Origin of the sequence: Amycolatopsis sp. lyj-84, assembly GCF_046549075.1 — a bacterium.
Lineage (GTDB): Bacteria > Actinomycetota > Actinomycetes > Mycobacteriales > Pseudonocardiaceae > Amycolatopsis.
On the sequence record NZ_JAJPWO010000009.1, the window covers coordinates 170,611 to 227,468 of the forward strand.

Below are 56,858 nucleotides of genomic sequence, written 5' to 3' on the forward strand. Positions count from 1 at the left end.
GAAGGCGACCAGGGAGCGCGCATGACACGGGGGAACATCGGCAGGGCCCGGGCGACCCGTTCAGCCGGGCTGCTCCCGGTCGTGCTGGCCCTCACCTCGGCCGCTCTACTGACCGGTGCCGCCGTCTACACGGTCGATCGCGCCGGTTGCGTGGACCCTGGCCAGTACATCCGGCACGACAACCACATCGAGCTCGTCGGTGGCTGCGTCGACGGCTCCGAACTGCCTGCCGCCCCTCAGGGCACTACGCACGAAGCGGACGCGAAGAGCGGCATCGAGCCCAGTAACTTCCGCCCGTAACCGGGCGATTCTCCCACCACACCGCGCTGACCAGCGCAAAGAGAGCAAGGGACCTTTGCTGTCATTTAGTTAGCATGGGCACGCTAACGATAGCAAAGGTCCCTTGCTCCCACCCTGGGCTCGGCGGCGGTCAGCCCAGGGCCTTGGCCAGATCGGCGACCAGGTCACTGCCGTCCTCGATGCCGACGGACAGGCGCAGCAGGTTGTCCGGCACCTCGAGGGTGGACCCGGCGGTGCTCGCGTGGGTCATCCGGCCGGGGTGCTCGATGAGCGATTCGATCCCGCCCAGCGACTCGGCGAGGATGAACAGCTTCGTCTTCGACGCGACGTCGAGCGCGGCCTGCTCGCCGTCGACGTGGGTGAACGAGATCATCCCGCCGAAGCGCCGCATCTGCTTCGAAGCGATCTCGTGGCCGGGGTGTTCCGGCAGGCCCGGGTAGTAGACGCGATCGACCTTCGGGTGCTTCAACAGCATCCGGGCGATCAGCTCGGCGTTGTCGCTGTGCCGCTCCATCCGCAGCGCGAGCGTCTTGATCCCGCGCAGGGTCAGCCACGCGTCGAACGGGCCGGGCACCGCGCCCGCCGCGTTGCGCAGGTAGAACAGCTGCTCGCGCAGCTCGTCCTCGTTGGTCAGGATCGCGCCGCCGACGACGTCCGAGTGCCCGCCGAGGTACTTGGTCGTCGAGTGCAGGACGACATCGGCACCCAGCGAAAGCGGGTTCTGCAGGTACGGGGTGGCGAAGGTGTTGTCGACGACCAGGCGGGCGCCGGCGCCGTGCGCGACCTCGGCCAGCGCGGCGATGTCCGCGATCCCCAGCATCGGGTTCGTCGGCGACTCGCACCAGATCAGCTTCGTCTCCGGCCGGATCGCGGCGCGGACCTCGGCGATGTTGCCCAGGTCGGCGACCGTGTGCTCGACGCCCCACAGGCTGAGCACCTTGTCGATCAGCCGGAACGTGCCGCCGTACGCGTCGTTGCCGAGCACGAGGTGGTCGCCGGGCCGCAGGGTCGCCCGCAGCAGGACGTCACTGGCCGCCATCCCCGACGAGTAGGCCAGACCGTGCCGGGCGCCTTCGAGTGCCGCGAGCGCGACCTCCAGCGCGGTGCGCGTGGGGTTCGCGGTACGGGAGTATTCGTAGTCGCCTTCGCGCGTGCCGCCGACGCCGTCCTGCGCGTAGGTCGAGGTCTGATAGATCGGCACGATGACCGCGCCGGTCCGGGGATCAGGGGTCTGCCCGGCGTGGATCGCGCGTGTCTCGAAGCCCAGCAGAGAGTAGTCGTCGGCCATACCTCCCAGGGTACGACCACCTCCTCGAGATCCCATCGACTGGGATTGAACTCACCACTGTCCGGGTGTAGGGCCCTGCTGCGGTGGCGGGTAGCCGTAGTGAGGCGGCGGCATGAACCCCGCGGGCTGCTTCTTGGCCGCCACCCAGCGCGCGGTCGGCGGGATCAGCGCCAGCACGAGGGTCGCGATCGCCGGGGCCAGGACCACGATGAGGAGCACGCCGACGCCGAACTGCAGGGTCACCCCGCTGTACGTGAAGTAGAAACCCGCGCCGATCGCCCGGAGCACGAAGGCCAGGGCCACGAAACCGAGCGTGGCCCCGGCGCCGACGACGGTGAGCACCCGCCCGGCGCCTTTGCGCAGGAGCAGCAGGATGCCGCCGCTCAAAAGCAGGGCCGCGGTGAGGAAGTCGAGTACCGCGCCGACCACGAGGAACGAAATGGTGAAATGGGAGAGTTCGATGATGTGGAACGCGACGCCGGCGAGGAACCAGAGCCCGCCGAGAATCGCGAGGATCCCGGCGATGATCCCGGTGGCGCCATTCGGTCGCCGCGGCATTCCCGGAGGCGGGTAGGCGCCGGGCGGCGGATATCCGCCGTGCGGCGGGTACTGCTGGTACGTCATCGCTCCCCCTGCCGAAATCCTCGCCTCATCCTGTCAGCCCGGCTACCAGCCCGGAAGGCGATCCTGTTTCCGCGGCTCCCGCTCAGGACTCACCAACCGCTTTGCCGGGGAGCCTCATTCTGCGGCCGGTAGGGCTGGGCCGGGGAAGGGCGCCAGCGCAGATACTTCAGGGTCGGCGGGATGATCGCGAAGATCAGCGTGAACGGGACGACCGCGAACATGACCACGCGCACGAGGGCGACGAACGTCTCGAACTCGAACTGCATGCGGAAGTACAGGCCGTAGGCCCCGTTGAACGCCAACGGTTCCATCAGCACGGCGGTGATCACCATCAGCGAACCGAGCACCAGCAGGATGGCACCCGCGACGGAGCGGAAGAACGCCGACAGCGAGCCGACCAGGAGGAGCAACGCGGCCAGCAGGTACAGCCCCAGCGCGGTGAGTACGAGACCGGGCAGATCACCGATGCTGAACCCGGACGGCAGTTCGAGGAAGAAGTAGACCGGGAGGTATCCGGCGGTGCCCGCGGCGACGAGCCCCAGCAATGCCGCGATGATCGCCGTCACCGCGCTCGGCCGGATCTGCGGTGCGTGATAGCCGAAGTTCGCCGGTCCGGGCTGCGCGGGATATCCGTACGGACCGGTCACGTCGCCCCCATCAGCCGGGTGTGGGTTAACGGCGCTAACCCTAGCCCGGTGGACCCGCACGTGGTCGGCGAATCCGGCGACCTCGCGAAAACAGAACACCCCCGGCCGAAAGCCGGGGGTGTTCTGAGCAAAACCGTTCAGTAGCGGCGAATCACCACTGCTGCGGCGGCTGACCGGGCTGCTGACCCGGCTGGCCGAAACCGCCACCGGGCTGACCCGGCTGACCGGGCTGCTGCCCGAAACCACCGTGCTGCTGCGGAGGCTGGCCGTAGCCGCCCTGCGGCGGCTGACCAGGCTGGCCGAATCCGCCGCTGGGCGGACCGGACTGTCCGGGCTGCTGCCCGAAACCACCGTGCTGTCCCTGCTGCGGGAAACCACCCGAAGCCGGGCCGGGCTGACCGGGCTGGCCATAGGGGCCGGGCTGCGGCTGTCCGTACGGGTTGGGCTGCCCCGGCTGGCCGAAGCCGCCCTGCGGCGGGCCGCCGAAACCACCGGGCTGGCCGCCCTGCGGCGCGCCGAGCACCGAGCCGCCGCCACCGAGACCGACGAACTGCGCGGTCGGCGGGATCAGGCCCAGCACTCCGACGATCAGGATCAGGATGCCGAAGATCAGGTGCGGCAGGCCGATCCCGATGCTGACCTCGTTCGGGACACCGTCACCGGACGCGGTCGTGGCGCCCAGGAGCAGGATGCCGAAGAGAAGCAGCAGAGCACCGCCCGCGGTGACCGCGATCGGGACGATCTTCTTGATCGAAGCCGGGAGCTTGCTCGCCAGCGCGAGACCGGCACCGGCCGCCGTCGCGATGATCGAAGCGACCAGCAGCAGGATCACGTAAAGCCAAACGGTGCCGGGCGACGCCAAGCCGAACTGGTCGAGAAGCTTGTTCACCGCCTCCTCACCGAGCTTGGAGGACTGGCTGTCGACGCCTTCGGAGAACTCGCTCGCGTCGCCGAAGTAGACGAAGCTGAAGATCAGCGCGAGAAGACCGAGGAGGCCGACGAGGCCACCGGCGATGAACCCGAACAGCGGGTTACCGCCTCCGCCACCGGCGGGAGCGGGGCTGTAGCCCTGCGGCGGTCCGCCGAAACCGGGCTGCTGGCCGAACCCGCCCTGAGGCGGTCCGCCGAAGCCCTGCTGCGGCTGGCCGTAACCGGGCTGCTGCTGCCCCTGCGACGGGTCGAACCCGCCCTGCGGGGGTCCGCCGAAGCCTTGCTGCTGACCGAAACCGCCACCCTGGGCGCCATAGGCACCCGCGGCGGGGTTGTCGGCCGCGCTCGGCGGCGGGGCGTACGGGATGGCAGGCGGCTGCGAACCCGGCGGCACGAGCTGGGTGGACTCACTGGCGGGGGTCTCCCCGCCAGGGCTCACCGGCTGCACGACCTGGGTCGCGTTCGCGTCGCCCGAACCCGGCTGGACCGGCTGCACGACCTGTGTGGGCTCCGGCGTGTCGCCGAACCCGCCACCCTGGGGCTGCTCGTACGAGGGCTGCTGCCCGTACTGCGGTTGCCCGTAGTCGGGCTGGGCCGGCTGTCCGGGCTGCACCACCTGGGTCGGTTCCGGGGAACCGAACGGGTTGTCTTGCTGCGGCTGGGGGCCACTCGGGGGTCCTTGCGGTGGCTGGGCGCCACCCCAAGGCTGATTCGGTGGCTGCGGAGCACTCATTTGGGTCTTGAACCCCCTTGACGAGGACATAAAAGTTCAACTCACCCAACACGCTATCGGATAGCCGGGTGGGCCGCTCGTAACGCCCCGGCCCGACCATCCGATGAAATGCCTCTTTACCGTCCCGCGAGAAACGCGAGCAGGTCGTGCCGGGTGACGACGCCCGCCGGCTTGCCGTCCACCAGCACCAGCGCGCCGTCGGCACCCGAGAGCGCGTTCATCGCCGAACTCACCTGTTCGCCGGCGCCGATGGTCGGCAACGGCGCCGACATGTGCTGCTCGAGCCTGTCGGCCAGCTGCGCCTTGCCGGTGAAGAGGGCTTCGAGCAGATCGCGTTCGTTGACCGCGCCGACGACCTCGGCCGCCATGACCGGCGGTTCCGCGCTGACCACGGGCATCTGGCTGACGCCGAACTCGGCGAGGATCGCCACCGCTTCGGCGACCGTTTCGTTCGGGTGACTGTGCACCAGGCTGGGCAGCGAGCCGCTCTTCTTCATCAGGACGTCGCCGACGGTCGCGCCGCTGGAGTCCGGCGGCAGGAAGCCGTAGGAGGACATCCAGCTGTCGTTGAACACCTTGGTGAGGTAGCCGCGGCCGCCGTCGGGGAGGAGCACGACCACGACGTCGTCCGGGCCGAGGCCCTCGGCGAGCTTGAGCGCGGCGGCGACGGCCATCCCGCACGAGCCGCCGACGAGCAGTCCCTCTTCGAGCGCGAGACGACGGGTGATGTCGAAGGAGTGCGCGTCCGAGACCGGGATGATCTGGTCGGCGACGTTCCGGTCGTAGGTCTCCGGCCAGAAGTCCTCGCCGACGCCCTCGACCAGGTACGGCCGTCCGGAACCACCGGAGTACACCGAGCCTTCGGGGTCCGCGCCGATGACCTGGACACGGCCGTCGCTGACCTCCTTGAGGTACTTGCCGGTGCCCGAGATGGTGCCGCCCGTGCCGACGCCCGCGACGAAGTGCGTGATCTTGCCCTCGGTCTGGCGCCAGAGCTCCGGACCGGTCGAGTGGTAGTGGCTGGCGGGGTTCTCCGGGTTGGCGTACTGGTTCGGCTTCCAGGCGCCCTCGATCTCACGCACGAGACGGTCGGAGACGTTGTAATAGGAGTCCGGATGTTCCGGCGCGACCGCGGTCGGGCAGACCACGACGCGGGCGCCGTAGGCCTTGAGCACGTTGCGCTTGTCCTCGCTGACCTTGTCCGGGCAGACGAACACGCACTTGTACCCCTTGCGCTGCGCCACCATGGCCAGCCCGACGCCGGTGTTGCCGGACGTCGGCTCGACGATGGTCCCGCCGGGCTTCAGCTCGCCGGAGCGCTCCGCGGCTTCGATCATCCGCAGCGCGATGCGGTCCTTGACGCTGCCGCCGGGGTTGACGTACTCGACCTTGGCCAGGATGAGCGGTTGCAGCCCCTCGGCCAGTGCGTTCAGCTTGACCAGAGGGGTGTTGCCCACGAGGTCCACGATGTGCTCGACGTAATCCACGCTGACAGCCTAAACGCCGCAGGTCGGGATGTGTCCACTCAACCGGGGGCGGGAGAACCGCACTTTCGGAGAGTGGCGTGGGTCGCGTTCGCCTTTGACCCGCACCTCCCTCCGGTGGAGGATGCGGGTGAGCAACCGCTTAGCGCGTCTGGATCGAGAACAAGGGAGTGTCGTTCCATGCCCGAAGCCGTCATCGTCTCCACCGCCCGATCCCCGATCGGCCGCGCCGGCAAGGGATCGCTGGTGAGCATCCGCCCGGACGACCTCACCGCGCAAATGGTCCGCGCCGCGCTCGACAAGGTCCCCGAACTCGACCCGGCCCAGATCGAAGACCTCATGTTGGGCTGTGGTCTCCCCGGTGGCGAGCAGGGCTTCAACATGGGCCGCACGGTCGCCGTCGAACTCGGCTACGACCACCTGCCCGGCTGCACGGTCACGCGGTACTGCTCCTCCAGCCTCCAGACCACCCGCATGGCGCTGCACGCGATCAAGGCGGGCGAAGGCGACGTGTTCATCTCCGCCGGTGTCGAGACCGTTTCGCGCTTCGCCAACGGCAGCTCGGATTCCTGGCCGAACACGCACAACCCGCTGTTCGCCGACGCCGAGGCCCGCACCGCGCAGGTGGCCTCCGAAGGTGCCGGCAGCTGGAGCGACCCGCGCGAGAACGGTGTCCTCCCGGACGTCTACATCGCGATGGGCCAGACCGCCGAAAACCTCGCGCGCCTGAAGAACGTTTCGCGCGAGGAGATGGACGAGTTCGGCGTCCGTTCGCAGAACCTCGCCGAGAAGGCCATCGCGGACGGCTTCTGGGCCAAGGACATCACCCCGGTGACCCTGCCGGACGGCACCGTGATCTCGAAGGACGACGGCCCGCGCGCCGGCGTCACCCTCGAAGGTGTTTCCGGCCTCAAGCCGGTCTTCCGCCCCGACGGCCGGATCACCGCGGGCAACTGCTGCGCGCTCAACGACGGCGCCGCCGCGGTGATCATCATGTCCGACACCAAAGCGAAGGAACTCGGCCTCACGCCGCTCGCGCGCGTCGTCTCGACCGGCGTTTCGGGGCTGTCGCCGGAGATCATGGGCTACGGCCCGGTCGAGGCGTCGAAGCGTGCTCTCGCCCGTGCCGGGATGTCGGCCGGCGACATCGACCTCGTCGAGATCAACGAAGCGTTCGCCGCGCAGGTCATCCCGTCGTACAAGGACCTCGGGATCGACCTGGACAAGCTGAACGTCAACGGCGGCGCGATCGCCGTCGGCCACCCGTTCGGCATGACCGGCGCGCGGATCACCTCGACGCTGATCAACTCGCTGCAGCACCACGACAAGCAGTTCGGCCTCGAGACGATGTGCGTCGGCGGCGGCCAGGGCATGGCGATGGTGCTGGAGCGCTTGTCCTAGTCTCGTCGCACGCTGAGCGCCCTTTGGGAGACCTCTCGGTCATCTCAAAGAGAGCAAGGGACCTTTGCTCACGTTCGTTAGCACGCTAACTGACGTGAGCAAAGGTCCCTTGCTTCCTTCCAGGCCCTAGTGGGTCATGATCGGCGGGGCCGCGGGGACCTCGCCGTCGACTTCCTCGGGCAGCGCGGGCTTGGTCTTCGGCAGGAACGCCGCCGGGATCAGGCACAGCGCGAGCAGGATCATCGACCACAGGAACGTCGTCGAGAACGCGTCCGCGGTCAGTCCCGAAGCCACCTCGTGGGTCGCCGGGTTGAACACCGCCGCCGTCGCCGCCAGCTGCCCCTGCGCGGTCGGCACGCCGAACTTCCCGGCCAGCAGCGCCGCCAGGATGATCGACAGCACCGCCGCGCCGATCGCGCCCGCGGTCTGCTGCACGATGTTCGTCGCCGTCGACGCCTTCGCCATGTCCTCCGACTTGAGCGTCTGCAACGCGGCCGAGGTGATCGGCATCATCGTCGCGCCCATTCCGAGCCCCATCACGAACAGCGCCGAGAGCAGCAGCCAGTACGGCGTCGTCGCGGTGAGCTGGGTGAAGGCGATCAGCCCGGCGAGCATCAGTACGAGACCGGGCAGCACGATCTTCCGCGAGCCGATCTTGTCCGCGAACCGGCCCGCGATCGGCATGGTCAGCATCGCGCCGAAACCCTGCGGGGCGAGCAGCAGACCGGCGTTCATCGCCGATTCACCGCGCGCCAGCACGAAGTACGTCGGCAGGAGCAGCATCGCGCCGAAGAACGCGACGCAGAAGAAGGTCATCGTCACCATGGCGACCGAGAACGACCGGTTCTTGAACAGTTTCAGGTCGACCAGCGGGTTCGAGACCCGGCCCGCCCGGAACACGAACGCCACCAGCAGCCCGACCCCGGCCAGCGCGGGCAGCCAGACGTCCACCGCGCCGACACCGCCCGCCGATGGGATGTTCGAAACACCGAAGATCAGCGCGGCAAGGCCCGGCGACACCATCAGCATGCCGACGAAGTCGAAGCGCTCGCTGGGTTCCGGCCGGTCCTTCGGCAGCAGGCGCCAGGCCAGGACCATGGTGATCAGGCCGATCGGCAGGTTGATGTAGAAGATCCAGCGCCAGCTCACCGCGTCGACCAGCCAGCCGCCGAGGATCGGGCCGCCGATCGGGCCGAGCAGCATCGGCACGCCGAGCACGCCCATCACGCGGCCGATCCGGTGCGGTCCGGCGGCCCTGGTCAGGATCGTCATGCCGGCGGGCATCAGCATGCCGCCGCCGAAGCCCTGCAGGACCCGGAAGACGATCAGCGATTCGACGTCCCACGCCATGCCGGCGAGCATCGACCCGATCAGGAACAGCCCGATCGCGGTCATGTAGAGCCGCTTCGTGCCGAACCGGTCCGAGGCCCAGCCGGTGATCGGGATGACCGTGGCCAGCGCCAGCATGTAGCCGGTCGCGATCCACTGGATGGTGTCGAACGAGGTCTGGAACTCGATGGTCAGTTTCTGGAGCGCGACGTTGACGACCGTCGTGTCGAGGATCGCCATGATCGCGCCGAGGATGACGACGACGGCGACCTTGAGCACACCCGCGTCGAGTTTGTCGCCGCCCGGCGCGGCCGGACTTTGCGTTGACATGAAAAACCCGTCCCTGATACTCAGTGTTTCCCTCGGACGCGACAACCCCCGTGGTCGCGACTACGGAATTTGACGCCCGACGTCATCGCCAGGCCTTCCCCGACCGAGCTTGTGCATTAAGGCGCAAGCTCGGGTATGTAGCCGAGGGTAGCCGAACGCGGGTTTTACATGCCAACTTTTTCCCCGTACGCGGACCGAAAGGGCAGGCCCGCATACGGGATGTGACGAAGAGTGATCAGCAGACGCTGTCCTTGGGAGCCGGGTTGCCGAGCCCGAACAGCGGTCGCAGCTTGAGCCCGATCCAGGTGCCGCCGAGCGCGAAAACGCCCCACAGCCAGCCATGCAGGCTGCCGACCGAGATCCCGCCGAGGTAGGCGCCGATGTTGCAGCCGCCCGCCATCCGCGCGCCGACCCCCATCAGGATGCCGCCGAGCACCGCGGCCACGGCGGTGCGCCACGGGATCGAGCTGTGGATCTTCCACGCGCCCGCCGCCGCGGCGGCGACCCCGGCGCCGATCATGATGCCGATGTCGGTGAGGCTGTTCTTGTCCTTCCAGATCGGACCCGCCAGCGAAGCCGCGTTCGCCTTGATCCGCCAGAACTCCCAGGTCTCCGGGTGCAGCCCGAACACCTGAAGGATCTTGGCGCCCCACAGGCTGAACGCGCTCGTGACGCCCCAGATGCCGCCGGAGACCAGGAAGACCGCGCCCGCCAGCACGCCGAGGACGACGGCGCCGACGAGGATCGGCCAGGAACCGCGGTAGATCCGGGCGAAGCCGCGCGCGGTCGGGACGACGTCGACCGGCGGCGGGTTGCGGCGCTTCTGCACGAACCGGGTGCCCAGCACGATCGCGGCGAGGACGGCGATGGTGATCGCCCACGAACCGAACCAGCCGACGTGGTCGGACAGCAGGATCCCCTTGAACTCGGGCCAGCCCGACAGCAGCGGATACGCCCACGTGTAGAGGACCGAGCCGGTGATGAACCCGCCGAGGGTCAGCACGATCGTCGACTGCCCGGAACCGACCGCGAACAGGGTTCCGGAAGCGCACGCGCCGCCCAGCTGCATCCCGATGGCGAAGACCGTCGCGCCGACGAACAGCGCGAGCCCCAGCCCGCCCGCGGTCGGATTCGGTTTGCTGCCGAACAGCCCGGAGCCGGTGCCGACGATCAGCGCGATGAGGGTCGCGGCGGTGCCGAGCAGCAGCGTGTGCGCCCGCAGGCCCTGGCCGTTGCCGACCGCGATCAGCTGGCGCCAGGCCGAGGTGAAGCCGAAACGGGAGTGGAAGAGCGCGAGCCCGAGCAACAGGCCGAGGACGAGCAGGACCCCGAACTTCGCCCCGTGCGCCGCCCAGACGTACCAGGTCAGGCCGACCGCGAGGACACCCGCGACCGCCAGCGGCACGATCTTGACCGGCTCCTCCGGTTGCGGGACCGGGGCGGCGCAGGAGGTCGGGAAGTCGAGGAACTTCTTCTCACCGGCTTGGGTTTCTGTCGTCGCCACCAGGACTCCAGGTCGATCGGCGGGTTGGGGACGAGCAACGTTAGGACCGGTGACCGTCCGATCGCAGCCCGTCCCACACTGTGCGACGAATGGGGGCTCACACACGGCCGGATGGCGGCGGCGATACCAAAGGTCCCTTGCTCCCCCAACGCGTGAAGGCCCCCTTCCTCCGGCTGAACCGGAGGAAGGGGGCCTTCACGCGAAACGAAGGATTACTTGTCGCCCTTGATGACGCACATCGTCGTCGGCGGGGTCGAGTAGCTGATGGCGTTGGTGGCTTCAGTGCCTTCGCACGCCGCCTTGTCCGCCTGCCCCTCGGCGATCTTCACGAACTCGACCTCCTTGGCCGGGTCCGAACAAGGCACCTTCTTGTAGCCGGCGGTGCCCGCGCCGAAGTTGGTCAGGCAGTCACCCTGCTTGGCGTTGATCATCAGGCAGAGCTTGTACGAGATGCGACCGGACTGCGAGTACTCGTCGTACGGGCCTTCCGGGCAGGACTCGTTGTCGCCCACCTTCGCCGCGACCTTGACGTTGGCTTCGGCGACCCCGCAGTCGGCCTGCTTCGGGTCGGCCTTGCTGGTGAATTCGGTGACCGCGAGGCAGTCACCGACCTTGGCACCGTCGGTGCCGGTCAGGTAGTTGACCGCGTACCCGCCGGCGACGAGAACGACGATCACGATCGGAAGCGCGAACTTCAACCACGCGAGCTTGGACCGCTTGGGCGCCGCCGGCTGTACGCCGGGAGGCGGTCCGAAAGCGTCGGGCTGTCCCACCGGCGTTTGGCCCCCAGGGGCCGGCTGGGAAGTGGTCACCGAGAAACCTCACAGTTGTGAAGAGGAATGAGAACCTCGGTATCAAACACGCACCGTGATCAAGCTCATGAACCGGGCCCCCGAAAGAGTGAAAGCCCCTGGTCGAGGCTGCTATTTGCCGCTCTTGATGCAAAGTGTCGAAGGCGGTGTCGAGTACACCTCGAGGTGAGTCGCCTGAGTGTCCTCGCAGGCCTTGTCGCTCGCGACACCGTCGGCGACCTTCACGATCTCCGCGTCCTTCGTGGGATCCGTGCAGGCCACCTTCTGGTACGCCACCGTGTCGGCCAGGAAGTTGACCAGGCAGTCGCCCTGTTTCGCGTTGATCATCATGCAGAGCTTGTACGAGGAGAACATCCCGTCGACGGTGAGTTCGTCGTACTCGCCGTCCGGGCAGGCGACGCCACCTTCGGTCCTCGCGCCGACCTTCGTGTTGGCCTCCGCGGAACCGCAATCCGCCTTCGCCGGATCGACGCCGACGTTGCCGAAGGTGGTGATCGCGTAGCAGTCGCCCGCTTCGGCGTTGTCCGTGCTGGACACGTAGCCGACGATCCAGGACGTGGCGATGAGCAGAACGATGGCGACCGGCACCAGGATGCCCACCCAGAACCACTTCGAACGCTTGTGCTCGGTCATGCCAGCAGAGTATTCACCACGACGAAAAGGGCGCCCCGATCGCTCGGAGCGCCCTTTCACTGAGAGACCTCGGTCATTCGCGGAAGTACGACAGCAACCGCAGGATCTCGAGGTACAGCCAGACCAGCGTGGTCATCAGGCCGAAGGCGACGTACCAGGACCACTTCGACGGCGTGCCTTCGCGGATCATCCGGTCGGCCTGGTCGAAGTCGAGCAGGAAGCTGAACGCCGCGACACCGATCACCACGAGACTGAAGATGATCGCGATCGGACCACCGTCACGCAGCGGGTTGAAATTGAAGAAAAGGCTGGTGACGAGGTTGACGAGCATCATGATCGCGACGCCGACCACGGCGCCGATGATCCACTTCGTCAGCTTCGGGGTGACCTTGACGGCGCCCGTCTTGTAGACGACCAGCATCGCGATGAAGACACCGGCGGTACCGACGATCGCCTGCAGCGCGATACCGGGGTACAGCGCTTCGAACAGACCGCTGAGCGCACCGAGGAAGACACCCTCGACGGCCGAGTACGCCAGCGTGAGCGGGCCGCTCGGCATCTTCTTGAAGATGATCACCAGCGAGATCACGAGGCCGACGATCATCGAGCCGACGAGCGCGCCGATCACGGCACCGGGGATGCCCATGATCTTGCCGGACGCCGACAACGGGATCTGGCTGATCGCCCAGATCGCGGTGAGCACACCGGTCACCAGCGCGGTGCCGAGGCTCAGCGCCGTCTTGATGACGACGTCGTCGACGGTCATCGGACGGTCGTCGGCACCGGCGGAGGTCTGCGGAGGGCCGTAGCCGGGCACGCCGCCCTGGGGTTGGTTGAAGCCTACGTTGGGTCCGTACTGCGCCGCGCCACGCGGCAGGTTCCGGAACGCCGGGTTGCTACTGGATCGCACCTGATCCTCCTGGATCTACTGGCACCTGCATGGGGTTCAACGACCGCGGGGGCCGCCCGGTTCCCGTCGAAGTAAAGACGACTTTACCCACATTCCCGGCGAGACCCATCCCCCACACCGTATGCGGCGGAGATCACCGACCGTTCACCGATACCCCACCTGATGCCCTATTGCCAAAACCGCTGCTCACAGGACACCCTGCACGTTGCGTGTTCGGATACTCACCGAAGGCGTGTCGGGGAACCTATCGATCGTGTGACCTGCAACGACGTAAAAGGCGCCGGGGCAGAGCACGGCCAAAGGAGTCAACACACCATGGGGTGGACCACACGCCCGAGCGTGCGTTCGCGCGCCTTGACCAGCCTGATCGCGACGTGCCTGCTCGGCGCCCTGTCCGCCACCGTCGCGGTGACACCGGCTTCGGCCGCCGACAACGAAGGCGTCGGCTACAAGATCACACCCGGCCAGACAGTCGACAGCGAACCTAGGGCACGGGACTGGCTGGGTTCCTACGTCGTCGACGGCAAGCACGTGTTCTGCGTCAGCTTCCAGCTGAAGGCGCCGGGCTCGACCGAGAAGTACAAGCCCGGCGACGAACTCCTCGACAAGTGGGGACAGAAGCTGCCGGAGGACATCGCGGCCAACATCTCCTACCTGCTCCTGCGCTACGGCGGCACGCAGGACAACGCCGAGGCGGCGGCGCTTGCGCACCTGCTGCACTCGTGGACGTCGAAGCCGCGCTCCGACGCCGATCTCAAGCCGAACCTCAAGCCGGAGGAGATCGGTTACGACATCCAGGGCGCCCTCGGCAAGCTGAAGGCGCAGCACGCCGATGCCGCCACGGCCCTCGAGAAGATGACCAAGGACGCCGAGGCCAACCGCGGGCCGTGGACCACCGCGATCGCACCGCCTAAGGAAGACCAGCACATCGGCACCGCGGGCGAGTGGACGATCAGCGTCAAGAACGCCAAGGGCAAGGGCATCTCCGGAGTACCGGTGAAGCTCACGCCGTCGAACGCGACCGTCGACGGCGGTGAGACCACCAAACCCGCGTCGACCTCGACAGCCAAGGCCGAGAAGGCCACCACGGTGAAGACCGGCGAGGACGGCACCGTCACGGTCAAGGTGACGCCGACCGGCGAGCAGCCGAAGCTGGCCAGCTCGCTGTCCGCCCCCGCGGACCGGCCATACGTGCAGTTCCCGCTCCAGACAGGCGTGCAGAAGGTCGTCTCGACCGGCGGCGAGAAGGAACTGAAGGCGCAGGGTGTCGCCGTCGTCTCGAAGCCGGGCAAGGTCCAGGTGACCAAGGTCGACGCGAAGACCGGCAAGGGCATCGCGGGCGCCGCGCTGCGGATCACCGCCAAGGACAAGTCCGCCGCCGCTCTCGGCCAGGACGGCAAGCCGCTCAACGGCGCCGACGGCAAGCCCGCCGTCGTCACCACCGAAGGCGAGACCGGGACGGTCACCGTGGAGAACCTGCGGACCCCGCAGGAGATCTGCGTGGTCGAGGTCAACGCGCCGCCGGGCTATACCAACGCGTTCGACCCGAAGAATCCGCCGTCCGCCTGCGGCGAGGTCAAGCCGGGTGAGACGCTGGCGCTCAAGGTCGCCAACACGCCCAACGAGGTACCGCGCACCATCCCCGCCGGCGACCGGCCGGTGGCGATGATGCAGGGCACCGTCGAGAACTCGGCGTCGACCGCCGGGATCCTCGGCGTCGGCGCGCTCGCGCTGCTCGGTTCGCTGATGGTGGGCGTGGCCGCGCGGCGGTCTTCGCGACGCTAAAGAGGGTTCAGGAATGTCAGTACGACGCGGGTTCGCGCTGGGAGCCGTCACGGTCCTGTGCGCGGACCTCGTCGCGGCCTTGATCATCTGGCCGCCGACGACCGTGGTGGCGGGGACGGCTCAGCCCGTCTCCGTCTCCGTCGCGGGCGGCGCACCGGCCGCACCCGCGCAGCAGGAAGTCGCTCCGCCGCCGCCGGAGATCGTCCCGACGACGCCTTCGGCCACTCCGCCGCCGCCGAAGGAACCCGAAGCCCCGAAACCGCAGGGCCCGGGGACGATCCGGCTGCCCGCGGGCGGCGCGGCGAAACTCGTGCGCAAGGAACTCGGGCCGGGCGCGGAGCTGCCGGTGCCGGAAAACCTCGGCGAGGTGACCTGGTGGGGCGCCGAGCTCAGTTCGGCGACCGGGGCGAGCGTGTTCGCCGGGCACGTGAACTGGAAGGGCGCGACAGGCCCGTTCGCGGAGCTGTGGACCGAGCGGATCGGCGGCGCCGTCACCGTGGTCGACAAGGCCGGGAAGTCTTGGCAGTACAAGGTTTCCCAGCTGATCACGCTGAAGAAGAACGAACTGCCGCAGCGGGCGGACGAGTTGTTCGGCCAGTCCGGTCCACATCGGATAGTCCTCGTCACCTGCGGAGGCCGCTGGGTCGGCGGGGAGACCGGCTATGCCGAAAATCGGGTCGTCATCGCCGACCCCGCCTAGTTACCCGTGAGTAACTTCACGGGTGCCGTGGTGGTCAGCGCCGTGGTGATGCAGCAGAATGCCGGTGGACGCGGGCGAACACGGTGAAGGGTGAAGCAGATGGCGACTTTTCTGGTGACCGGGGCGACCGGACTGATCGGGCGCCAGTTCACCCGGCTGCTGCTCACCAGGGAGGACGCCGACAAGGTCGCGCTCGTCGTCCGCGCGTCCTCGCGGGACAAACTCGCGAAACTCGTGAACGCCTGGCCACATCCGGAACGCGTCACCCTCGTCACCGGTGACCTCGGCGAGCCTCTGCTCGGCGTCGGCCAAGAGGACCGCGAGACCCTTCGCGGTGTCGACCACGTCGTGCACCTCGCCGCCCTTTACGACCTCACCGCCGACGACGAAGCCAGCATCAAGGCCAATGTCGAAGGCACCGCGCAGGTGATCGCGCTCGCCGCCGAGCTGAACGCGGGCTGCCTGCACCACGTGTCCTCGGTCGCCGTCGCGGGTGACCACGAAGGCATGTTCACCGAGGAGATGTTCGACGTCGGCCAGCGGCTCGTCACGCCGTATCACCGCACGAAGTTCGAAGCGGAGCGCCTCGTGCGCGAGCAGCAGGAGGTGCCGTGGCGGGTGTACCGGCCCGCGGTCGTGGTCGGGAACTCCGAGACCGGCGAGATGGACAAGATCGACGGCCCGTACTACCTGTTCCCCGCGATCAGCAGGCTGGCCGGGCTGCCCGACGTGCCGATCGTCGGCCCCGACCTCGGCGACACCAACGTCGTCCCGGTCGACTACGTCGCCAAGTCGCTGCTCGCGCTGGTCACCGCCAAGGGCCTCGACGGACGCGCGTTCCACCTGGTCAACCCGGAGCCGCAGCCGGTCGTCTCGGTCTACAACGCCTTCGCGAAGGCGGCGGGCGCGCCGACGATCTCCGTGCAGCTCAACGAACGCGTGTCCAAGGGCATCGTCAACCTGGTGAAGCTGAGCGAGCACATCCCCGGATTCACGATCGCGCGTGACGCCGTGATGGAGCGGCTCGGCATCCCGCCGGTGCTGCTGGAGACGATGGCGTTCCCGTCGGTGTTCTCGTCGGCGTCGACCCGCAAGGCGCTCATCGGTTCCGGTGTCGAGGTGCCGCGGATCGAGGACTACGCGCCCACCCTGTGGCGCTACTGGCGTGAGCACCTGGACCCGTTCCGCGCGCGCAAGCACGGTCCTCGCGGCGAACTGGACGGCCGTCGCGTGATCATCACGGGCGCGTCGTCGGGGATCGGCCGGGCGACCGCGATCAAGGTCGCGGCGGCGGGCGGGGTGCCGCTGCTGGTGGCGCGGCGCCAGCACGAACTCGAAGAGGTCCGGGACGAGATCATCGCCGCGGGCGGCACGGCGTCGGTGTACCCGGCCGACCTGACCGACGAGGAGTCGGTGCACAAGGCCGTCGACGCGATGCTCGCCGACCACGGCCGGATCGACATGCTCGTGAACAACGCCGGCCGGTCGATCCGGCGTTCGATCAAACTGTCGTACGACCGGTTCCACGACTACGAACGCGCGATGGCGATCAACTACTTCGGCGCCGTCCGGCTGATCCTCGCGGTACTGCCGCATATGTCCGAACGGAAATTCGGGCACGTCGTCAACGTCTCGTCGATCGGTGTGCAGGGAATCGCGCCGCGCTTTTCGGCGTATGCGGCGTCGAAGGCCGCTTTGGACTATTTCTCCCGGATCGCCGCGACCGAGACCCACGGCGACGGAATCACCTTCACGACCATCCACATGCCACTCGTGCGCACGCCGATGATCCGGCCGACGAAGATCTATGACGCGTTTCCGACGAAATCGCCGGATCAGGCCGCGGACATGGTGATGAAGGCGCTGAAAGAACGTCCGAAGCACATCGGCACGCCCGCCGGGCAGGCCATCGGGCTCGCCTACACGCTCACCCCGGGGCTCACGGATGCCGTGGCCTACCAAGGATTCCGCGTGTTCCCGGACTCGGCGGCCGCGGGTGGCGGCGGCGGCCTCAAGATCGGCAAGGGCGAGCAGCATCTGTCCCGCGCCGCGATGGCCCTCGCCCGGCTCAGCCGCGGCTTCCATTGGTGACACTGCGCACACGGGTGGCGGCCGTTCAGGTGAGGAACAGCTGCTGAAAGACGACACACGTCGGTGAATCACCAAGCCTGACAACGGCGACGCCGGGTACGCAGGTACCGTCGTGACCATGGTTCCCGAGCGAGACAACGGCCTGTTGCCCCTGCGGCGCGAGTACACCCAGGCCTGGCACGGCTTCGACCGGAACGAAGTGCGCCAGTATCTGGATCATCTCGAAGCCCAGCTGCATCGCGTGATCACCGACCGCGACGCCGCGATCGCCCAGGCGACGTCGGCGTCGCGCGAACTCGAAACCGTGCGCCACGAGGTGGCGAAGCTCAACGCCAGGATCGAGGAGCTCAAGAAGCCGCCGGAGCGGCTCGAGGACCTCGACGAGCGGATGCAGCGCACCGTCACGCTCGCGCAGGCTCGTGCCGAAGAGGTCACGAAGCGTGCCGAGGTCGCGGCCGAGAAGCACTGGGCGTCCTCGAGCGAGGCGTCGAAGAAGCTCCGTGAGCGCTACACGCGGCTCGTCGCCGAACTGGACAAGCAGGCGGACGCGCTGCACTCCGAGCACGAATCCGCGCTCGCCGAGACGCGGGCCGAGGTCCACCGGCTGACCGTCGAGGCCGCCCAGCGCCGGGAACTGCTGGACAACGAGGCCGAGCGCAAGCGCCGGAAGATCGAGCGCGAGTTCGAGCAGACGATCACGGCTCAACGCACGTCGCACGAGAAGCACATCGCCGACCAGCAGACGGCCAGCAAGAACCAGGCCGAACGCCGGATCGCGGAAGCGACCGCGGAAGCCAAGCGCCGCGTCGACGAGGCGACCGCCGAGGCCAAGCGCCGGCTCGACGAGGCCACGACGACGGCCGCCCAGCGCACGACCGCCGCCCAGCGGAAGGTCGAGAGGCTGGCGGAGATCCGCGAGCAGGCCCGCAAGAGCCTGCTGCAGGCCGACGAGGTCCTGAAGGGCAGCGAGGCGATGCTCGCGGCACTGCCCGAGGAGTCGGTGATCCCGCACGCTTCGAAGCTCGTCGGCGGCGACAGCAAGGCCGAAGAGACGAAGCCTGCCGCCAAGCCCGCCGAGCAGCCCGCGTCGAAGGCCGCCGCCCCGGCCAAACCCGCCCCCGCCAAGCCCGCTTCTTCGGCGCCTGCCGCCGCTGCGCCGAAGAACGGACAGGGCGAGCAGAACGGCCCGAAGGCGAACGGCCAGAAGCCGTCGCCCGCCAAAACCGGCTCCTGACCAGCGCGAAGTAGCAAGGGACCTTTGCTATCGCTCTCTTTCGGAGAGTGACAGCAAAGGTCCCTTGCTCTCTTTCCAGGGTCAGGAGGTGGTGGTGCGGGGCCAGGGGTTGGCCGCTTCGAGCTGGGCCGCGAGGCCGAGGAGGAGCGCTTCCCCGCCGGGCGCGGCGACGAGCTGAACGCAGGCCGGGATGCCCGAGGGATGCACGCCGACCGGCACCGACATGGCCGGATAGCCCGCGAGATTCCACAGGCCGGCGAAGCCCGCGACGCGCACGGACGGCAGCACGTTGGCGATCCACCGGCTTTCGTGCCACCTGCGGGCCTTGAGCGGGAGGCTCGCGAGCATGGGCGTGACCAAGACATCGTGGTCGGCGAAGAATTCTTCGGCACGCTCCAGCCAGCGCTCGCGGGTGGTCTCGCGGACCCGTTTCGCCATCAGCTGCCCGAGCCGGACGTGCGTGCGCGTCCGGGGCTGGAGTGCGCCGAGATCGAACTCGGCCGCTTGTTCGGCCGGGCCCGCGACCCACCGCGCGAAGAGGCCGCCGATGGCTCCGGCGCTGTACCGAGGTGTTCCGGGCGCGACGGTGTGCCCGGCCGCGCGGAAAAGCTCTCCGGCCTGGGCGACGGCCCGGCTGAAGGCGCGCGGCAACGGCGCCCTCGTCAACGGGACCTGAGTCGACAGGGCGATGCGGCACCGCTTCGGGTCGGCGAGGTCCGCCAGGCGGGGCTGTTCCGCGAGGACCGACATCAGCACGGCCGCGTCGGCCACGGTGGTCGTCATCGGACCGTGCGTGGACAGGCCGAACCAGCCGTCCTCACCCGGCACCTGGACCACGCCCTTGCCCGGTTTGAGGCCGACGATGCCGCACATCGCGGACGGCAGCCGGATCGAGCCCAGGCCGTCGGTGCCGTGCGCGATGGGCACCAGCCCGGCCGCGACGGCCGCGGCACTCCCGCCCGACGAACCGCCCGCGGCGTAGGACGGATTGCGCGGATTGCGCGCGGTCCCGTCCGGATCGTCGCTCGACGGCCAGATGCACAGCTCCGGCACCCGGGTCAGGCCGACGATCACCGCGCCGGCCGCGCGGAGGCGTCGCGCGATCTCACCGTCCTCTTTGGACACCGTCGGCGAGCCCGCACGCGACCCCCACGAGGCGTACTCACCCTCGACCGGCGCGACGTCCTTGACCGCGACCGGCACTCCGGCCAAGGGCAGGTCGGCCAGGTCCGCGCGTTCGGCGACGGCTGCGGCCTCGGCGAGCGCCTCTTCGGCCCGGACCCGGCGGAACGCACCGATCACCCCGTCGGCCGCCGCGATCCTGGCCAACGCCTCACGGGTCACCTGGACCGGGTCGAGTTCCTTGGCACGCACAGCCGCCGCGATTTCCACTGCCGTCTTGACCATCCCCGCACTGTAGAGCGGGCCGCGAAGATCAGCTGCGCGCCGAACAGGCGAACTTCGCCGAGTCCGGTTCGAAAGCCGGGAAATCGGTGTAGCCGTCGAGCCGGGCGCCGTAGTAGACGGCGTGGTCCGCGCTGGCGAGCGGGGCGTCGAGCGCGAATCGGGCGGGCAGGTCCGGGTTCGCGATGAACAGCCTGCCGAAGGCGACCACGTCGGCCAGCCCGGCTTCGAGCAAGGACTCGCCCTCGGCCCGGGACGTCGGCTCCTCGGAGCGAAGGTTCGCGACAAGCGCCCCCGGCCACAACGGCCGCAGGTAGGACAGCGCCTCGGCCTCAGGAGTGTCGATGACGTGCAGGTACGCGAGCTCGTACCGGCGTAGTTCCGTGAGCAGTCGTGAATACACCTTCTTCCAGTCGTCTTCCACGATGTCGTTCTCCGGGTTGCCCGGCGAAATCCGCAGAGCGACCCTGGCCGCGCCGATCTGTTCGGCCACGGCCGCCACCACCTCAAGCGGGAAACCGATCCGGGCGGCGGGCGAACCGCCGTAACGGTCTTCCCGGCGATTGGTGTTGCGGGCGAGGAACTCCTGGATGAGGTATCCGTTGGCACCGTGGAGTTCCACGCCGTCGAACCCGGCGTCGACGGCCCGGCGTGCCGCCGCGGCGAAGTCCTGGACGACCTCGCCGATCTCGTCCTCGCCGAGCGCGCGGGGCTCGACCGTCTCCGTCCAGCCGCCTGCCACGAAGATCCGTCCGGCCTGCCGGACCGCCGATGGCGCCACCGGGATCCGGCCCATCACACCGGGGTGGGAGACCCGGCCCGCGTGCCAGAGCTGCGCGAAAATGCGGCCACCTTCCTCATGCACGGCCTCCGTCACCTCACGCCAGGCCTCGGCCTGGCGGTCTGTCGCCAGTCCGGGGATACCCGGACCGCTCTTGCCGGTCTCGGTGACCCAGACACCTTCACTCACGATCAAGCCGGCGCGCGCGCGTTGCGCGTAGTACTCGGCTGTCAGCGGATGTGGCACGCCTGTCTTGTCGTCGGCCCGCCCCCGTGTCATCGGGGCCATCGCGACGCGGTTCGGCAACCGCATCGCGGCACCGTGGAATTCTTCGAGCAGCCTCATGAACGCGAAGCTAAACCCTGACACCGGCGTCACGGTCAATCTCGGTTTCCCCGGTTACTGTGGCCTCATGCGGATCGGCGAACTGGCGGAGCGGACCGGGGTGAGCGTCCGCTCGTTGCGGTACTACGAGACGGAAGGCCTGCTGCGTCCCGACCGGAGCGGCAACGGCTACCGGACCTTCACCGAGGACGACATCGCCCGGGTTCTGCAGATCCAGCTCTTCTATTCGGCCGGGTTGTGCAGCGGCAAGATCGCGGAACTCCTTCCCTGTGTTTCCGGCGACGACACACATTTGGTGCCTTCACCGGAGATGACCGGCGAACTGGAGATCGCCAAGACCCGGATCCAGAACCAGATCTCCTTGCTCACCACCTCTCTGTCGGTTCTGGAGCGTGTCCTGGCCGCGGCCAAGGGGACCGACGCCGCCGAGGTACCGGTTCCTTCCCGGCCGGCCCGGCGACACCGGGGCATTCACGTCTGACCGCTGTCAGGCGTTCGGATCGCGGCCCAGCAGCCCGAGCAGCCTGTCCTGCAAAGGCGCGTCCTCGGGCACTTTCACTTCGGGACCGAAGACGACGATTCCCGGTCCGAAGGCACCGGGGATCCTCATCTGGTCGGGGATCTCCTGCGCTCCGGGCCACATCCGGGCGACCTCCGCCGGGTCGATCGTGCCGTCCTGACCGGTGGCACGGGCCAGATCCCAGCCGTGGACCACCATGTCGGCGCTGACGACCTGATCGATGTGCTGCCCGGCGGTCATCTTCCCCGCCGGTGTCTCGTGCTCCGTGGCCGCGAGCACGGGATCGGCGAGGACGGCTTCGACGTCGGCTCGGGCCGCCCGGAAGGCGCCGAGCGGGTCTTCCAGGAGTGACGGCGCCGGCCCGAGCTCACGTCCGACCGGGCGCAGCATCGCGCCGTGCATGTCGACGATGTGCCCGACGACGTCCCTGGCGTTCCACTCCGCGCACGGAGACCTGTTCTCCCACTGCCCGGCTCCGACGGCGGCGACCTTGCTCTCGAAGGCGTCGGCCCGGACGCGATAGCGATCCGCGATGGCGTTCATCGTGTTCACGCCCTAGCCGGTACGGCCACGGCCTCGGCCAGCTTGTCGAACCCTTGACCGACACCCCGCTCCATCCCGGATTCGAGCACGGCGTCCCGGATCCGCTCCGAGCCGTACCGCAGCACCTGGGTCAGGGTGGTCACGCCGCCGTGTTCGACCAACGTCAGCGTCGCCAGAGCCTGCCCTTCCGAGGCGTCGCAGTCCTCGTTCGTTTCCAGGGACACGAGCCTTTCCGGACGGCTGATCTCCTGATAGACGCCCTGCAGCACCATCTCCATCCCGCCGTCGTGACGTAGCCGGTAGCGCCACCTGCCGCCGACGCGCAGATCGATCTCGCATTCGACGACCTCGCAGCCGTGCGGGCCGAACCAGCGGCGGACCAGCTCCGGTTTGGTCCACGCGTCGAACACCAGCGCCCTCGGCGCGTCGAAGGACCTCGTCATGACGATCTCCAGATCGCCGGATTTCACCACGCTGAGAGTGCGGCCCATCGTGTCGTTCCTTCCGGTCGTGCGGTGGTCAGTCGGTCTCGTCCCGGCGCTCCGGGTGCCGCAACTCGTCTTCGAGGACGAGGTCCAGTTGCGAGAAGGCCTCGTCCCAGTAGCGGCGGTAGCCACCGAGCCATTCGTTCGCGTTCTTCAGCGGCTCGGCCACCAGGCGGCAGGGGCGACGCTGGGCGTCACGCCCCCGTGCCACCAGCCCCGCCCGCTCCAGCACTTTCAGGTGTTTGGAGATGGCCGGCTGGCTCATCGCGAACGGCTCGGCCAGCTCCGTCACAGTGGCCTCGCCGCGCGCGAGCCGCGCGAGGATCGCGCGACGGGTGGGGTCGGCAAGTGCCGCGAAGGTGGCATCGAGCAGATCCTGGGCCACGGTCGCCCGCCTTTCCGTTCTCACGAGCTCGAGCCGTTCTCACAGGTTCTGAGCCTTCTCACGAATTCGAGTTCTCACGATCGGGCTCTCACGCCGCGGCGACCAGAGCCCTTCGATAACCTTGCGGTTTCATAACCATGTGGTAATCTACGGCGGAGCAGATCGACTTGTCAAGTCCGAACAGCGGTCTGACGAGGGAGAACACGAAAGAGGAGGGAGGTGGAGCCGAGGCCCGAGCCCGCACGAGCACGAACGAAAGGGCATGCGAGCGCGTACTAAAGGGCAACTGGGGTTACCGTCGGTACCGGCATGGACTACGAACGAAACGAGCTGATGAACTCCGGGCGCCCGAAGACGACGAAGCGATGGACGACCGTCATCCTGGGAGCGGCCACCGTTCTGGCCACCAGCGTGCAGTGCGGTACGGCGACCGAACAGGCCGGATCGGCACAACCGGCTGGGACGGTACCGCCGCGCAGCAGCACTGTTTCGAGCCCGTCCAGCGTCATCCCTTCCCCTTCCTCGCCGTCACCGAGGGCGGAGCAGGTGCCTGATCCGGGCTGCGAAGCCGTCATCGCCGGAATGAGCCCCCGGCAGCGGCTGGCCCAGCTGATGGTGGTCGGCGTGAACGCCGGCGATCCCCAGGAGGCGGTGAAGCTGGTGCGCGATCAGCAGATCGGCGGGATCTTCCTCGGCGGCAACGAGACAGCCCTGCTGCAGAACCGCGCGCTGGACGAGGTGCAGCGGGCCGCGAAGGTCCCGGTATCGGTGGCGATCGACGAGGAAGGCGGCCGCGTTCAGCGGATCGACGCTCTCGACGGTGCCATGCCGAGCGCCCGGAAGATGGCCGCGACCCTGACACCGGCACAGGTGCGGACGAAGGCGGCCGAGCGGGGCAAGCAGATGCGGGCCCGAGGCGTCACCGTCGACTACGCGCCCGACGCCGACATCACGGACCAGCCGGACCGCGACATCGTCGGTGACCGTTCGTTCGGCTCGGATCCCGAAGTCGCGCGCAAGTACGTCCTGGCGTTCGCGCAGGGCTTGCGGGACGCCGGGGTGCAACCGGTGCTGAAGCACTTCCCCGGGCACGGGCACGCCACCGGGGACTCCCACAAGGGACTGGTGCGGACACCGCCGCTGGCCTCGCTGCGGAAGGTCGACCTGGTGCCGTACCGCGACATCGGCGAGTACGGCGAAGTCGGCGTCATGGTCGGGCATCTGGACGTGCCCGATCTGACCGGCGGCACCCCGTCGACTCTCTCGGCGCCGGCGTACCGGCTGCTGCGGAAGGACTACGCGTTCGACGGCCCGGTGATCACGGACGATCTCGGGGCGATGAAGGCGATCACGGCGCAGTACCCCTTGCCGACGGCGGTCCTCAAGGCCTTGCAGGCGGGGGCGGATCAGGCGTTGTGGTCCTCCGGCGGCAACGTCGGCACGGTGCTGACCACGCTGGAGCAAGCGCTTGCGTCCGGCGACCTCCCGGCCGCCCGGGTCGACGAAGCACTGACCCGGGTGCTCGAGGCGAAAAAGGCCTGCGGCTGAACTGCCGCGGCCCCGGTATCGCGGCCACGACGGAGTGACAGGAAAAGCAGTCCGAAAACTCAATGAACACAATGCTGACCAGGCCGGTGCCGGGAGTGACCCTGATCACCGCCCCGCCGCCCGATCAAGGAGGATCGCGTGCCTGGTCCCACGAAGTATCTACGCCGTCTCGCGCTGATGGCGGCCGCCGCTGCCGGACTGACCCTGCTCGCCGCACCGGTGGCGTCGGCCGCGCCGTCGCCGATCGATCGTCCGGTGCCGACCACCGGCTGCCACCGTCCGTCCCCAGTGCCCGCGGGAGCGACGACGCTGCGGACCTTGACGTCCGGTGGCCTGGTCCGCGAGTACACGGTGCACGTGCCCGAGCGGTACCGGCCGTCGCGGTCGTACCCGCTGGTGTTGTCGTTCCACGGTCACAAGCGGACCTCGAAGTACCAGGAGGAACTCTCCGGATTCTCCGCGTATGACGCGATTTCCGTCTACCCGCAAGGACTTCCGGGCACTGACGGTGAATCGGCTTGGACCGGCGCACCGTACTCGGCGGCCGCCGACGACGTGCTCTTCACCAGCGACCTGCTGAACGCACTCCAGCGGGAACTGTGCGTCGACTCCCGCCGGATCTACGCGACGGGCAAGTCGAACGGCGGCGGGTTCGTCGGCGTGCTCGCCTGCCGGATGCCGGGCCGGATCGCGGCGTTCGCCCCGGTCGCCGGCGCGTTCTATCCGCAGGGCGGCGAATGCCACCCGTCGCGCCCGGCGCCGATCCTCGACTTCCACGGCACGGCCGACGCGACGATCCCGTACACCGGGAATCCCGCCAAGGGTCTGCCGACACTGCCGGACTGGCTCGCCGACTGGGCGGACCGGAACGGCTGCTTCCCGCGCCCGATGCAGTACTCGCCGAAGACCGACGTCACCATCCAGCGCTGGCTCGGTTGCTCGCTCCAGCACTACCGCGTCGAAGGCGCAGGGCACGTTTGGCCGAGTACGGCGCCCAACAACGACTCCGCCACCCCGACCGTCATCAACGCGACCCCGGTCATCTGGAAGTTCCTGCTCGCCCACCGTCTGCGGTAAAAACCGCCGTTTTCCTTGCCGGACCCGTCACATCGGCGCTACCGTCGTACTGACCGGATGACCAGATAAGCAAATCTGGTCACGAAGTCAGAGACTGGGAGCACACGTGGCAGAACGTCCGGACCGCACCGCTGGCCGCGCCGATCGCATCCTCGACGCGGCCGGCGTCCTGCTGATCCGGCTGGGCTATCGCAAGGTGACCATCGAGGACATCGCGAAGCAGGCCGACGTCGGGAAGGGCACGGTCTATCTGCACTGGCGCACCAAGGAAAACCTCTTCCACGCGTTGCTCCTGCGTGAATCGCTCAGGGCGGCCGAGAGTCTCCTCGACCGGCTGGACGAAGATCCGGCGGAAGTCATCCCGCATCGATTCCAGCGGACGGTCTTCCTGTACACCCAGCGGAATCCGTTGCTCGGCGCGCTCATCACCGGCAACACCGAACTGCTGGGCCGGTTGAAGAAACATCCCTTGCAGGATCAGGACGCCGTCGTCACCGAGCGGTACCTGAAGACGATGACCGACCGCGGACTGCTGCGCGACGACATCCCGGACCTGCTCTTCACCCTGCGCGCCTCGGCGCTGGGGTTCTACCTGATGGACAGCTTCACCACCGAGGGCACCGGCCTCACCGCCGAGGAAAAGGCCGATGCCCTCGCGCACGTCATCCGGAGGGCGTTCGAGCCGCCGGAGCCGCCGTCACCGGCGAACGTGGCCGCGACCGCGGCCGAAGTGATCCAAGCGTTCCGGGAGCTGGTCTCGTCCTATCGCGCCTGGATCTACCGGCAGGACGGCACCGAGGAGCCCATCTGATCCGAGCTCTTCCACCACGAGAAGAAGGGGGCAAGCCATGACCACGATCGCCGAAACCTGGGGTGTCCACGAAAGCCAGTTCTGGCTTCGGGACGAATTCCCGGCCGACCCGGTCCGTTTCGATCCCGAGGCGGGCATGTGGCACGTCTACGGCCACGCCGAAGCACTGAAGACCCTGAGTGATCCCAAGGTGTTCTCCTCCGACACCGCCCGCCTGATCCCCGCGGAGATGTCGCCGGAGAAGGACCAGTTCGTCGAAGGCAACCTGCTCCAGATGGACCCGCCGGACCACAAGAAGCTGCGCACGCTGGTGAGTCACGCCTTCACCCCGAAGGTCGTCGCCGATCTCGAACCGCGAATCGCCGAGTTGACGAACGAACTCCTCGACACCGTCGATGGCGCGGACTCGATGGAACTGGTGACCCACCTGGCTTATCCGCTACCGGTGATCGTCATCGCCGAACTGCTCGGTATCCCGGCCGGCGATCGCGACCTGTTCAAGCAATGGGTCGACAAGTTGCTGAACAACAGCCAGCAGCGGTCGCTGCTCAAGCAGACCGAGGAGGACAAGAAGGCCGCCGAGGAAACGCGCGAGCAGGTGAACAACCTGGTGAACTACCTCTCCGAGCACGTCGACGACAGGCGGCGGAACCCGCGCGAGGACCTGCTGACCAAACTCGTCGAAGCCGAGGTCGACGGCGAGAAACTGACTCAGAACGAAGTCGTCAACTTCGCGAACGTGCTGCTGCTCGCCGGGCACATCACCACCACGATGCTGCTCGGGAACACCGTGCTGTGCCTGGATTCCCATCCGGACGAGTACCGGCGCGTCCGAGAGGACCGTTCGCTGCTGCCCGCCACCATCGAGGAATCGCTGCGTTTCCTCAGCCCGTTCGCGCTCGTCGCGCGCGCCACCACGACCGAGATCGAACTGGGCGGCCGGACGATCCCGGCGGACAGCATGCTCTTCGTGTGGGTCGCGGCGGCGAACCGGGATCCGCGCACGTTCACGGATCCGGGGACCTTCGATCCGGCGAGGGCGCACAACCCGCACCTGGCCTTCGGCCGCGGGATCCACTTCTGTATCGGCGCTCCGCTCGCCAGGCTGGAAGGCAAGACCGCGCTGAACATCCTGCTGGACCGGTTCCCTGATCTGCGCACCGATCCGACCGCCCCGCCCGCGTTCATCCCCAGCCCGCACATGACCGGGGTGAACAAGCTCCAGCTGCTGCTGAAGCCCTAGCGGGCGGCGAACCGGGAGGCGAGCGGGACCACCACTCGCGGAATCCGCTTCCCCGGTGTGTACCGCAGTTCGGTGATGTCGCCGTTCGGCACGAGATAGGTGTCGGCGAACGTGCGGAATCCGCGCATGGCCTCGCTGTCCGGGGTGGTGGTCCCGGTCAGCAGCGACCACATGACGGCGCGGATGAAGAGCCCGTGCGTGAAGACGGCGATCGGCCCGGGTTCCCGCTCGCCCAGCCGCGCCAGGAATTCCTGGGTCCGGGTGAAGAGCGCGGCGAAGGATTCCGCGCCGTTCACCGCGTGGTGCGGATCGGCCCGGTTCCAGTACGCCTCCGTGTACGGCTTCCGGGTGGCCGTGGTGGTGACCTGTCCATGGAGTTCGCCGAGAAAGGTGAACTCCTGGACAGGCCACTCCTCGCACTCCACGCCGGGGAACCGTTCGATCGTCGGTTCGGCGGTCTGCCGCGCCCGCACGAACGGCGACGTCACGATCAACCGAGGCGGCTCGGCCAGCGATTTCGCGATTTCGCGGGCTTGCCGTCTGCCCAGTTCGGTCAGCACCGAAGCACCCGGCTCGCCGCCGGGAAGCCCCGCGTTCGTCTCGCTTTCCCCGTGCCTGATCAACCACACCCGTGCCACGATCGCCTCCTAGACCCCGTGTGCCTCGACGATCGCACCGAGTGGAGTTGATCGCGACTTCCAGGATGCCGTAATCACCGTGGCCGTGGTGTGGTTCTCAGCGGTCGAACTGCCCCGGCGCGCGCCCCTCGCCCGCGGGCCCGCGGTACGCCTGCGCGATGTCCAGCCAGTGGTCCGCCAGCGCGCCTTCGGCACGGACGTCGAGGTCGTCACGGTGACGGCGCCGCGTGACCAGCAGGCAGAAGTCCTCCGCGCTGCCGGTGATCCGCTGCCGCGAGTCCTCGGGTCCGAACGTCCACAGCTGGCCGGACGGCGAGGTGATCTCGAAGCGGAATTCCTGCTCCGGCGGGGTCAGGCCCCGGGCCTCGTAGCCGAAGTCCCGCACACGGACGGCGAAGCCGACGAGGTACGCGAGCCGGTCGGTCCGCTCCGGACGCACCCCTAACGCGTCCGCGACGTCCTGGCCGTGCGCGAACAGTTCCATCATCCCCGCGCAGGCGAGGATGGCCGGCGGCAGCGGGTTGACCAGCCACGGCACGACCTGGTCCGCCGGGACCGCGGCGAGCGCCTTGATACCGGCGTCGCGTTCGGCGCGCCACCGGCTCAGGAGGACCTCGTTGGGGTCACCGAGGTAGTCGTCGAGGGCCGCGTTGACGGCGGCGTCGAATCCACGTGTCATCGAGCTCTTCATGACTTCGGCGAACTTCTGCGGCTCGGCCGCGGCCAGTCCGGCGATCTTGAAGATGAAGGAGAGATGAGCGATCTGGTGCCTGACCGACCAGCCGCCCGCGGGGGTGGGCAGATCCCATCCCGCGTCGTCCAGCTCGGACACCAGGGCGTCGACCTGTTCACCCTCCGTGGTGAGATCCCTGATCACGTACCGGAAGTCAGTCACCGTGCCGTCCTCTCGCCGTTTCCACCCTTTCGAATGATGCGGGCACGCCGCGCCGTCGTCTTCTCCTCGCGAGCCCGGTCGAATTCCGGACTTGATTCTGGAGCCGGGTCCAAGTTCTACCCTCGGGACATGCGAACCGAAGCGACGACGGCGCTGACGGCGTTGACCATGTCCCAGGTGACGTCACGAGCCGGGGTGCGACCGGACACCGTGCGCTACTACGAGCGCATCGGCCTTCTGCCCGCACCGGCGCGGACCACCGGGGCACACCGTCGATACGACGAGGGCGTCATCGACAGGCTGCGGTTCATCCGGGGCACCCAGCGGCTCGGGCTCACGCTGACGGAGATCGGTGACCTGCTGAGCGTGCGCGACACCGGGGTGTGCCCGTGCGAACCCGCCGAAACCATGCTCGAACGCCATCTCGCCGAAATCGACGCCGAGATGACGCGGCTCGGCGCGCTGCGCGCCGAACTCACTTCCATGCTGTCCGGGATGTCCGGCGAGAGCTGCGCCGATCCCCTTCCCGGCGCGTGGTGCCCGCCTGACCGCGAACCCGGAAGAGGAGGTGGATGATCATGCGGAACGACGACTGCTGCGACTGTGACTGCAGCGGCACCGGCTGCTGCTGACCCGCTTCGGCGGGGCCGGCCGGGCGTGACGTCACCCGGCCGGGTCCCATCCGCGGTCAGTCCTGCGGCAGGAGCACCGTCTTCCCGATCAGGTCCTTGCAGACTTCGGCCGAATAGGCCATCAGCCCGCCCGCCTGCGCGTCCCGGAACAGTCGTTGGATCGGCGAAGTGCGCAGGAAGCCCGAACCGCCGCCAGCCTTCAGCGCCAGCTGGGCCACATCGCGGGCGATGTCGTTCGCGAGCACCTTCGCCGTCATGGTCGCGGGCAGGAACTCCGGCGAGTTCTGATCCGCCAGCCACGCCATGTTTTGGGCGTACATGCGCGCGGCTTCGAGGCGGGTGTGGACATCCGCGACTTCGAACCGCAGCCACTGCATCTCGGCGAGCGGCTGTCCGGTCACGGGAATGACGCGGCTTCGGGCGTGAGAGACGAGAGCGTCCTCCGCCGCGTCGGCTATCCCGAGTGACAAGAAGGCGAGCCCGGCCGAGATGTGGTTCGGGCGCCGTTCGGCCGAAGGCGGGCACCTGCGGTCTTCCCGCAGGACGGTCCCTTCGAAGGAGACGAGCTGGCTGCGGCTGGCGCGCAGTCCCATCGTGTCCCAGATGGGCACGAAGGTCATCGTGTCGTCCGGCGCTACGCCGAAGAAGGTGGGCACGCCGCCGACGAGCGCGTTGACCAGGAAGTGGTCGGCGGCTTCACAGCCGGAGACGAACCGCTTGGCGCCGGTGAGCCCGAACCCGCCGTCGACGGGCTCGGCGATCTGCTGCGGCATCAGGAACATGTTGCCGCTGCTCGGTTCCGACAGCGCGTTGGCGAACCGCTTGCCACCGATGAGTTCCCCGGCGTAGAAGCGGCCCGTTGCGGGATCGGACAGCTGGACCAGGCCGACCGCGGCACCGATGTGCATCACCCAGATACACGCCGTCGAGGGACAAGCGGCGCTGAGTATCCGGACGATCTCGCCGTAGGCCCGATAGCTGAGGTCCTCGCCACCGAACTCCGCGGGCAATGTCGCCCTGTCGAGTCCTGTCGCGTGCAACGCGCGAAGGTTGACGATGGGCAGTTCGGCCGTTTCGTCGAACTCGGCGGCCGTCGCGGCGAAGTCCTTCGCCAGTTCGGTGACGGTTTCGATCCAGTGGCGTTCGTGGGCGGGCGGGGCGAACGGATGGACGGGCTCGGTCATGACCGCATCATGCCGGAATCGCGAAGGCCCCCTCGCCGTCATCGGGCGCAAGCCGGGTCCAGCTGACGATCTTCGCCTACGAAGCCGGGCTCGTCGCTCCCTGACGAGCCGTGTCGAGCAGCCCGGCGACGACGGTCGCCCAGAGGATCACGGCCCCGCCGAAGCCCGGCACGAGCCGCCAGGCCGCCGTCCAGCCCGCGATCGCGAGCACGGCCGCGAGCACGGCGACGACGTACAACAGCACGCTCAGCACCAGGAAACGCCGCGACCCGAACAACTTCGCGAACGGCAGGAAATGCAAGCCGACCACGAACAGCACCCACGCGGGCACGGCTTCGGGAACTTCGAAGACCGCCGAGAGCACCCGCGCTCCGGCGAAGATCCCCACCAGCATGAGCAACACGGCGATCCCGTACCGCTTGCCGAACGGGCTCTCCTCCCGGCCGCCGCCCGCGGGCAGCCCGGCACCGCGACGGGCGGTCAGGAGGAGCCAGCCCACCAGGCCCAGTACCGCGAGGACACCCAAGACGACCAGCGGCATCGATCCGCCGGAAACGGAAGAGGCCCCGAAGAACCACCACCCGGCCCCGAATCCCACCCCGATCGCGGAACTGATCAGCAACGTGATCAGGTGCCCCTTGGTGAATGGTCCGTCCGTCATCGTTCTCGGGTCTCCTCCTCCCCCGGCGGAACAGAACCCCGGGGCTCAGACGAGCCCGGCGAGAATAGCCGCCGCCTCCTTCGGGTGGATGAGGAAGCGGACGTGACTGCTTTCGAGCGAACGCACGTCGGTCGGGTTGTCCGGGGTGAGCGCGTCCGCCTCCTTGATGAAGCGGTCCTGCAGCGCGAGCGGGACCGACAGGTCTCCGGTGAGCCTGACGTAGGTGCGCGAGATCCGGCCCCAGGTGGCGGCGTCGGCCCTCTCGGTACCGGCGTCGAGGCTCTCGTCCGGCTCAAGAGTGTTGAGGTAGGCGAAGAACTCCTGCTCGGTGCCGTCTTCGAGCATCGCCGTCTTCAACGCGGCGAGCAGTGCGGGATCGGCGGTACGCCAGTTCATCCGGAGCGCGCCGAGCGCGGCGGGGTCGGCGACGACGACACCGCCGACGTCGTTCAGCGCACTGGTCGCGTACTCGGGCTCCTGCATGTACTCGCCCAGCGTCAAATCGACGGCGCACCAAGCGGAGACGTAGACGATCCGCTCGATCAGCTCCGGGACGGCGTTGCCCACCCCGGTGAGCACGACCCCGCCGCGGCTGTGGCCGACCAGGATGACCGGCCCGTGCACGGCGACCTCGCGCACGATGTCCACCACGTGCTCGACGGCTTCGGCGGCGGTGACGCCTGCCTGGTTCGACGGCGCCGTGGCCAGCGCCGCGAGGTCTTGCGGCGCCTGGTAGGCCGCCTGGAAACCGGCGCTGAAACCGTGGCCGGGAAGGTCGACGGCCAGCGTGCGGTGGCCGAGCAGGGCGAGCTCGCGCTGCAGCGGGCCCCAGGTGAACGAGGCGCTGTTGGAGCCGTGGACGAGAACGTAGGTCGGAGTCACGGTCCGTATCCTGACATTCCGGCTTCGCCCGGGTGATGATCATGAGCGATAGATCATGCGCCGCGACCCCACGGCCTTCCGGCGCCCGGGCTTGTTACGCAGTCACTTGACCACCTCCCATGTAGTCGATAGATCACCGGATGTAACACGAGAGCCGCTGCCAACGACCTATGTCCCGCGACACAGACGCGAGCTTCTGGGGACAGGCGCGGCCGAGGCCCGCCCGAGAACATGTCAAATGGAGGGCAAGCATGGAGATCGCAGAGCGCGCACAAGCTCTGGCTCTGAAGATCCGGAAGCACAAGGCCGATATCCAAACGGAAGAAGCCACCAAGAACGCTTTCGTGATGCCCTTCATAAGTACAGTCCTTGGTTACGACGTCTTCAACCCCGCCGAAGTCATCCCTGAGTTCACGGCCGACGTCGGAACCAAAAAGGGCGAGAAGATCGACTATGCCATCGTGCACGACGGGCAGGTGCAGGTCCTGGTCGAGGCCAAAAAGATCAACGATCCGCTTCGTATCGAGCACGCGTCCCAGCTTTTCCGGTACTTCGCCGTCACCAACGCAAGGATCGCCATCCTCACGAACGGCGAGACGTACCAGTTCTACACCGACCTGGACGCGCCGAACAGAATGGACGCGAAGCCCTTTCTGGTCCTGGATTTTTCGGATATCGACGATACCCTTATCCCAGAGCTCGCGAAGCTGAGCAAAGAGTCCTTCAACTTGGACTCGGTCATCAACGCGGCCGAAGAGCTCAAGTACATCGGCCAGATCAAGCGCATCCTCGCGACCCAGTTCAAGACGCCCGAGGACGAATGGGTGAAGTTCCTGGCCTGCCGTGTCTACGAAGGGTCCTTCACCCAACGAGTTCGCGAACAGTTCGCCCCGCTCGTGGAGAAGGCGACCCGCCAGTTCCTCAACGAGCAGGTCAACGACCGGCTGAAGAACGCGCTGGGCGGGCCCGATTCCTTCGTCAGCGTTTCAAGCGGAGCGTCCGAACTTCCCGAGCAAGGTACTCCCGCCGAGAGCCAGCCAGCGGTGCCCGAGGAAGCAAGGGCGCGTGACAGCAACGGCGATGTGGTCACTACCGAAGAAGAACTCGAGGGGTACCGGATCGTACGTGCCATCGTTTGCGGAGAGGTCCCGGCAGCGCGGATCGTCGCCCGTGACACGAAGACCTATTTCGGCGTACTTCTCGATGACAACAATCGCAAGCCTATCGCCCGGCTGTGGTTCAACCGTTCAAAGAAGTACCTCGGTATCTTCGACGAGAACAAGGTCGAGACACGTATCCCCATCGCGGCGGTCGAAGACATCTACCAACACGCCGACCAACTCCGGAAGACCGTGGCTCGATACAACTCTTCGGTCGCCATCGAGTCCAAGGCGCCCGAAGACTCTGAGCCGAACTTCGCAGACTCCTCGCTCAGTCCGCGATGAGTACCTGGCCCGCACCGTCGAACCGGTAGCCGACCCCGCGCACCGTGGTGATCGGCGTCAGCACGGGTTCCAGCTTCCCTCGGATCTTGCGGACGTGGACGTCCACGGTCCGCCCGTTGCCGCCGCTCAGTTCCCACACCCGCGCCATCAGGGTGCCGCGGTCGAAGACGCGGTCCGGGTTCCGGCTCAGGAACAGCAGGAGATCGAACTCCAGTCTGGTGAAATCCAGGACCTCGCCGCACAACAGCACTCGCCGCGAATCCGGCTCGATACGCAGTGGTGGCGCGGAATCGCCGAGGCGCCGCCGCCGTCCGGCGAGTTCGACGACCTGACCGGAGTTCGTCTCGCCCTCGTGGAACGTCCGTGCCGTCAGCGTCACGCCGACAGTGTCCTCAAAGGACCGGAGCAGGCGCGCGGCGATCGCGGCCGCGTGCTCGGAGTCGGTGCTCACCCGCAACGCCAGGGTCAGCTCGACGGTCGGCTCCCCGTTCACCGCGACCGACTGCGTCATCTCACACCACCCGGACCGGATGGCGGACGACGGCGTCGAACAGGTAGCCCTGGGTGTTGTGCGGGGTGACGTCCGGCTGGGCGGCACCGGTGATGTCGGTGGCCCGCGCCCGCAGGGTGTGCGTGCCGGAAGCCTTGGGGCGCCACGGGATCTCCCAGCGTTGCCAGCCGCGATCCGCCGAAGTGCCCACGAACTTCGCCTGCCGCCAGCCGGTGCCGGCGTCGACTTCGACGCGCCGGATCCGGCCGTTGCCCGACCACGACCGGCCGCGCAGCACATGCCTGCCGTCCGCCGCGAATTCGGCGTTCCACGGCAGTTCGAACGCGCTCTTGACTACCTGCCGGGTCACCACCGTGCCCTCCGCCGGATAGCCCGGCCCGAGCAGCCGGTAGTACTGGGTGTTCCAAGGCGACACCAGCGGCATTTCCGAGACTTCGACGCGCCCCAGCCATTTGATCGACGAAATGCCCACCCAGGACGGCACGACGAGCCGCACCGGGTGGCCGTGGTCCGGCGGGAGCGGCTGCCCGTTCATCTCGTAGGCCAGCAAGACGTCCTGCAACGCTTTCGCGATCGGCAAGGGACGGCGGACCTTCCCCAGGTTCGCCCCGCCGGTCACGTAGTCGGCGTCCAGTCCTTCCGGGAGGACGTCCACCGCGTGCCGCGTCAGTCCCGCCTTGGCCAGCACGGTGGAGAGCCGGACGCCGCGCCAGCGCGCGACCCCGATCGCGCCGAGCTTCCACGCCGTGCCGGATACCGCCTGCCCTTGCTGGCCGGTGAAGAAACTCCGGCCGTTGCCCGCGCATTCGATGGCGGAGGTGATCGTCTCCGAAGGCAACCGGAGCAGGTCGCGGTAGGTGAACTCGACGGGCCTGTCCGCCGTCGGCGCACCGCGCAGTCCCGTTCCGAACAGCTTCAGGCGCCAGTCTGCGGCGTCGATCGACGGGGTGGCGGTGTGGTTCCGCACGAAGAACCGGTCGATCGGCGTCAGGTAACCCTGACCGCTCAGAGCCTCCCAGCGCGTTTCCGCGTTGGTGCCGTGGACCTCGAAGAATTCCGGCGGCAACGGTTTCACGATCGGCGAGGCGGCCGAAGCCATCCCCACCGGAAGCGTCCCGAACGCCGTCAGCGCGAGGGTGCCGCCTGCCGCCAGGCGAAGCAGCCCGCGCCGGGACATCCCGTCACCTCGCGCTTGCCCGGCCCGCCACTGCGCGAGCCGTGTGCGGTCGTAGGTGGCTTCGTCGGTCAGGCCGGTTCCGGTCATGCGGGCCATTGTCGGCAGCGACCGTCCGTGCGGACCAGCACGTCCACAGAGCGGAACCGGTTGCGTCTTCACGCCAAAAGCGTGCTCCCGTCCAGTTCGCGAACCTCGAGGAGCCGGGCCCCGAGCACCGCGACCGACGCGACATACCCGTGGCCCGCCGTGAGGTCTCTGATCGTGACCTGGCCTGCCAGGTCGTCCCGGCCCTCCGCCGCCACCAGCCTCACCCTTTCTCCCGGCGGGGAAAGGGTGAGACCGGCCAACGGCGTCCGCAATCCGTCGCCCGTCGCTTTGACGATGGCTTCCTTCCTGGTCCAGGACGTGTAGAAAGCCGCGAACTCGTCGACGCCGGGGGTGGCGGGCCGGGCCGCTTCGGCAGGGGACAGCAAGTACGCGGCCATCCCCCGGACGTCGGCGTCGGCGCGGATCTCTTCGACGTCGACGCCGACGGCACCGGCCCGCGACACCGCGACCGCGATCCGCCTGCCCGAATGCGACACCGAGACCTCGATGTCCCCGTCGAGGACGGCGGGCTTGCCGTGCGGGAGGGCGCAGTCCGGACAGGACCGGGTGATCCGGACCCGCTCCGGCGCCACGCCGGTGTAGCCGCCCGCCGTGAGGCGGAGCAGGGCGCAGCCCACGGTGAACCGGTCCCGGTCCGCCTGCCCCGCGATCCCGGCACGGCGCGCCCGTTCGACCGGGTCCAGCAGTGCCAGGTGCCGATCGGACGCCTGCGCGGTACTCGCCCACCACACGTGGCAGGCCCCCGGTGGCAGCGCGCCGGGCAGGGGCGCTGCCACCGGGGAGACGGCCGAGGACGTCGTGGTCACGACGCCGTGGCGCCTTCCTTCTCGGCGACGGCGCCGAGCCTGGATTCGACGAACTTGGCCACGTGGTTCACCGTCCGGAAGTTGGCGATGTCGAGGTCGGCGGGGACCACGGCGACGCCGAAGGTCCGCTCGACCCACATCACCAGCTGGACGGCGAACATCGAGCTGACGCTGCTGGTGGCGAAGATGTCGTGATCGTCGGTGAGTTCGGTGTCACGGACGTTCTGCGCGATGAAAGCGCGGATGATCGAAATGCGGTCCTCAGTCATTCGGCACCTGCCATCGTCCCGGCGTTGACCGGCTCGTAGGGAAAGAAACCATGGCCGCTCTTGCGGCCCAGTCGGCCGGCCGCGACCAGTTTGCGGAGCAGTGGGGCCGGCCGGAACTTGGGATCGTTGAAATTGTCGAGCAGCACTTCGAGGGAATAGAGCACGGTGTCCAGCCCGATGAGGTCCGCGGTCTCCAGCGGTCCCATCTGGTGCCCGAGGCACTGCCGGAAGAGCCGGTCGATGTCGCCCGCCGAGGCGATGTTGTCCTGGAGCAGGAGAATCGCCTCGTTGACCGAAAGCATCGCGACACGGTTGGTCACGAAACCCGAGGAATCCTCGACCACGACGCAATCCTTGCCGATGCGGCGGAAGACCTCACGGGTGAGTTCGATGGTCTCGGGCGAGGTGTGGAACCCGCGGATGACCTCGACCAGCGGCTTGAGCGGTACCGGGTTCATCAGATGGGTTCCGATGACCCTGTCCGGGCGTTCGGTCACCGAGGCCATCTTCGTGATGGGGATGGCCGAGGTGTTCACCCCGAAAACGCACCGCGGCGAGCAGATCCGGTCGATCTCGCGGTACAGGTCCTGCTTCACCTCCCAGTTCTCGGTGACGTTCTCCACCACGAAATCGACGTCGGCGAGTTCGTCCGCCTCGGTGGTGAAAGTGATGCGCGAGAGCACGTCCGCGGGCGTGCTTCCCGCGAGCGCGCGGTTGAGCATGCCGTAAAGCCTGGCGTTGTTGGCGATCTCGTCGCGTGCGCGGTCGAGGGCGGCACGGGAGGTGTCCACCAGCACCACGGGCAATCCGCCCGCGGCGAACGCGTGCGCGCCACCGATGCCCATCGTGCCGGCGCCGAGTACGCCGACGCGCCTGACCGTAGTGGTGTCCGTCATCGATCTCCCCTGGTCGCTCGAAGAAGCCGCTCGGCCCGCTCCCGTAGCGGTTCCGGCCAGCCGGCCATGTCCCATCCGTACTGGCACAGCACCGCGTAGGTCAGGCGCTCCAGCCCGAAGCCGACGCAGGCCGAATACACCACCTCGTCGTCCGGGCCCCTGATGCCGAAGGCCTCTCCGAAATGTTGTTCATGAAGGTTGAACGAGCCGACCGCGATGCTCTGCCCCTGCGGGCCGACATCCAGGTGCAACTCGTGCTTGAGTTCGAGCAGCCGTTGCGAAGACGCTCGCGCCGCTCCTTCGACACTGGCGAAGAACGGGTCGTTGGCGACCTCGCACCGCCCGGCGAGCCCGAGTTCGGCGACCAGTTCGATCGCGCGGTCCCGGAACCGGTCCCTGGCGCTCCGGACGAACTCGGCCGAGCCGAGGAAGACCGTTTCCCTGATGGTGAAGTCCGCCAGCCGTTCCAGTGTCCGGTGGTAGCGGGCCTCGTGCCGGAACGATCCGCCCTTCGCCGTCACCACCATGTTCTCACTGTCCAATGTGGACCCGGAGAACTGGTCGAAGGTGTGGTAGCACATCGTCGGCGGCAGGCACCGGTCCACCGGACCGCATTTCCCGAGGATGTGTTCACCGATCTGGGCGCGCTCGGTGACTTCCTTCGCGAAGGCGCGATAGGTGTCGACGTCGCCGTCCAGCCGGGCGGCGAACATCATGTGCTGCGGGAACGACGACAGGTAGCCACTGCGATGCAGCGCGGTGACCGGGAGCAGCGTGGGATACCGGTACTCGCGCGCGTCGAACTCGTCGTCGATGATGCGGCGCAGCAATCCGTCCAGCGTGTTCAGCGCGGTGATCGCCGGTTCGCCGAGCGCCACCTGACCGGGGCCGATCTCGTGCACCACGCCATCGGCCAGCATTCCCTCGAAGACGTCGGCAAGCGGCACCTGGGTGGAGTCCGATCGCCACACCACCTTCGGCGGCGTCGGCAGCTGGGTCCGCACGTCGTTCTCGACGACGAACTCCAGTTTCCTGGAGAGTTCGCCGGCGTCCGCGGGCTCGTCGGTCGTCACCACGACGGCGACCACCTCGTTGCCGGAGAAGACCAGCTGGAAGTCGACGATGTCCTCCGACACGAAGTAGACGCGGCGGCGCAACTCGTCGAGATGAGCGTCGATCAGCGGTTTTTCCAGATCGAGCCGATAGTCGTGCATTCGTCCTCCTCAGACCGACGTGGGAACACCGAGCAGGCCGGCGATGATGGACCGTTGGATTTCCGAGGTACCGCCGTAGATCGTGCCCGCCAGCACGTCCCGCAGTTCCCGTTCGATGCCCAGTTCTTCGGTGTAGCCACGGGCACCGTGGATCTGCATCGCGTCCAGCGCGCTGACGCTCAGGCTCTCGCTGACATACAGCTTCAACATCGACGCCTCGTGCAGGGCGAGCCTGCCGCGCGAGCGCAGCCAGCCGACCTTGTAGAGCAACAGCCGCGCCAGTTCCAGCCGCACCCGCATGTCGGCGATCTTGTGAGAAACCGCCTGGAAAGCGCCGATCGCGCGGCCGAACTGCTGGCGGGTGCTCGCGTATTCGACGCAGCGGTCGAGCAGCCGCGCCAGCACACCGACCCCGCTGGCGAACATGAACCCGCGTTCCCACTCCATGGTGGAGGTGAACAGCTGATATCCGGCACCTTCGGCGCCGAGCCGCTGATCCTCGCGGAGCACGCAGCCGTCGAAGACGATCTCGCCCATCGGCGTGCCCCGCAACCCGGCCTTGGGGATCAGTTCCGTGGAGAGACCGGGGGTGTCCCGCTCCACCACGAAGGCGGAGATCGACCGTTGCGGTGCTTCCGTTTCACTCGTCCTGGCGAACACGATGAACAGATCGGCGCGCGGGCCGTTGCTGATGAACTTCTTGGTGCCGGTCAGGACGTAACCGTCCCCGGACCGGACCGCCTTGGTGGTCAGGGCGAGCATGTCCGACCCGGTCTCCGGTTCGGACAGCGCGTGCGCCCCGACCATCGAGCCGTCGCACAGCGGCGGCAGCCACCGCCGCCGCTGCTCTTCCGTCCCGTGGTCGGCGATGTAGACCGCGCAGGCGAACACGTGGTTGTTGATCGCGAACACCAGGCCGTTGTCGGCACATCCGTAGCCGAGACCTTCGTAGGCCATGATCGCGGTGAGCGGATCGTAGCCGGAACCGCCGTACTCGGTCGCGATCGGCCAGCCGAGCACGCCGAAATCCGCGCACAGCTTCCAGCCGTCCTCGTCGAACGTGCCTTCCCGGTCGTGTTCCGCCGCACGCGTACCGATCGTGGTCTTGGCGAACCGGATCACCCGGTCACGAAGTTCTTGTTGTTCAGCAGTAGGCGCGAAGTCCATCCCGTTCCCCTCCCCAGTGAATACCGGCCGTCCCCTGTCGGTACAAGCTTCCTCCCGGATGAATCCCTTGCGTTGTCGTCATTTCGCCAGCGGGGCCTTGTCCTGCTCGGCCTGTGCCGCGTGCTCGATCGCGCTCGACCGCAGGTCGTCGCTGAAATCGACGACCTGGGTGCCCGCCCGCGCGTAGCGCCGCTTCACCGCGCCGCCGGTGCGACGGAGCACGGTCAGGCTGTTCTGCGCGAGTTTGTGCGGTTCGAGCAGGTTCACGATCTCCATCTCGCCGGGCTTGGACCGCTGGATTCCCGCCAGATAGCGCAGAATCGCGTCCCCCTCGGGATAGGTCATCAGGTAGTGCAGGATCACCAGGCCGCCGTCCGGGTTGATCAGCTCCCAGAAGTTGTCCACGAAGTACAGGCACTCCCACGCGTCGACCCACGCCAGGTCGATCGGCGTCAGCTCCGCGGGCAGGAGGTCCGCGCACTCGCGCAGGTCGGCGTTCACGACCGTCACCCGGTCTTCGAGGTCCAGTTCCCGCAGCACCGTCCGCACCCTGCCCGCGGAAGATTCCTCGATGGACAGATCGTCCACCGCGACGAGGGTGGGCCGATACGGCTCGAGGTAGTAGTCGGGTCGCGCCAGCGGAGGTTCTTCGTTGAGCCAGGTTTCGTCCAGCTCGCCTTCGCGGTCGAGGTAGGGCCGGGACTTCGCGGCCAGCGCCTCCGACTCGGCGCGCACCAGCTCCTCGACTTCGGCGAGCGCGCCCGCCAGGAACGGCGTGGTGTAGCCCATTCCCACTTCGAGGACCCGGCGCGGGCGGACCAGGTGGACGAGCGACTTCAGCAGCGGCCCGACGGATTCCGTGCCCATTCCGGGCACCCGCAGCCGCTCGACCGCGGCACGGAACTCCGCACTGTCGGTCCTTTGTGGACTCATCGCTGTTTCCCTTTCGGACTCGGTCGGCCGGGTTCGGTGAACTCGCTGTGCAGGAACAGCAACGGAGGGCGGCCGGTCAGCACGTCGAACGCGCGTACCGCGCCGATCAGGACGGCGTGATCGCCGACGGGATGGATCCGGTCCAGCACGCAGTCGAAGTAGCCGACCCCTTCGGGCAGGATCGGACAGCCGGTGTACGGGGCAGCTCGCCAAGGTATGTCCACGAAGGATCGCGCACCGGACGGGCGTTTCGGGTCGGCGAAGGCACGGGCGACGCCCTCTTGGCCGGCGCTGAGCATGGTCACCGCGAACACCGCCGAGGAGCTGATGTGCCGGTAGGTCCGCGAATCGTGGTTCACCGACACCAGGATCATCAACGGGTCGACCGAAACCGAGGTGAAGGCGTTCACGGTCATTCCGTGCGGCTGCCCGTCCACGACGGTGCTCAGGACCGTGACCCCGGTCGGGAACCGGCTCGCCGTGCGGCGGAACCGTTCCCCGGTCCGTTCGAGGCTGGAAGCGGGCGGGGCCGCCTCCCGCGTGCCGCCGTCGCGAGGGTTCACGAGCCGGTGGGCGCGGTCGACAGCTCCCGCACCTGGTTGAGGTGTTCGAAACCGGCCAGCACGGTCTCGGTGGGCACCCCGAAGTCGATCAGGCAGGCGACCTCGTCGACTCCGGCGTCACGGAATCGCTCCACCATCTTCTGCGCTTTGCCGACAGTGCCGAGGAGCGCGCCGTCGTCGTAGTACCGGTCGAACGAGCGCCCCACCAGGAAATCCACGTCTTCCTTGTGCAGCTTGGCCGGATCGAGCTTGCGCGCGCCGTTGAGCTGGGAACCCAGCAGCAGACCGAGCGAGCTGCGCAAGTAGTCGTGCAGCGGCTCGCGGACCTGTTCGCGCACCTCGTCCTCGTCGTCGCCGAGGCAGGTGTGCACCATCAGCGCGACCCGCCCCGGCCATCCGTCGGCGTCTTCGCGTTCGGCGATCGCACGGCGGTATTCGGCGATCTTCTCGGCGAGCTCGTCGAGGTCCTGACCGAGCAGGTGGGTGAGCAGGCCCGCACCGGCCCGTCCGGCGGCGCGGAAGGTTTCGGCGTTGCCCGCGCTGGTGACCCAGACCGGCAGCTCCGGCTGGACCGGCGGCGGGAAGACGCGCACCTGCTGCTCGGTGCCGACACCGTCGACGACGGACATGGCCTCGCCACGCCACAGCCTGCGCACCTGGTCCACGTACTCCACCAGGATCTGCTTGCGGTCCCGGTAGTTCTCCGGGCGCAGCGCGAAATCCACGGCGTGCCAGCCGGACGCGAAGGAGAGGCCGACCCGTCCTCCGGAGAGGTTGTCCACCACCGACCACTCTTCGGCGATCCGGATCGGATGGTGCAACGGCGCGACCACGCTGCCGGCGCGGATCTGCACCCGCTCGGTGATCGCGGCCACCGCCGCGCCGGTCACCGACGGGTTGGGGTAGAGACCGCCGAAGGAATGGAAATGCCGCTCCGGCGTCCACACGGCCGTGAAGCCGTTGGCGTCCGCGAACCGCGCCCCGTCCAGTAGAAGCTGATAGCGGTTGCGGTCACGTTCGTGGCTGTCGTTGGCGAAGTAGAACAGGCTGAAGTCCATGTCACGCCCCTGTCACGGATTCGGTCGCGGATGCGGACGGCTGTCGAGTGCGCAGTGCCCATCTGGTCGCCGACGGCGCGGCCACGCCCGCGGCGATCATCGCCACCCCGAAGATCAGCCAGCCAAGCTGGCCGACGCCGACGATCAGCCCGGTCACCAGCACGGGGGTGACCATCGTGCCGAACTGCGTCGACATGCCGAAGAACCCTTGGTACTGGCCCTGCGCGTGTTCGGGCGCGAGGCCGAAGGACAGCGACCACGAACCCGCGCTCCACAGCATCTCGCCGAAGACGTGCGCCAGCGCGCCGGCGACGAGGATGAGCACCGCCAGCCACGTCGGCTGCCCGGCCGCGAGCGCGAACAGCGCGCAGCAGGCCGCCAGCAGGAAACCCGACCGGCGCAGGGCTTTGGCCCCGCCGGGGGGCAGGTCGCTTCCCTTGCTGGTCCGCACCTGGAGCAGCACGACGGTGACCGTGTTGAGCAACAGCAGCGCCGAGTACAGCCACGCGGGCGCCTTCGTCTGCTGGATGATCCACAGCGGCAGCGCGACGGTGAGGATGACCGTGTTCATGGTGAGCACGGCGTTGAGCAAGGAAATCGTCGCGTACGGCTTGTCGCGCAGCACGACGAGCCGCGCGCCCTCGGACTGCGCGGGTACCGGGGGCACGGTGGGCAGCCTGAAGTACGCCAACCCCGCCGAGATGACCAGCAGACCGCCGCCGATCAACACCGAGATGTAGGCCGTGCGGGTGTCGAAGTGCAGCCCGATACCGCCCGCCACCGCGCCGAGGGAAACCCCGAGATTGCTGATGGACCGCAGATAGGACCAGGCGCGTACCCGTTCCTCCGGCCGCGTGATCCCGGCGATGAGCGCGCCCCGCGCCGCGTCCGTCGCGGATTCCGCGATCAGCACCAGACTGGTCGCCACCAGAAGGGTGACGAATCCGCCGACGAAGGCGTAGCAGCACATCAGCGCGCCTTGCAGGCACATGAAGACGATCGTGGTGTTGCGCGGGCCGAGGAGGTCGGCCGCCTGCCCGGCGGGCACGCTCGCCGCCATCCCGAGGATCCCGCCGATCGTGAGCGCGAGCCCCACCTCACCGGCCGGGATCCCCGCGGTGCGGGTGAAGAACAGGATGCTCACCGCCATGAACACGCCGTTGCCCACGGTCTTCGCCAGATTGCTCAGGCACAGCACGCGGACCGGCCCCGGCGGGGGGATCAGTTCTCGGAGGTAGGACATCAGCGAGCGATTCCTTTCTCTGCGCGGTTTCGGATGTCCATCGCTACGCCTTGACCGGACGGCGGGCGGGCAGCAGATCGCGCAACCCGTTCCGGTCGATCTTGCCGTTGGCGTTGAGGGGCAAGGAATCGAAATGCTCGAAGCGCCGCGGGACCATGTGGATGGGCACCTGGTCGCACAGCCAGTGCAGGAAACGCAGGGGCGCCTGCGGCTCGCCCGTGTAGCAGCCGACGAGTTCGGTTTCGTCCTCGTTCTTGATCGCGAGCACGACCGCGTCCCGGATCTCGGGGTGCCGTCGCATGGCCGCCTCGATCTCGCCGAGTTCGATCCGGTAGCCGCGGACCTTGACCTGGTTGTCCAACCGTCCTAAATGGACCAGGTTGCCGGACTCCCACCGCACCCTGTCCCCCGTGCGGTAGTAGTGCGCCTCGGTCAGCGGCCCGTTCCCGTCGTACACCGTCGTCCCGGTGTCGTCGTGGGTGAGGAACCGGCCGACGTCGTCCTGAGGGTCCAGATAGCCGTCGAAACGCTGGGAGCCGCGGACACAGAGCTCGCCCTCCTCCGCGGGAAGCCCGGCCTCGTCCAGGATCACGTGGTCGAGGAAGTCGTACACCGGACCGATCGGTACCGTGTCGTTCGTGGTGACGGGCCAGTGTGCCGGATCGTCCGGCAGCCGGAATTCGGTGCAGGCGACGGTCAGCTCGGTCGGGCCGTAGACGTTCTCCAGTACCGCGTCCGGCGCGACGGCCCGCCACTCCCGCGCCTGCCGTCCCGTGAGCTGTTCGCCGATGAACAGGCTGTAGCGCAGTTCGCTCACCCGTCCGGTCGGAAGGTTGCCGAGGTCCGCGCTGACCGAAACCACCGAGGGCACCGAGAACCAGTGCGTGATCCGGCGCTGGGCCAGGTAGTCCACCGGGGTCAGCAGTTCGGTGCGCCGCGGGACGACCAGGGTCGCGCCGCCGCCCCAGGTGACGAAGAGATCGAAGACCGACGGGTCGAAGGTCAGATCGAAGGCGTGCGACATCCGGCAGCAGGGCTTCACCTGGTAGCGCTCGATGTTGTGCGCCACGTAAGGCGACAGATTGCGATGCCGGATCGGCACGCCTTTGGGGCGGCCGGTGGAGCCCGACGTGAACAGGACGTACGCGACGTCGTCACCGGTCGTCTCGCGCGGCCGTGGTCCGCCGGTGGGCCGGGCCGCGAGCACGTCCTCGTCGGCGGGTGTGAGCACGGTGGCGGTGAGGTCGTCGCCGAGCTGCGCGGAGCCCGCTTCGTCGGCCAGCACCAGATCCACGTTCGCGAGCTCGCAGACCGTGCGGTTGCGGGCCGCCGGGTACTCCGGATTGAGCGGGGTGAGGACCGAGCCGAGGTACAGGCCGGCGAGATAGCCGGCGTACGCGACCACGCTGCGGGAAGCGAGCAGCGCGATTCGCTCCGGCGCGCGGCCGTGCTCGGCGACGATCCGGCCGGCGAGCGCCAGCGCGCATTCGTGGAGCCGCGCGTAGGTCAGGCCGACCTCCCGCACTTCGACCGCGGTCTCGTCCGGCCACCTGGCCGCCGACGCGGCGAACCAGTCGTACAGCGTTTCCGGTGTGCCGTTCAGACTTCCCACAACGTCACCGCCCAGGCCGCCACCGGGCTGTTGTTCAGCACCAGCACGAGATCGCCCTCGGACAGCTCGCCGGTGGCGAGCAGCCGGTCGAGGTTGAGCACGACGTCCATCGCGCCGAGGTGCCCGTACTCGGTCAGCTGCGCCAGGCAGACGTCGTGGATCGGCAGTTCGAGCAGCGACGTGTAGAAGCCGAACGCGCTCGCCACGACGTTCTGCATCAGGGTGGTGGCGACGGCGTCCTTGCCGACTCCGGCTTCGGCGAGGACCCGGTCGACGAGGCGGCTGAGCCGGAATTGGCTGTGCGTCGCGAGTTCGAAGCTGTACCTGGACGGGTCCAGGCACTCCTCGCGCCACTCGTACCAGGGCGTCTGCTTGTAGTCCACGCGGAACAGGTCGTTGAAGGAGCCGTCGGTCTCCTGCCGGTGCCCTCGCAGCACCGGACGGCCGCCCCGGACCATCGTCATCGCATACGCGCCGTCGCCGACCACGGTGACGGGGAACCGGATCCGGTCCGCCCCGGTCGGACGGCTGGTGTGCGTGATCATCACGCTCTCGCGGCCGGGATCGGCCACCAGCAGGTCCCGCGCCAGCGCCCAGGCGGCGCTGGAGCCGGTGCAGCCCAGCCCGTCCACGCTGAAGGCGAACGCCGAGTCCATCTTGTTCTCCGCCTGCACGCGGCACACGTCCGAGCCGAGCAGCACGTCCGGTGACCGCGGGCCGACCATCAGCAGGATGTCGGGGTCGACGGGATGCTCGGCCAGCAGTTCCCGGCAGGCCTGCGCGGCGAGGGCGGCCTGCTCGGTCTCGGTGAACACCCCGACGGTCCGCACGCCGCATTTCTCGACGAATTGGAGCTCTTCATGGCCGAGCTGGGCGAATTCCGGCAGGTCCGTGACCGCCACCCGGTCTTCGGGCAGCAGACAGTGCATCGCGCCGATACCGATCGCGCCGGAGCCGTCTTCCCTGGTCATGAGCGCGTTCCCCTCGTCCTCACGAGATTCGCCACCAGTTCGCCCGCCGCGGCCTTGCCTTCGGCCAGGTACTCCAGCCCGCCGCGCAGCAGCTCTCCGGTCGGTTCGGAACTCAGTCCGGAACGGCTAAGCCAGTCCTGCCAGCCCTTGGCTTCCATGTCGTCCTCGCCGAGGTTCTCCTCGCCCTCGAGTTCGTAGAGGGTCATGTTCGACAACACCTCGTCACCCGTCGCCAGCGCCTTTTCGGCCACCCGCCGCTTCCATTCCTCCGGATCGACGGCCTCGGTCGGCAGGCCGGCTTCGGCCAGCAGCTCGAACATCTGCCGCGGGTTGATCAATTTCTCGTGCACCAGGTGATACGCGCGGCCGACCGAACCCGGGACGAACGAGAGTTCCGCGATGGCCTTGGCCACCACGTCGACGGGCGCCATCGGCCAGGCACGCTCGTCGAGCGGATGCGCGCCCACCGCGAGACCGCTGGCCAGCAGATGCCAGACCAGGTCCTTCTCGTTGCAGGCCCCCGTCGCCCGGGAAGAGACGATGACGCCCGGCCGGAACACCCGGACCCGCATGCCGTCGCGCTCAGCCCGTTCCAGCAGCCGTTCGCCGACCCATTTGCTGACGCCGTACCCGCCCTGCTCGGGATCCAGCGGTTGTTCCCTGGTCTCCAGGATCTTCCCGCCGGTGCCCATCGCGATCCCGGTCGCCGCGACGGTGGAGACGAAGGAGAAGTCCCGGATTCCGTTGCCCCGCATCCACGACAGCAGGTCGACCATCGGCAGCAGGTTGCTCTCGCGCAGGACCCGGTACGGCTCGGTGAAGACCACCCGGGCCGCGCAGTGCAGCACCCGGCCCACCTGCGTGGCGAGCTCGCCGTCCCGGTACTCGCGGCAGACCCTGGCGATGTCGTGCAGGTCGCCGGGCACCACGTGGACGCGGTCCGAGTCCGTTTCCGGCAGCCCCAGCGCCTTCGCCGCGTTGCTCAGCCGCTCCCGGCCCTCGGCCTCGTCGGCGGCCCGCACCAGGCAGTAGATCCTGCCCTCGGTCGAGGCCAGCAACTCGTGCAGCAGGAACGCGCCGAGGAAGCCGGTCGCGCCGGTCAGCAGCACATCGGTACCCGGCGCTTCCGTTTCGGCCACGTCGGCCAACGGCAGTTGCAGGTCGGCGTCCATCAGGTCGCCGTCTCCGTCCGCGACCTGGTAAACGGCTTCGTTGCCTTCGGCGCCGAGTTTGCCCCGGACGATCTGGGCGACCCTGCGCACCGTGGTCCGGCTGCCGCCCGAGCGGTGCACGTTGATGAGGACCTGGTGGCGCTGCTGGACCTTCAGGGCCATCTGGACGTACAGCAAGGAGGTCCCGCCGAGCAGACCGAATTCGTCGTCCACGCCGATCGTGGAGACGCCGAACAGATCGCGCCACAGATCGAGCAGTTCCGCCTCGATCGATCCGGGCTCCTCCGGGTTCACCGCACTCGCTGTGTCCACAGTGGACTCGGTGGACCGGGACCAGCTCGAAGGCGCGGCGATCGGCGGCATCCTGTCGAGTGCCCAATACCGGCGCCGGGAGAACGGATACGTCGGCAGCGCGACCCGGCGGCCGCGGCCACCGGAGGCCGTCTCCCAAGCCACGTCGACACCGTGCAGCCAGGCCGCCGTGAGCGCCTCCTCGACCCGGTCCGCGAGCACACCGGGGTCGGTGTCCGGTTCGAGCGCCAGGACATGGCGGGCCGGTCCCGGTTCGCCGGTGCCGACGAGCAGCACGAACTCGTCCGCCGACGGTCGCGCGGGCACCTCCCGCACCACTTCGGGCTTGCCGGGCAACGCGGCGAGCACCGCGCGCGGCACGTCCAGTCCTTCCGGCGCGACGACGATCGCGCGCCGCGCGGCGGTGGTGCGCATCGTGCGGGCGGCGGGCGGACGGGGCAGGCGCAGCACCGACGCGAGCTCACCGGCTGCGGCGGTCACCACCCGGCGCTCGGTGAAGGACCGCCGTCCGACCCTCAGCGTGTGCGCCACGTCCGCGACGGCGGGCGCGCCGGTGTCCAGCTCATCGGCGAGCCGCACGGACAGCGCGTCCAGCTCGGCGCGACTGCGCCCGGACAGCACCAGCCGGACGACCTCGGTATCCGGTGCCGGAGGCCGCACGGGCGCGGGCGGCGGGGCGAGTACCGCGACGGCGTTCGTGCCGCCGACGCCCATCGAGTTGACCAGCACGTGCCGGTCCCGGTCGAGGTTCGAACTCGCGCTCGTCGGCACGAAGAACGGGCTTTCGGCGAGGATGCCGGGATCCCGCGGCCGGTCGAACATCGGCTGCGGCGGCAGGTTCCCGGTGCGCACGATGTGCACCGCCTTCAGGAAACCGGCGATTCCGGCGGTGGCGCCGGTGTGCCCGATGTTCGCCTTCACCGAGCCGAGCCCGCAGAATCCGCTGTCGGAGGTGGTGGCCCGCAGGCCGTCGGTGAGCCCCAGCAGCTCGATGTGATCGCCGAGGGCGGTGCCCGACCCGTGCGCCTCGACGTACCGCAGCAGCCGCGCCGGGACGTCGGCCACCCGCAGCGCGGCCGCGACCACGTCGGCGACCCCGGACGGCGTCGGCGCGGTGAAGCCCGGCCGGTTCGAGCCCTCGTTCCCGATGGCGCTGCCGCGGACCACCGCAAGGATGGGATCGCCGTCGGCGAGCGCGTCGGAAAGCCTGCGCAGGGCCACCACGCCGATCCCCGAGCTGAACGCGGTTCCGGTCGACGTGGCGTCGAAGGAGCGGCAGTAGCCGTCCTCGGAGGTCAGGCCGCCCGGCTGGTACCGGTACCCGGTGACCGGCTCGGCGATCGTCGTACCGCCGGCCAGCGCGATGTCGCATTCGCCGGAGAGCAGGCTCAGGGTCGCGTAATGCACCGCGTACAACGAGGACGAACAAGCCGTCTGCACGCCGACGGTCGGCCCGCGCAACCCCAGCTTGTAGCCGATCCTCGACGTCATCAGGTCCCCGAGGCCGCCCAGCGTCAGCCCGAGGTCGTCGAACGCCTCGATCAGCCCGGACTCCATGGTCTTCGCCGCGAGCAGCGCGGCCGAGTACCGGCTCGGCGCGCCTCCCGCGAAGATGCCGGTCACCGGCCCGTCCGCGCGCGGCGGATGTCCCGCGGACTCCAGCGCCTCCCAGCAGCTTTCCAGGAGCAGCCGGTGCTGCGGGTCGATCGTCTCGGCCTCGGTGGGCGACACCCCGAAGAACTCGGCGGCGAAGTCTTCCGCTCCCGGCAGGGTCGCGGCCACCCGGACGAAGTCAGGCGCCTTCAGGTCCACATCGGACACACCGGACGCCCGGAGCCGGTCCTCGTCCTGTTCCCGCATGGAAACCACACCGGCGTCGAGGTTCCGCCAGAAGCGTTCCGGGGTCCAGGCGTCGGGAAAACGGCAACCGGCGCCCACGACCGCGATATCGGTCTCGTTCGTCATGGGTCAGTTGCCCGCTTCGGTCGGCTGGGTGCGCCGTGCCATGCCGAGCAACCGGCCGCGTTCGCGACCGCCGAGCTCCGCGGGTCCGGCGGTCTCCTCGCTGCCGAGCAACGCGGCCTGTGCCACCACCGTGCTGTGCTCGAAGAGGTCGGCAGCTCTGAGGTCGCGTTCGGTCATGCCGTTGAGCTGCTCCCAGAGCAGCAGCAACAGCAGCGAGTTGCCACCGGCGTCGAAGAAGTTGACCTCCAGCGGAACGGTTTCGACGGCGATGTCGAGCGCGTCCGCCCACGCGCTTCGCACCTTGCCGACGATGTCGGGCTCAGCGATCACGGTCTCGTTCACTTCAGTTCCCCTTATTCGCTTTCGCATCCGGATCAGCCGTCAGGTTCATCGCCTTCGTCACGAGCGCGGCGAGGAGATCGGTGATGGTGTCTTCGTCGAACAGGTCGGTCAGATAGGAAGCGGACAGCAGCAGGTCGTCGGCGAGTTCGGTGACGGTGAGCTCGAACTCGTACTTGACGTGCAGCGGCCGCAGCGGGAGATAACGGGCTTCGATGCCGGGAGACAGCTCGGCGGGCGTCGGCACGCCGTCGGCCGAAGCGAGGTACACCGGCGTCACCGGCGGCCGGTCGAGGCCGCGGTCGGGATGCACCGCCGACGCGATCGCGTCGAACGGCACGTCCGCGTTGCGGTAGCAGGAAACGCTCGCCTCACGGACCCGGCCGAGCAGCTCCCGCCAAGTGGGCTCACCGCTCGAATCCACCCGGAGCACCAGCGTGTTGACGAACATGCCCACCGCGTTCGCGGACTCCGGCGCGTCCCGGCCCACCCAGGGGATCGCGAACAGGAAGTCCCGTTGCCCGCTCCGGCCGCCGAGGGTGCTCGCGAGCAGCGCCGCTGTCGCCATGAAGGTGGTACAGCCGAGTTCGCCGCAGACCTCGCGCAACCGGGCCGTCAGTTCTTCCCCGAGATTCACCCGGCGGGACGCGCCGAGGGTCGGCTGGGTGTTCGTCCGCTGCCGATCGTACGGGAGCAGCACATCGGTCGGGGCACCGTCCAGTTCGGACACTCGCACGGCGGCCCGCTCTTCCCGCGACGCGGCCGCCGGAGAATTCGAACCGTCCACTTGGGACGGATGGACGGGTGCCGGAAGCTCGGCGGGCCGGCCTTCCCGCTCGGCCCGATAGGCCTCGGCCAGCTGCTCGGACAGGATCTGCTGCGACCACCCGTCATTGACGATGTGGTGCGCGCTGACCACGACCAGCGTCCGGTCTTTCCGCGTGATGACCTCGGCGCGCGCGAGCGGGCCCGTCGCCAGGTCGAACCCGTCCCAGCTCACCTTCGCCAGCCGGGCCTCGAGCCGGGCGTCGTCCCACCGTTCACCGTCGCTCACCATGATCTCGGGGGGCGGCGAGTCCGTGCGGTAGAAGAGCCGCCGCAACTTCCGGTCGAGCTCGAACCGGGAACGCAACGCGGGATGGCGGCCGAGGACCTGCTGAAGCGCCCTGCGGAGCGCGTCCTGGTCGATCGCGCCCCGCAGTTCGATCACCATGGGGAGCACGTAAGCCGACCGCAGCCCGGCGATCCGGTCGAGGAACCAGAATCGCTGCTGCACCGAGGTCGCCGGGTACCGGTCCGCCGGATCCGGTGCCGCGCCGCCGGTCTTTTCGGCCGGCGCTTCGGCACCCGCGGCGAGCAACCGGCCGAGCCCGGCGACCGTGGGGTCGGCCAGGAAGTCGGCCGGGGGCACCCAGACACCGTGGCGCCGCTGAGCCTCGGAAAGCATGTGGACCGCGAGCAGGGAATGTCCGCTGAGGGAGAAGAAGTTCGTCTCCGGAACCAGGTCCGCGACGGTGAGCGTCAGATCTCCCTTGGCCACCTTGGGCAGCACGTCCACGAAGAGGTCCGCGGCCCACCGCTGCTCCTCGGTGAACTCGCCCCGCCAAACCTCGGCCGGAGGCCACTCGGGCTCTTTCTCGACGTCCTCCGGGTCCGGCTCCCAGCCCGCCAGCCTGTCGTCGACGTCGTCGATCCCGGCGAGCAGGTCGCGAACGGTGCTGCCGGGTTCGGCCACCGCCTTCGTGAGAACGGCCAGGAAATCGTCGCCGACGAACCGGCCCATGCCGCCGGGGTGGCGATCGGTCGCGAACTCGACCATGCCGGTGATCTCGTCCTGGTTCTCCTCCAGCAGCAAAAGGAGGTCGAACTTGGCCGTACCGGTCGGAAGCTGGACCGGCGGAGTCCACAACTCCGGAGCGGGCGGCTTCGGCGCCGGCACGTTCTGCAGCGCGAATCCCACGTCCACCAGTCCGACGCGGGCGCCCTTCGCCGCGGCGACCTCAGCGGTCAGCTGGTTGAACGGGATCCGTTGGTAGGTAAGGGACCGGAACGCCTCTTTCCGGGTATGCCCGCAGAGTTCGGCGAACGTCCAGTCCGTTTCCGAACGGCATTTCAGCGGCACGGTGTTGACGAAGAACCCGGCCAGCTTCTCCAGGTCCGGGTGCGGGCGGTTGGCGGCGAGCGTCCCCACCAGGAATTCCGGCTGCCCGGACCATCGCCGCAGCACCAGCTGAAACGCGGCGAAGAGCAGCACATACGGTGTCGCGCGCAGGGTCTTCGCCAGCTCTCGCAGGTTCGCGACCACCGGTCCGGGCACCGTGAAGGTGTGCTGAGCGCCGGGAACAGAACCTTCCGGGGAGCCCGCCCGGGCCCGTCGGCCGGTGAGGTTCACCCCGCCGGGCACGGTCAGCAGATCCGCCGCACGGTCGGCGACCCGTTGCCGCAGCTCGGGATCGGCGCCCGCCGCACGGTCCCACACCGCGAAATCGGCGTACTGGACGTCCAGCCCGGGCAACGACGCCGGCCGTCCCTCGATCGCTTCCTGGTACGCCTTGCCGAGATCTTCCAGCAGCACCGCGATCGACCAGCCGTCGATGGCGATGTGGTGGATCACCAGCAGGAGCGCGTCCCCGGACGGAGCGCCGCGCCACACCGTACAGCGCAGGAGCGGACCCGCGGCCAGGTCGAACGGTTTCGCGGCTCGTTCCTCGGCTTCCGCGCGGATCCGTTGCCCCGCCTCCGTGACGCCGCCGAGCTCGATCACCTCGACCTCGGCGGCTTCGGCGTCCCCGACCACCTGCACCGGCTGTCCATTTCGGACCTGGTACGTCGTGCGCAGGATCTCGTGTTTCGCCACCACGGCGGTCAAAGCGGCGCGCAGCGCTTCGGGGTCCGCCCGGCCGCGCCAGTTCATCAGCATCGGAACGTTGTAGGTCACCGAACCCGGTGTCGTGGCGTCGATGAACCACAGCCGTTCCTGTGCGAACGACAGCGGCGCGACACGAGCGCCCGACCGGGTCAGGGCGGGCAAGGTCGAGTTGGTCAACGGTTCCCCCGGTGGTTCGTTGCTCCGTGGACGCGGATGGCCATCGGTTACGACGCCGCCGTGCGGACGTGGACCGCCAGCGCGTCGAAGGATTCGGCGAGGAGTACGTCCGCCGGTTCCAGCGGAACCGCGTACCGCTGCTGGATCCGGGACGCGACCTGGACGGCGAGGACGGAATTCCCGCCGATGTCGAGGAAGTTGTCGGCGGCGGAGAAGTTCGACCTGCCCAGCACGTCTCGCAGGATTCCCTTGACCTGGGCCAGAACCGGGTCGTCGGAAGAATCATCTTCGACTGGTTCGTCGCGGCCCGCATCGGCGAACAACGCGACCATCCGGGCGCGGTCCGCTTTCCCGGTCGCGCCGACCGGCAGCTCGGGCAACACGTGCCAATGGGCCGGAATCATGTAGCCGGGCAGTTTCGCGGTCAGTTCCCCCGCCAGCGCGTCGGTCGGGTCTTCGTCTGTTCCCTTGGCGGGCAACAGGAACGCGACCAGTTCGGCGGACGCCCCCTCACCCACCTTTTCCACGAACGCGGCATCGACGAGACCCGTGGAAACCGCGACCCGCTCGATCTCCTCCAGCTCGATCCGGAAGCCGCGCAGCTTGATCTGCCGGTCCTTCCTGCCGAGCATTTCCAAGGCACCGCCGGCGACCTCGCGGACCAGGTCGCCGGTCCGGTACACCCGCTCACCGCTGGACGGCGCGATCACGAAGCGTTCCGCGGTGAGTTCGGGGCGGTTCAGGTAGCCGGTGGCCACCCCTGGCCCACCGAGGCACAGCTCGCCCGATTCCCCGGCGGGCACCGGGTTCAGGTCTTCGTCCAGTACGTGGACCGTCGTCTTCTGCAGGGGGTACCCGATGGGGATCCGTTCGGCACCGGCCAGGCTTTCGTTGGTGCAGGCGAAGAAGGTGGCGAAGGCGGTGGCCTCGGTCGGCCCGTAACCGTTCACCAGCCGGGCAGGCGGCCGCGCGGCGAGCACCCGCCGGACCGCGGCGAGGTCGAGCTGTTCCCCGCCGACGACCAGGTTCTTCATCGAGCCGAAAGCGTCAGGACGCTCCCAGGCCACCGTGTGGAACAGCGACGTGGTGAGGAACATCGTGGTGATTTCCTCGGTGCGCACCAAATCCGCCCAGGCGTTCATGGTGACGTCGGTGAGCAGGGGAAAGGGCACGATGGTCCCGCCGGAGGTGAGCGTGCTCCAAATCTCGCAGGTGGTCACGTCGAAAGCGGGATTGCACGTGTTCGCGACGCGATCGCCCGGGTCGATCGTGCAGTAATTCGGCTCCACCACCAACCGGTTCACCGCGCGATGCGGGATGACGACGCCTTTCGGCCGTCCGGTGGAACCCGAGGTGTAGGTGACGTAGATCGGATCCTCACCGGCCGCGGCTTCCATCGGTGCCGTCGAATCCGTCTCGCCCCGCTCTTGCGGCACCGAAAGCACCCGCACACCGGAAGGAAGAATCGCCCGGCGTCCGGCTTCGGCCGGTGGGGCGCAGATCAGCACCCGCGAGCCTGATTCCTCGACGATATCGGCGATGCGTTCCGCGGGAGCGTGGACGTCCAAGGGCAGGTAGGCCGCGCGGGCCCGGACGACCCCGAGAAAGGCCACCACCAAGTCGAGGGAGCGTGGGAGATCGACCGCGACAAGATCGCCGGGGCACACGTCTTGGGCCACGAGGATCTCGGCGAGCCGCCCGGCGTGCTGCCAGAGCTCACGGTAATTCATCGACCTGCCGGTGACCGGTTCGCGCACCGCGCAGGTCTCCGGCCGGCGCTTTACCCATTCCTCCACCAGGGTCGCTATTCCCTTGCCGGAGGCGGGCGCCGAGAAAGAATTCACCAGAGAAGGTTTTGTCCTTGTCGCGTGTTCGGCAGACCCCATGAAGCAACATCCCCCAGAACATGATTGAACAGATCAGAACCTTGCCAGGCAGTAGAAGCCCGCCTGTTTCACCGCACCCCAGCCCCGATCGCCAAGCTAGGTGATGCGGGCGGTGCCATCAATACGCCAATCGAGGCAAGGATTCGCCCGCGTCGCACCCAAGGCGGTCACACCATGCGGATCATGGATATCTTTTGCCGCATGACACTTCCCGCGATCTTTCTTCGCGCCTCGGACAAAGGTGAAATACTCACCTACGGTGACGGCAATGTCTCTTTGGTGCTGGCTTCCGGAGACGCGACGGGCGGAGCGTTCTCCGTTGTCGAGCACCGGCTTCGGCCCGGCGCGAGCGGCCCGCCACTGCATCGCCATGAACGCCTATGCGATTCCTTCTATGTATTGGAAGGAACAGTGACCCTGCGCATCGGAGAGCGCACCGTTTCCGCGGGCCCTGGCTCGTACGCCTGTTTTCCTCCCGGCGTCGCGCACTGCTACCGCAACGACACCGACGCCCCGGTGCGCATGCTCAACATCAACGCGCCGGGCGGCTGGGACCGGGTCTTGCGCGCGCTGGTCTCCGCCGGCGGCGACCGGCCGCTCGATCAGACCGAGATCGGGCGCATCTCCGCCGAGCACGACATGATCGTCCTGGAATAGCGCGGGCCGGTGTTCGACCGGGAACTCTCCCCACTCGAACACGAACGGGCCGGGATTCCCCGCCTTTTTCTGCGGTAACGTCCAATCAACCGATCAAAACGAAGTCAACCGATCAAAACGGAGGATCGCCTTGCTGCGTCACCGCCTCGCCCCGGACGCGGATCTCCGCGCGCTCGAACCCTGGCTGGCTGCCGAATTCGCCGCCTACGTCCACCGGGCCCGGGAACACCTGGCGCCGTGGCTGCCCTGGGCCCGGACCATCGTCGACGAGGAGACCGCCCGGCAGTTCCTCCAGCGGTACGCCGATCAGCAGGCCTCCGACGGCGGACGGATCTACGGGATCTGGCTGGACGGCGAACTCGCCGGCGGCACCCTGTTCCGCATCTTCGAACCCCGGACTTCGACCTGCGAGATCGGCGTCTGGCTCTCGTGGGAAGCGCAAGGACGCGGGCTGATCCAGCAAACGGCCAGGCTGATGATCGACTGGGCCGTCCGCGAGCGTGGGATGAACCGCGTCGAATGGCGCACCTTTCCGGCGAACGACCGGAGCATCGCCGTGGCGCGGCGGCTCGGGATGAAGCACGAAGGCACACTTCGCGAGGCGTTTCCCATGGACGGCGTCGGTCAGGACATCGAGGTGTGGTCGATTCTCGCCGCCGAGTGGCGGGCGGCGAACCCGCCCGCCACGTCCGGCTGAGCGAGCTCGCTCAGCGGCCGCCGGGAAGCACGCTCACTCGGC

General features: G+C 68.4%; 53 protein-coding genes (1 of these 53 running past the window's edge). 15 read left to right on the forward strand and 38 right to left on the reverse strand.

Features of this window, described 5'->3' with window-relative positions; genetic code table 11:
• Positions 1-21: 21 nt before the first annotated feature.
• On the forward strand, positions 22-300 hold the full coding sequence (locus tag ACLJRM_RS26790) for a hypothetical protein (RefSeq protein WP_101610531.1): 279 nt from the start codon (positions 22-24) through the stop codon (positions 298-300).
• Between the two features lie 130 nt (positions 301-430).
• Here ACLJRM_RS26790 and ACLJRM_RS26795 read toward each other — a convergent pair whose 3' ends face one another.
• The 5 genes from ACLJRM_RS26795 to ACLJRM_RS26815 form a co-directional block, all read right to left on the reverse strand.
• A complete protein-coding gene (locus ACLJRM_RS26795) occupies positions 431-1,588 on the reverse strand; it encodes a cystathionine gamma-synthase (protein ID WP_101610532.1) in 1,158 nt (385 codons plus the stop codon).
• A gap of 51 nt (positions 1,589-1,639) precedes the next feature.
• Positions 1,640-2,212: a hypothetical protein gene (locus ACLJRM_RS26800; RefSeq protein WP_101610533.1), complete on the reverse strand. Its 573-nt coding sequence runs from the start codon at positions 2,210-2,212 to the stop codon at positions 1,640-1,642.
• An 89-nt stretch (positions 2,213-2,301) separates the two neighbouring features.
• Positions 2,302-2,859 carry a hypothetical protein gene (locus ACLJRM_RS26805; RefSeq protein ID WP_101610534.1) on the reverse strand — a complete coding sequence of 186 codons (558 nt, stop codon included), beginning with the start codon at positions 2,857-2,859 and terminating at the stop codon, positions 2,302-2,304.
• A 151-nt stretch (positions 2,860-3,010) separates the two neighbouring features.
• Positions 3,011-4,405: a hypothetical protein gene (locus ACLJRM_RS26810; RefSeq protein WP_101610535.1), complete on the reverse strand. Its 1,395-nt coding sequence runs from the start codon at positions 4,403-4,405 to the stop codon at positions 3,011-3,013.
• A gap of 233 nt (positions 4,406-4,638) precedes the next feature.
• The gene (locus ACLJRM_RS26815) at positions 4,639-6,009 is read right to left on the reverse strand and encodes a cystathionine beta-synthase (protein ID WP_410664597.1); all 1,371 of its coding nucleotides are present in this window, start codon (positions 6,007-6,009) and stop codon (positions 4,639-4,641) included.
• Positions 6,010-6,186: 177 nt separating this feature from the next.
• Between ACLJRM_RS26815 and ACLJRM_RS26820 the strand changes: the two genes are divergently transcribed.
• Complete coding sequence (locus ACLJRM_RS26820) at positions 6,187-7,407, forward strand: acetyl-CoA C-acetyltransferase (protein WP_410664598.1); 1,221 nt, start codon at positions 6,187-6,189, stop codon at positions 7,405-7,407.
• Positions 7,408-7,533: 126 nt separating this feature from the next.
• On the opposite strand, the gene ACLJRM_RS26825 is transcribed toward ACLJRM_RS26820, so the two are convergent.
• The 5 genes from ACLJRM_RS26825 to ACLJRM_RS26845 form a co-directional block, all read right to left on the reverse strand.
• Positions 7,534-9,066: a DHA2 family efflux MFS transporter permease subunit gene (locus ACLJRM_RS26825; RefSeq protein ID WP_410664599.1), complete on the reverse strand. Its 1,533-nt coding sequence runs from the start codon at positions 9,064-9,066 to the stop codon at positions 7,534-7,536.
• Between the two features lie 235 nt (positions 9,067-9,301).
• Positions 9,302-10,570 carry a YeeE/YedE family protein gene (locus ACLJRM_RS26830; protein WP_410664600.1) on the reverse strand — a complete coding sequence of 423 codons (1,269 nt, stop codon included), beginning with the start codon at positions 10,568-10,570 and terminating at the stop codon, positions 9,302-9,304.
• A 212-nt stretch (positions 10,571-10,782) separates the two neighbouring features.
• Entirely contained in the window at positions 10,783-11,268 is a 486-nt protein-coding gene (locus ACLJRM_RS26835) for a hypothetical protein (RefSeq protein ID WP_410600516.1), read from the reverse strand.
• A gap of 225 nt (positions 11,269-11,493) precedes the next feature.
• Entirely contained in the window at positions 11,494-12,015 is a 522-nt protein-coding gene (locus tag ACLJRM_RS26840; RefSeq protein WP_410664601.1) for a hypothetical protein, read from the reverse strand.
• Between the two features lie 73 nt (positions 12,016-12,088).
• Complete coding sequence (locus tag ACLJRM_RS26845; RefSeq protein ID WP_410664602.1) at positions 12,089-12,925, reverse strand: Bax inhibitor-1/YccA family protein; 837 nt, start codon at positions 12,923-12,925, stop codon at positions 12,089-12,091.
• A 315-nt stretch (positions 12,926-13,240) separates the two neighbouring features.
• On the opposite strand from ACLJRM_RS26845, the gene ACLJRM_RS26850 reads away from it, so the two are divergent.
• From ACLJRM_RS26850 to ACLJRM_RS26865, 4 genes are all read left to right on the forward strand, one after another.
• Positions 13,241-14,710: a SpaA isopeptide-forming pilin-related protein gene (locus tag ACLJRM_RS26850; RefSeq protein WP_410664603.1), complete on the forward strand. Its 1,470-nt coding sequence runs from the start codon at positions 13,241-13,243 to the stop codon at positions 14,708-14,710.
• Between the two features lie 13 nt (positions 14,711-14,723).
• Complete coding sequence (locus tag ACLJRM_RS26855) at positions 14,724-15,410, forward strand: class F sortase (protein ID WP_410664604.1); 687 nt, start codon at positions 14,724-14,726, stop codon at positions 15,408-15,410.
• 99 nt (positions 15,411-15,509) lie between these two features.
• Positions 15,510-17,501: an SDR family oxidoreductase gene (locus ACLJRM_RS26860; RefSeq protein ID WP_410664605.1), complete on the forward strand. Its 1,992-nt coding sequence runs from the start codon at positions 15,510-15,512 to the stop codon at positions 17,499-17,501.
• A 118-nt stretch (positions 17,502-17,619) separates the two neighbouring features.
• Positions 17,620-18,735 carry a cell division protein DivIVA gene (locus ACLJRM_RS26865; RefSeq protein ID WP_101610545.1) on the forward strand — a complete coding sequence of 372 codons (1,116 nt, stop codon included), beginning with the start codon at positions 17,620-17,622 and terminating at the stop codon, positions 18,733-18,735.
• An 81-nt stretch (positions 18,736-18,816) separates the two neighbouring features.
• Here the strand turns inward: ACLJRM_RS26865 and ACLJRM_RS26870 are convergent, their stop codons facing one another.
• Both ACLJRM_RS26870 and ACLJRM_RS26875 read right to left on the reverse strand, forming a co-directional pair.
• Positions 18,817-20,142: an amidase gene (locus ACLJRM_RS26870; RefSeq protein WP_410664606.1), complete on the reverse strand. Its 1,326-nt coding sequence runs from the start codon at positions 20,140-20,142 to the stop codon at positions 18,817-18,819.
• A 28-nt stretch (positions 20,143-20,170) separates the two neighbouring features.
• Positions 20,171-21,265: an alkene reductase gene (locus tag ACLJRM_RS26875; RefSeq protein ID WP_410664607.1), complete on the reverse strand. Its 1,095-nt coding sequence runs from the start codon at positions 21,263-21,265 to the stop codon at positions 20,171-20,173.
• Here ACLJRM_RS26875 and ACLJRM_RS26880 point away from each other — a divergent pair.
• Positions 21,264-21,746: a MerR family transcriptional regulator gene (locus tag ACLJRM_RS26880; protein ID WP_101610548.1), complete on the forward strand. Its 483-nt coding sequence runs from the start codon at positions 21,264-21,266 to the stop codon at positions 21,744-21,746. The genes ACLJRM_RS26875 and ACLJRM_RS26880 overlap by 2 nt on opposite strands.
• Before the next feature lie 6 nt (positions 21,747-21,752).
• Here the strand turns inward: ACLJRM_RS26880 and ACLJRM_RS26885 are convergent, their stop codons facing one another.
• From ACLJRM_RS26885 to ACLJRM_RS26895, 3 genes are read right to left on the reverse strand one after another with little or no spacing between them, the layout of a single operon-like run.
• Positions 21,753-22,328, reverse strand: coding sequence for a TIGR03086 family metal-binding protein (locus tag ACLJRM_RS26885; protein WP_410664735.1), 576 nt, complete (start codon positions 22,326-22,328; stop codon positions 21,753-21,755).
• A 5-nt stretch (positions 22,329-22,333) separates the two neighbouring features.
• Positions 22,334-22,819: an SRPBCC family protein gene (locus ACLJRM_RS26890; protein WP_101610549.1), complete on the reverse strand. Its 486-nt coding sequence runs from the start codon at positions 22,817-22,819 to the stop codon at positions 22,334-22,336.
• A gap of 28 nt (positions 22,820-22,847) precedes the next feature.
• On the reverse strand, positions 22,848-23,198 hold the full coding sequence (locus ACLJRM_RS26895; protein ID WP_101610550.1) for an ArsR/SmtB family transcription factor: 351 nt from the start codon (positions 23,196-23,198) through the stop codon (positions 22,848-22,850).
• 309 nt (positions 23,199-23,507) lie between these two features.
• On the opposite strand from ACLJRM_RS26895, the gene ACLJRM_RS26900 reads away from it, so the two are divergent.
• The 4 genes from ACLJRM_RS26900 to ACLJRM_RS26915 all read left to right on the forward strand — a co-directional run bounded on the left by ACLJRM_RS26900 (position 23,508) and on the right by ACLJRM_RS26915 (position 27,877).
• Entirely contained in the window at positions 23,508-24,746 is a 1,239-nt protein-coding gene (locus ACLJRM_RS26900; RefSeq protein WP_410664608.1) for a glycoside hydrolase family 3 N-terminal domain-containing protein, read from the forward strand.
• Between the two features lie 138 nt (positions 24,747-24,884).
• The gene (locus tag ACLJRM_RS26905; protein WP_410664609.1) at positions 24,885-25,823 is read left to right on the forward strand and encodes an alpha/beta hydrolase family esterase; all 939 of its coding nucleotides are present in this window, start codon (positions 24,885-24,887) and stop codon (positions 25,821-25,823) included.
• Positions 25,824-25,929: 106 nt separating this feature from the next.
• On the forward strand, positions 25,930-26,634 hold the full coding sequence (locus ACLJRM_RS26910) for a TetR family transcriptional regulator (RefSeq protein WP_410664610.1): 705 nt from the start codon (positions 25,930-25,932) through the stop codon (positions 26,632-26,634).
• A gap of 37 nt (positions 26,635-26,671) precedes the next feature.
• Entirely contained in the window at positions 26,672-27,877 is a 1,206-nt protein-coding gene (locus ACLJRM_RS26915) for a cytochrome P450 (RefSeq protein ID WP_410664611.1), read from the forward strand.
• Here the strand turns inward: ACLJRM_RS26915 and ACLJRM_RS26920 are convergent.
• Both ACLJRM_RS26920 and ACLJRM_RS26925 read right to left on the reverse strand, forming a co-directional pair.
• Entirely contained in the window at positions 27,874-28,515 is a 642-nt protein-coding gene (locus ACLJRM_RS26920) for a histidine phosphatase family protein (RefSeq protein ID WP_410664612.1), read from the reverse strand. The two genes, ACLJRM_RS26915 and ACLJRM_RS26920, sit on opposite strands and share 4 nt — an antisense overlap.
• Positions 28,516-28,612: 97 nt before the next feature.
• Positions 28,613-29,410, reverse strand: coding sequence for a TIGR03084 family metal-binding protein (locus ACLJRM_RS26925; protein WP_101610556.1), 798 nt, complete (start codon positions 29,408-29,410; stop codon positions 28,613-28,615).
• A gap of 129 nt (positions 29,411-29,539) precedes the next feature.
• Here ACLJRM_RS26925 and ACLJRM_RS26930 point away from each other — a divergent pair, with 129 nt between their 5' ends.
• Positions 29,540-29,986, forward strand: coding sequence for a MerR family DNA-binding protein (locus ACLJRM_RS26930; protein WP_101610557.1), 447 nt, complete (start codon positions 29,540-29,542; stop codon positions 29,984-29,986).
• A gap of 112 nt (positions 29,987-30,098) precedes the next feature.
• Here the strand turns inward: ACLJRM_RS26930 and ACLJRM_RS26935 are convergent, their stop codons facing one another.
• The 3 genes from ACLJRM_RS26935 to ACLJRM_RS26945 form a co-directional block, all read right to left on the reverse strand.
• Positions 30,099-31,226, reverse strand: a complete 1,128-nt coding sequence (locus ACLJRM_RS26935) for an acyl-CoA dehydrogenase family protein (RefSeq protein ID WP_410664613.1) — start codon at positions 31,224-31,226, stop codon at positions 30,099-30,101.
• A gap of 76 nt (positions 31,227-31,302) precedes the next feature.
• Positions 31,303-31,887: a DUF7010 family protein gene (locus ACLJRM_RS26940; protein ID WP_410664614.1), complete on the reverse strand. Its 585-nt coding sequence runs from the start codon at positions 31,885-31,887 to the stop codon at positions 31,303-31,305.
• Between the two features lie 45 nt (positions 31,888-31,932).
• Positions 31,933-32,769 (reverse strand): alpha/beta fold hydrolase, encoded by an 837-nt coding sequence (locus ACLJRM_RS26945; RefSeq protein WP_410664615.1) that lies wholly within the window; start codon positions 32,767-32,769, stop codon positions 31,933-31,935.
• Between the two features lie 251 nt (positions 32,770-33,020).
• On the opposite strand from ACLJRM_RS26945, the gene ACLJRM_RS26950 reads away from it, so the two are divergent.
• The gene (locus tag ACLJRM_RS26950) at positions 33,021-34,214 is read left to right on the forward strand and encodes a type I restriction endonuclease (protein ID WP_410664616.1); all 1,194 of its coding nucleotides are present in this window, start codon (positions 33,021-33,023) and stop codon (positions 34,212-34,214) included.
• On the opposite strand, the gene ACLJRM_RS26955 is transcribed toward ACLJRM_RS26950, so the two are convergent.
• The 17 genes from ACLJRM_RS26955 to ACLJRM_RS27035 form a co-directional block, all read right to left on the reverse strand.
• Positions 34,201-34,725, reverse strand: a complete 525-nt coding sequence (locus tag ACLJRM_RS26955; protein ID WP_101610561.1) for a winged helix-turn-helix domain-containing protein — start codon at positions 34,723-34,725, stop codon at positions 34,201-34,203. The two genes, ACLJRM_RS26950 and ACLJRM_RS26955, sit on opposite strands and share 14 nt — an antisense overlap.
• Position 34,726: 1 nt before the next feature.
• Positions 34,727-35,989 (reverse strand): sulfite oxidase, encoded by a 1,263-nt coding sequence (locus tag ACLJRM_RS26960; RefSeq protein ID WP_410664617.1) that lies wholly within the window; start codon positions 35,987-35,989, stop codon positions 34,727-34,729.
• A 68-nt stretch (positions 35,990-36,057) separates the two neighbouring features.
• Positions 36,058-36,816 (reverse strand): 4'-phosphopantetheinyl transferase family protein, encoded by a 759-nt coding sequence (locus ACLJRM_RS26965; protein ID WP_410664618.1) that lies wholly within the window; start codon positions 36,814-36,816, stop codon positions 36,058-36,060.
• Positions 36,813-37,085, reverse strand: coding sequence for an acyl carrier protein (locus tag ACLJRM_RS26970; protein ID WP_199192894.1), 273 nt, complete (start codon positions 37,083-37,085; stop codon positions 36,813-36,815). Before ACLJRM_RS26970 ends, ACLJRM_RS26965 begins: the two co-directional genes overlap by 4 nt.
• The gene (locus tag ACLJRM_RS26975) at positions 37,082-37,981 is read right to left on the reverse strand and encodes a 3-hydroxyacyl-CoA dehydrogenase family protein (protein WP_101610562.1); all 900 of its coding nucleotides are present in this window, start codon (positions 37,979-37,981) and stop codon (positions 37,082-37,084) included. The genes ACLJRM_RS26970 and ACLJRM_RS26975 overlap by 4 nt, the downstream gene beginning before the upstream one ends.
• Positions 37,978-39,195 carry a hypothetical protein gene (locus tag ACLJRM_RS26980; RefSeq protein WP_410664619.1) on the reverse strand — a complete coding sequence of 406 codons (1,218 nt, stop codon included), beginning with the start codon at positions 39,193-39,195 and terminating at the stop codon, positions 37,978-37,980. Before ACLJRM_RS26980 ends, ACLJRM_RS26975 begins: the two co-directional genes overlap by 4 nt.
• A gap of 9 nt (positions 39,196-39,204) precedes the next feature.
• Positions 39,205-40,362, reverse strand: a complete 1,158-nt coding sequence (locus tag ACLJRM_RS26985) for an acyl-CoA dehydrogenase family protein (protein ID WP_410664620.1) — start codon at positions 40,360-40,362, stop codon at positions 39,205-39,207.
• A gap of 78 nt (positions 40,363-40,440) precedes the next feature.
• Entirely contained in the window at positions 40,441-41,295 is an 855-nt protein-coding gene (locus tag ACLJRM_RS26990; protein WP_101610565.1) for a class I SAM-dependent methyltransferase, read from the reverse strand.
• A complete protein-coding gene (locus tag ACLJRM_RS26995) occupies positions 41,292-41,858 on the reverse strand; it encodes a flavin reductase family protein (protein ID WP_410600487.1) in 567 nt (188 codons plus the stop codon). Before ACLJRM_RS26995 ends, ACLJRM_RS26990 begins: the two co-directional genes overlap by 4 nt.
• A complete protein-coding gene (locus tag ACLJRM_RS27000) occupies positions 41,855-42,916 on the reverse strand; it encodes a MupA/Atu3671 family FMN-dependent luciferase-like monooxygenase (RefSeq protein WP_410664621.1) in 1,062 nt (353 codons plus the stop codon). Before ACLJRM_RS27000 ends, ACLJRM_RS26995 begins: the two co-directional genes overlap by 4 nt.
• A gap of 1 nt (position 42,917) precedes the next feature.
• On the reverse strand, positions 42,918-44,159 hold the full coding sequence (locus ACLJRM_RS27005) for an MFS transporter (protein WP_101610568.1): 1,242 nt from the start codon (positions 44,157-44,159) through the stop codon (positions 42,918-42,920).
• Positions 44,160-44,202: 43 nt separating this feature from the next.
• Complete coding sequence (locus ACLJRM_RS27010) at positions 44,203-45,771, reverse strand: amino acid adenylation domain-containing protein (protein WP_410664622.1); 1,569 nt, start codon at positions 45,769-45,771, stop codon at positions 44,203-44,205.
• Entirely contained in the window at positions 45,759-46,742 is a 984-nt protein-coding gene (locus ACLJRM_RS27015; RefSeq protein WP_101610570.1) for a 3-oxoacyl-[acyl-carrier-protein] synthase III C-terminal domain-containing protein, read from the reverse strand. Before ACLJRM_RS27015 ends, ACLJRM_RS27010 begins: the two co-directional genes overlap by 13 nt.
• Positions 46,739-50,191: a thioester reductase domain-containing protein gene (locus ACLJRM_RS27020; RefSeq protein ID WP_410664623.1), complete on the reverse strand. Its 3,453-nt coding sequence runs from the start codon at positions 50,189-50,191 to the stop codon at positions 46,739-46,741. The genes ACLJRM_RS27015 and ACLJRM_RS27020 overlap by 4 nt, the downstream gene beginning before the upstream one ends.
• 3 nt (positions 50,192-50,194) lie before the next feature.
• Positions 50,195-50,533, reverse strand: a complete 339-nt coding sequence (locus ACLJRM_RS27025) for an acyl carrier protein (protein WP_233222964.1) — start codon at positions 50,531-50,533, stop codon at positions 50,195-50,197.
• 1 nt (position 50,534) lies between these two features.
• A complete protein-coding gene (locus ACLJRM_RS27030; protein WP_410664624.1) occupies positions 50,535-53,576 on the reverse strand; it encodes a condensation domain-containing protein in 3,042 nt (1,013 codons plus the stop codon).
• A gap of 47 nt (positions 53,577-53,623) precedes the next feature.
• A complete protein-coding gene (locus tag ACLJRM_RS27035) occupies positions 53,624-55,420 on the reverse strand; it encodes a non-ribosomal peptide synthetase (protein ID WP_410664625.1) in 1,797 nt (598 codons plus the stop codon).
• Positions 55,421-55,663: 243 nt separating this feature from the next.
• Here ACLJRM_RS27035 and ACLJRM_RS27040 point away from each other — a divergent pair, with 243 nt between their 5' ends.
• Positions 55,664-56,119, forward strand: a complete 456-nt coding sequence (locus tag ACLJRM_RS27040) for a cupin domain-containing protein (protein ID WP_158255726.1) — start codon at positions 55,664-55,666, stop codon at positions 56,117-56,119.
• Positions 56,120-56,249: 130 nt separating this feature from the next.
• Positions 56,250-56,816 (forward strand): GNAT family N-acetyltransferase, encoded by a 567-nt coding sequence (locus tag ACLJRM_RS27045; protein ID WP_410664626.1) that lies wholly within the window; start codon positions 56,250-56,252, stop codon positions 56,814-56,816.
• A 33-nt stretch (positions 56,817-56,849) separates the two neighbouring features.
• On the opposite strand, the gene ACLJRM_RS27050 is transcribed toward ACLJRM_RS27045, so the two are convergent.
• Positions 56,850-56,858: the final stretch of a ParB/RepB/Spo0J family partition protein gene (locus tag ACLJRM_RS27050; protein WP_101610577.1), read on the reverse strand. Its footprint extends 948 nt past the window's final position; 9 of the gene's 957 nt are visible here — the last part of the coding sequence; its start codon lies beyond the right edge, outside the window; it ends in the stop codon at positions 56,850-56,852.

Excerpts from the sequence above, each read along its gene's own strand:
- ACLJRM_RS26820 (WP_410664598.1), top strand. The coding sequence starts at position 6,187 with ATGCCCGAAGCCGTCATCGTCTCCACCGCCCGATCCCCGATCGGCCGC.
- ACLJRM_RS26850 (WP_410664603.1), top strand. The coding sequence starts at position 13,241 with ATGGGGTGGACCACACGCCCGAGCGTGCGTTCGCGCGCCTTGACCAGC.
- ACLJRM_RS26940 (WP_410664614.1), bottom strand. The coding sequence starts at position 31,887 with ATGACGGACGGACCATTCACCAAGGGGCACCTGATCACGTTGCTGATC.
- ACLJRM_RS26795 (WP_101610532.1), bottom strand. The coding sequence starts at position 1,588 with ATGGCCGACGACTACTCTCTGCTGGGCTTCGAGACACGCGCGATCCAC.
- ACLJRM_RS26800 (WP_101610533.1), bottom strand. The coding sequence starts at position 2,212 with ATGACGTACCAGCAGTACCCGCCGCACGGCGGATATCCGCCGCCCGGC.
- ACLJRM_RS27005 (WP_101610568.1), bottom strand. The coding sequence starts at position 44,159 with ATGTCCTACCTCCGAGAACTGATCCCCCCGCCGGGGCCGGTCCGCGTG.
- ACLJRM_RS26935 (WP_410664613.1), bottom strand. The coding sequence starts at position 31,226 with ATGACCGAGCCCGTCCATCCGTTCGCCCCGCCCGCCCACGAACGCCAC.
- ACLJRM_RS26980 (WP_410664619.1), bottom strand. The coding sequence starts at position 39,195 with ATGCACGACTATCGGCTCGATCTGGAAAAACCGCTGATCGACGCTCAT.
- ACLJRM_RS26985 (WP_410664620.1), bottom strand. The coding sequence starts at position 40,362 with ATGGACTTCGCGCCTACTGCTGAACAACAAGAACTTCGTGACCGGGTG.
- ACLJRM_RS26890 (WP_101610549.1), bottom strand. The coding sequence starts at position 22,819 with ATGGGCCGCACTCTCAGCGTGGTGAAATCCGGCGATCTGGAGATCGTC.
- ACLJRM_RS26860 (WP_410664605.1), top strand. The coding sequence starts at position 15,510 with ATGGCGACTTTTCTGGTGACCGGGGCGACCGGACTGATCGGGCGCCAG.
- ACLJRM_RS26885 (WP_410664735.1), bottom strand. The coding sequence starts at position 22,328 with ATGAACGCCATCGCGGATCGCTATCGCGTCCGGGCCGACGCCTTCGAG.
- ACLJRM_RS26875 (WP_410664607.1), bottom strand. The coding sequence starts at position 21,265 with ATGAGGCTGCTCGAAGAATTCCACGGTGCCGCGATGCGGTTGCCGAAC.
- ACLJRM_RS26960 (WP_410664617.1), bottom strand. The coding sequence starts at position 35,989 with ATGACCGGAACCGGCCTGACCGACGAAGCCACCTACGACCGCACACGG.
- ACLJRM_RS26975 (WP_101610562.1), bottom strand. The coding sequence starts at position 37,981 with ATGACGGACACCACTACGGTCAGGCGCGTCGGCGTACTCGGCGCCGGC.
- ACLJRM_RS26855 (WP_410664604.1), top strand. The coding sequence starts at position 14,724 with ATGTCAGTACGACGCGGGTTCGCGCTGGGAGCCGTCACGGTCCTGTGC.
- ACLJRM_RS26790 (WP_101610531.1), top strand. The coding sequence starts at position 22 with ATGACACGGGGGAACATCGGCAGGGCCCGGGCGACCCGTTCAGCCGGG.
- ACLJRM_RS26990 (WP_101610565.1), bottom strand. The coding sequence starts at position 41,295 with ATGAGTCCACAAAGGACCGACAGTGCGGAGTTCCGTGCCGCGGTCGAG.
- ACLJRM_RS26900 (WP_410664608.1), top strand. The coding sequence starts at position 23,508 with ATGGACTACGAACGAAACGAGCTGATGAACTCCGGGCGCCCGAAGACG.
- ACLJRM_RS27020 (WP_410664623.1), bottom strand. The coding sequence starts at position 50,191 with ATGACGAACGAGACCGATATCGCGGTCGTGGGCGCCGGTTGCCGTTTT.
- ACLJRM_RS26930 (WP_101610557.1), top strand. The coding sequence starts at position 29,540 with ATGCGAACCGAAGCGACGACGGCGCTGACGGCGTTGACCATGTCCCAG.
- ACLJRM_RS26870 (WP_410664606.1), bottom strand. The coding sequence starts at position 20,142 with ATGGTCAAGACGGCAGTGGAAATCGCGGCGGCTGTGCGTGCCAAGGAA.
- ACLJRM_RS26915 (WP_410664611.1), top strand. The coding sequence starts at position 26,672 with ATGACCACGATCGCCGAAACCTGGGGTGTCCACGAAAGCCAGTTCTGG.
- ACLJRM_RS26840 (WP_410664601.1), bottom strand. The coding sequence starts at position 12,015 with ATGACCGAGCACAAGCGTTCGAAGTGGTTCTGGGTGGGCATCCTGGTG.
- ACLJRM_RS27015 (WP_101610570.1), bottom strand. The coding sequence starts at position 46,742 with ATGACCAGGGAAGACGGCTCCGGCGCGATCGGTATCGGCGCGATGCAC.
- ACLJRM_RS26955 (WP_101610561.1), bottom strand. The coding sequence starts at position 34,725 with ATGACGCAGTCGGTCGCGGTGAACGGGGAGCCGACCGTCGAGCTGACC.
- ACLJRM_RS26970 (WP_199192894.1), bottom strand. The coding sequence starts at position 37,085 with ATGACTGAGGACCGCATTTCGATCATCCGCGCTTTCATCGCGCAGAAC.
- ACLJRM_RS26950 (WP_410664616.1), top strand. The coding sequence starts at position 33,021 with ATGGAGATCGCAGAGCGCGCACAAGCTCTGGCTCTGAAGATCCGGAAG.
- ACLJRM_RS26880 (WP_101610548.1), top strand. The coding sequence starts at position 21,264 with ATGAACGCGAAGCTAAACCCTGACACCGGCGTCACGGTCAATCTCGGT.
- ACLJRM_RS27040 (WP_158255726.1), top strand. The coding sequence starts at position 55,664 with ATGACACTTCCCGCGATCTTTCTTCGCGCCTCGGACAAAGGTGAAATA.
- ACLJRM_RS26865 (WP_101610545.1), top strand. The coding sequence starts at position 17,620 with ATGGTTCCCGAGCGAGACAACGGCCTGTTGCCCCTGCGGCGCGAGTAC.
- ACLJRM_RS27000 (WP_410664621.1), bottom strand. The coding sequence starts at position 42,916 with ATGGACTTCAGCCTGTTCTACTTCGCCAACGACAGCCACGAACGTGAC.
- ACLJRM_RS26825 (WP_410664599.1), bottom strand. The coding sequence starts at position 9,066 with ATGTCAACGCAAAGTCCGGCCGCGCCGGGCGGCGACAAACTCGACGCG.